This is a genomic window from Intestinimonas sp. (assembly GCF_026169115.1).
Classification (GTDB): domain Bacteria; phylum Bacillota; class Clostridia; order Oscillospirales; family Oscillospiraceae; genus Intestinimonas.
Genome location: NZ_JAPFEA010000060.1, coordinates 1 through 43271 on the forward strand (window position 1 = coordinate 1; position 43271 = coordinate 43271).

Sequence of the window (43271 nt, forward strand, 5' to 3'; positions counted from 1 at the left end):
CAGCTTGTTTTCCATCTGTAACCGCTGGATCTCATAGGCCTGCTCTGCCGCAATATCTTTGGGCTCAGCTGTTTTCTTCGGCCTGCCCTTGGGGCGTGGTACGATCCCTGCCTCCAGCTTTCGTTCTTTCCTGCGCTCTCGTACCAGCAGCTGCTTTACCACATACTTATCCTGAAACCCAAAGAGCTCTGCCACTTCCCGCTGCGTTTTCCCCTCTGACAGCATGACTTTGATTTCCGGCAGCAGCCCCTGAACCAGTGTGTAATTTCGATTCCGCATAACGATACCCCCTGATGTAGTCTATTTTCCTACATCAGGGGGTATTTTGTCACTGTCCGTTTTTACTGGTTCAGTTCAAGGCTCGCCCGATGGGCGGGCCTCTTTTTTGCGGCGGAACGTCTGAACCCCACCCTCGCCCACATGGTACCGTTTGATTTGCGGGGTGCGGCTTCCCAGACGCGCTAAACCACGCCTGATGCCCACCCTCATCCGTCATTTGCTTCGCAAATGCCACCTTCCCCCTGGGAGGGGGAAGGTTTTTCTGGCTCCCTCTCTGAGGGAGCTGTCGCCACAGGCGACTGAGGGAGTCCGGTATCGCTTGGCGCGCCCAAAAATATTTTTCAAAAAAATTTTTTCCTCCCTGCGATAAAACCGGAGCCCCACCCGTTATAGAGACAGAAAGGGACAAGGACCAAGTCCTCGCAGAAGCACCAACATCACATTGTTTTATTATAAGGAGGAAACGACAATGAAAAATCAGAAGAGATGGAAAGACATGCTGGCCGGCGCCCTGGTGGTGACCGCCGTGGCCGCCATGGCCGTGCCCGCTCTGGCCGCCACCGGCAGCCGCAACGTCCAGGTGGACTACTCCGACATCAAGCTGGTCATCAACGGAGAGACCGTCACCCCCCGGGACGGCAACGGCAACGTGGTGGAGCCCTTCACCATCGACGGCACCACCTACCTCCCCGTCCGGGCGGTGGCCAACGCCCTGGGCATGGACGTGGACTGGAACGGCAAGACCCACACCGTCACCCTCACCGGTAGCGTGGACGACAGCGCCGGCGACTACATCGGCAAGGCCCGGGCCAAGGAGATCGCCCTGGACCACGCCGGCCTCACTTACAGCGACGTGGCCTTCGTCCGGGTGGAGTTGGACCGGGACGACGGTCAGGCCCGGTATGAGGTGGAGTTCTATGCCGGGAAGAAGGAGTACGACTACGAGATCAACGCCGTCACCGGCAAGATCCTGGACGTGGATTTCGATATTGAGGGCTTCACCATCCCCTCCGACAGCACCGACGACTACATTGGCGCGGCCAAGGCCAAGTCCATCGCCCTGGACCACGCCGACGTCTCCTCCAGCGCCGCCACCTTCGACCATGTGGAGCTGGACTGGGACGACGGCCGGGCCATCTATGAGGTAGAGTTCCACGCCGGGAACAAGGAGTACGACTACGACATCGACGCCGTTACCGGCAAGATCCTCAGCTATGACTTTGACGCCGAGCACTACGCTCCCTCTGACGACAAGGACGACCTCATCAGCGAGAGCAAGGCCAAGTCCATCGTCAAGGACCGGGCCGGCTCTGCCTCCGGCACCTTCCAGGAGTTCAAGCTGGACTGGGACGACGGTCGGGCCGTCTACGAGGGCGAGTACCGGGTGGGCTATGCCGAGTATGACTTCGAGATCGACGCCGCCACCGGCGCCGTGCTGGAGTGGAGCGCAGACTGAGCCTGCACAGAGAAACGGGAATTGTGGAAAAAACCGGGTCCGTCCCGCCGAAAAATCGGCGGGACGAACCCGGTTTTCTGCATGTGGACGGACTTTTACACATAAGCTGTGGAAGAAGGTCCCTGCGGAAAGGAGCTGCGCCCATGCACACAGCAGAGCTGGAACCAGACGCCATCGGCCTTTTGAGCCGGGTGGTGGTCCAAGGCAGGACCCCGGTGGGGTGCCGTCTGGTGACCGCCCCGGAGGGAAAGGTCATCGAACGGGGGGAGAGCGGCCTGTTCCGGGTCCTCTTCTCCGACGGCAGCCGCCAGTGGTACTGGCCGGAGGAGCTCCGCGCGGCCCGGTAGGCGTTCCCGCCTGCCGGGTTCTTTCAAAAAGCTGTGGGGGCGCTCCCATCCGGGAGCGCCCCCACAATTTTCCCCTCAGCTCTGGGTCAGGGCGGCCCGGAGCTGGTCCCGGTAGGCCGTCACCGCCCAGTCCGGAGCGGTGAGCGTCACCCCGCTGCCCAGGCCGAACAGCCATCCAAAAAACTGGGGGGAGACCACCGCCTCCACGGTAATGGTGAAGTGGTCAGGGCCATCTGGCACCAGGATCACGTCCTGGCCGAACCGGTCCAGCATGACCCCCACCATGGCGTTGACGCACCGGAGCCGGACCCGGCCCTCCCTGCCGCTGAACATGCCGAAGTGCTTGGCGGCGTAGGCCGCCATGTCAAAGGTGGCCCGCTCCAGGTCCTCTCCCTTTTCCAGCTTCAGGCAGGTGACGGCCAGCTCGGCCATCTTGTCCACCCGGTAGTGGCGCACCTCCTTTTTGGCCCCATCCCAGCCCACCAGATAGTAGTTCTCGCTGTTCCAGATGAGGCCGTGGGGGAAGACGGTATACCGCCGCCCGTTCCGGCGGAAGACCTTTTCCTTGTGTACGTCGTAGTCAAAGTACCGGAAGGTCACCGCCTTCCCTGCGGCCAGGGCCGTGTGGAGCTTGTCGATGGAGTAATAGACGCTCTCGTTCATGGTCTTCGCCCGCCGCTCCACGTAGACCTGCCGCTGGAGCTGCCGGGCCTGGTGGATGCTGGTCAGGCCCTCCAGCTTTCGGATGAGGTCGTCGCTCTTGCGCTTGGTGATAAATTTGCAGGACTGCACCGCGTCCACCAGCAGCTTGAGCTCCGGCAGCTGGAAGGCCCGCTCGCCCACAAACCACCCCGGATCGTTCCCCTTCCGGCTCTGAACGTCCAGCCCCTGCTGCCGGAGGGCCTCCATATCGTCATAGATGCTCTTGCGCTCCGCCGGGATGCCGCGGGCCTCCAGGGCCTCGATGATGGCCCGGATGGACATGGGATGGTCCTCGTCGGTGCGCTCCAAAAGGAGCGCCCGGAGCACCAGCAGCTTCTGCTTCTGACCTCCGCCCCTGGGCATGGGCGCCGCCCCCTTTCTCATGTGCTCTCTTTTATTCTACCAGATCAACAGTCCCAAAAAAAGGACTTTTCTGCGCCCGGCGGCCTGCCGCATCTCAGCCGGGCCGTTCAAAAATGCAACTTGCCCCGCCCGAACCTTCATAATCAGGCGTCGCCCTCCCCGGGGCTCGGAGAGAGGGCATCAGGTTTTCTCTTTACAAGCCGGTCAAGTCATGGTACAATTCACCTAAGTGAAGTTTCAAAGCAAACGAAATTTTTGAAACGAATAACTTCAGAAATATTGAAATTTTATTTCAGGGGGCATGACCCATGGTGATTCAGGATATTCGTGTCGGGCGCATCTCGCTGCCGCTGCGCCATCCCTTCAAAACCGCCTTGCGCACCGTCACCCATCTGGAGGATGTGGTGGTGATGGTGGTGGCCGACGACGGCCGGGTGGGCTACGGCGAGGCGCCGCCCACCGCCGTCATCACCGGCGACACCATCGGCTCCATCGAGTGCGCCGTCCGGGACTTCATCCGCCCCGCCCTGGTGGGGATGGAGGTGGAGGACCTGGACGGGGTGATGAACCGGCTCCAAAGCTGCATGGTGAAGAACACCTCCGCCAAGGCGGCGGTGGACATGGCGGTCTATGACCTCTGGGGCAAGAGGTACGGCATCCCCGTGTGGCGGGCCCTCGGCGGCGCCCGGCGGGAGCTGGAGACCGACCTTACCATCTCGGTCAATCCTGTGGAGGAGATGGTCCGCGACAGCCTGGAGGCCGTGGGGCGCGGCTACCGCACTTTGAAGATCAAGGTGGGCAGAGACCCCAGGGCCGATGTGGACCGGATGGCCGCCATCCGGGAGGCTGTGGGCCCCGATGTGAAGCTCCGGGTGGACGCCAACCAGGGCTGGCAGGCCAAGGAGGCGGTGGCCATTATCTCCGCCATGGAGGACAGGGGGCTGGACATCGACCTGGTGGAGCAGCCCGTCCCCGCCCACGACCTGGAGGGCATGGTCTATGTCACCAGCCAGGTGCAGACCCCCATCCTGGCCGACGAGTCGGTCTTTTCCCCCGCCGACGCGGTGGAGCTCATCCGCCGGGGGGCGGCCGACCTCATCAACATCAAGCTCATGAAGACCGGCGGCATCTGGCAGGCCCTGAAAATCTGCGACGTGGCCGAGATCTACGGCGTGGAGTGCATGATCGGCTGCATGCTGGAGTCCCGGCTCTCGGTGGCCGCCGCCGCCCATCTGGCGGCGGGCCGGAGCGTCATCACCCGGTGCGACCTGGACGGCCCCTCTCTGTGCGCCCAGGACCCCTTCGCCGGCGGACCGGTCTTCGACGAGGCCGTCATCCGCATGACGGACGACCCCGGCATCGGCGTGGAGAACATCCCCTGCGCCGACTGGCAGTGACTCCCCCATTCCCGCATCAGCGCCGCATGCGCGGCTTTTGATGGTCCCCAGGCGGCGAGCCCGCCCCAAATTCAAGTGGAAAGAAGGAGAACGCATGAAAAGAACCACACGATGGACGGCCCTCCTGCTGACCGGCGCCATGGTCCTGAGCCTGGCCGCCTGCGGCGGCGGCGGTACCCAGAGCAGCGGCGCCCCCACCGGCGATGGCGACGGCCCCGCCGTCTACCGCACCCTCTATTCCAGCGAAGTTGAGACCATGAACTATCTGGTCACCACCACCCTCAACAACCTGGTCATCCCCGCCAACGTGGTGGACACCCTCATCGAGTACGACCGCTACGGCGTGGTCCAGCCCTCCCTGGCGGAAAGCTGGGAGCACAACGAGGACTACACCCAGTGGACCTTCCACATCCGCCAGGGCGTGAAGTGGGTGGACGCCGCCGGCGCTGAGGTGGCCGACGTCACCGCCCACGACTGGGTGACCGCCGCCCACTACATCCTGGACGCCCACAACGACTCCAGCAGCGAGTACAACTGGGAGGTCGCCCAGGTGACCAACGCCGCCAACTACTATAACTACACCGCCTATCAGCTGGCCCTGGAGACCGCCACCGACGGTACCGACGAAAACGGCAATCCCGCCAAGCTGGACGCCGACGGCAATGTCATCGAGGAAGTGCCCGCCGTGGCCCCCGAGGACATCGGCGTGAAGGCCACCGACGACTACACCCTGGTCTTCACCCTGGACGCCCCCTGCTCCTACTTCCTGTCCATGCTGTGCTGGTCGGCCTTCATGCCCGTCAACGGCGAGTTCCTGGCCCAGTGCGGGGACACCTTCGGCACCAACGCCGACACCCTGCTCTACTGCGGGCCCTTCCGCCTGTCCTCCTTCAAGCCCCAGGAGGAGCGGGTGATGAGCAAGAACGCCTCCTATTGGGACAAGGACAACGTCTTCATCGACGAGATCCGCGAGACCTACAACGCCGAGGCGTCCACCCTCTCCACCACCATGTACCTCCAGGGCGAGGTGGACTACGCCGAGATCAGCGCCAACCTGCTCGGCTCCCTGCTGAAGGATTACAGCGACCAGATCCACCCCTCCCGGCTGAACGTGGACTACTCCTACTGGTACCTCTTCAACTTCAACGCCAACTTTGACGCCGAGTACGAGCCGGAGAACTGGACCATCGCCGTCAACAACGAGAACTTCCGGCAGTCCATCCTCCACGGCCTGGACCGGGTCAACGCCATGCAGGTCTATGACTCCGAGGAGCCCGAGGCCCTGCTGAGCAACACCATCACCCCCCTGTCCTTCGCCTCCGCCTCCAAGGATTACGCCTACTACGGCGGCCTGGACAAGTACACCGACGGCGACAGCTTCAACGCCGACCTGGCCCTGGAGTACAAGGCCAAGGCCATGGAGGAGCTCTCCGCCGAGGGCTGCACCTTCCCCGTGAAGGTCTACATGCGCTACAACCCCACCACCACCAACTGGGCCGAGGAGTGCCAGCTGGTGGAGCAGCAGATGGAGAACCTGCTGGGCGCCGACTACATCGACATCATCGTGGAGGCCGGCCCCGACACCGGCTTCCTGGCCGCCGTCCGCCGCACCGGCGACTACGGCCTCATGAAGTGCAACTGGGGCGCCGACTACGCCGACGCCTCCTCCTTCGTGGTGGACCCCTTCGGCACCGGCTCCACTTACAGCTTCATCTTCAAGAGTGAGGACCCCGAGACCCAGGGCTACTACCAGCAGTACCTGGACCTCATCGCCAAGGGCCTGACTGCCACCGATGAGGAGGAGCGTTACGAGACCATCGCCCAGGCCGAGGCCGTGCTGCTCGACCACGCCTTCGCCATCCCCATGCACACCTCTCAACGCACCTACTCCTTCTCCAAGCTCAACGTCTTTGAAGGTCCCTATGCCGCCTTCGGCTTCGCCACCCAGCGGTACAAGGGCCAGCACCTGATGGAGAAGTCCATGGGTATGGAGGAGTTCGAGGCCGCCTACCAGACCTGGCTGGAAGAGCGCGACGCCGCCCTGGCCGCCGCCGCCCAGTGATCCACCCGTCCCACGCCCCGTCCGTCTGACCGGCGGACGGGGGCCTGATGCGACCGGCAGGATGGTCTGCAACAGACCATCCTGCCCGCGTCGCTGCGAAACCCATACATCCGGGCCCCACCGGGACCTGGATGTATGGGCTTCGCCCAACAAGGAGGTCGTTTCTGTGGCAAAATATATCCTCAAGCGTATTTTACGATCCATAATCACCATGCTCATCATCATTGTCGTGGTCTTTTCCCTGCTGCGGCTCATGCCCGTCGAGGGTTATTTTGAAAATTACGACAAGCTCAGCGAGACCCAGATCGAGGTGCGCCTCACCCAGCTGGGCCTGAAGGACCCGCTGCCCAAGCAGCTGTGGAATTTCCTCAAGCAGCTCTCCACCGGCGACCTGGGCACCTCCAACATCTACCGCAAGGGCGTGTCCATCAACGAGATCGTGGCCGAGAAAATGCCCATCTCCCTGCGCATGGGCCTCATCTCCCTCACCATCGCCCTGGCTTTGGGGCTCCCGCTGGGCGTGCTGATGGCCCGGAGCACCCGGACCCGCTGGAAACTGTGGGACAAGTTCGGCACCATCTTCATCGTCATCATCCAGGCGGTGCCGTCGGCGGCCTACCACATCCTCATCCAGTTCGCCGGCTCCCAGGGTCCGCTGAAGCTGCCCATGCTCTTCTCCCAAAACGACCCGCGCAGCTACATCCTGCCCATCCTCTCCCTGTCCATCGGCAACATCGCTTACTATGCCATGTGGCTGCGCCGGTACATGGTGGATGAGTCCAACAAGGACTACATCCGCCTGGCCCGGGCCAAGGGTCTGCCCGGAAGCGCCATCTCCCGCCGGCATGTCTTCCGCAACGCCATGGTCCCCCTCATCCAGTACATCCCCAACTCCATCCTCTTCACCCTCATGGGCTCGCTGTATGTGGAGTCGCTCTACTCCATCCCCGGCATGGGCGGGCTGCTGGTCACCGTCATCAAGCGGCAGGACAACACCATGGTGCAGGCCCTGGTACTCATCTACGCCGCCATCTCCATCCTGGGTCTGCTCTTCGGCGATATCCTTATGGCCGTGCTGGACCCCCGCATCAGCTTTACCCGGAAGGAGGGCTCCCGCTGATGAAATCCTACCGCAATCACAAGACCGAACAGCTGGGCGACGCGCTGAACACCCGTCTGGAGGACCAGCTGTCCGCCGAAGAGATGACCGACGAGGAACGCTTCTCCTTCGCCGGGTTTGACGCCTCCGCCGCCGAGCGGGGCGGCTACTCCAACTACTCCTACTGGGGGGCCACCGTGCGGGCCTTCCTCAAAAACAAGGTGGCCGTCTTCTTCCTGCTCATCATGGTGGCCACCCTGGCCTTCACCTTCCTCCAGCCCTACCTGCCCAACCAGCGGGACCCCCTGGTCATCAACTACAACGAGTCCGGCCGGACCCTCTCCAACCTCTCCCCCGGCGAGGAGGGCTTCCTCTTCGGCACCAACAACATCGGTCAGGACGTCTGGTCCCGCATCTGGTCGGGCACCCGGACCAGCCTGTTCATCGGCTTCACCGTGGCCTGCGTGGAGGCCGTGCTGGGCATCCTCATGGGGGTGCTGTGGGGCTATGTGCGGCAGCTTGACTTCTTCTTCACCGAGCTCTACAACATCTTTGACAACATCCCCCAGACCCTGCTGCTCATCCTCATCTCCTACATCATGAACCCCGGCGTGGACACCATCATCTTTGCCCTGTGCCTGACGGGCTGGCTGGGTATGGCCCGGTTCATCCGCAACCAGATCATCATCATCCGGGATCGGGATTACAACCTGGCCTCCCGGTGCCTGGGCACCCCCACCCGGCGCATCATCTTCAAAAATCTGCTGCCCTATCTGGTCAGCGTCATCACCATGCGCATGGCCCTGGCCATCCCCGCCGCCATCGGCAACGAGGTCTTCGTCACCTACATCGGCATCGGTCTCCCCCTGGACACCCCCTCCCTGGGCAACCTCATCGAGACCGGCCGGGAGCTGATGACCATTCCCACCCTGCGCTACCAGCTCTACTTCCCCGTGGCGGTGCTGGCTGTGATCACCATTTCCTTCTATATCATCGGCAACGCCTTCGCCGACGCCGCCGACCCCAAGAACCATGTCTGAGGGAGGGAGCGCGACTATGGAAAACAACGTCATCCTCTCCGTCCAGGACCTGGACGTGAAATTCACCCTCCGGGGCCAGGTGCTCCACGCCATCCGGGGGGTCTCCCTGGACGTATACAAGGGGGAGTCCCTGGCCATCGTGGGGGAGTCCGGCTCGGGCAAATCCGTGTTCGTCAAGACCTTTATGGGTCTGCTGGACGCCAACGGCTACCTGGACGGCGGACACATTCTTTACGGCGGCCAGGATCTGGCCCAGTTCCGCTCCGAGAAGGAATGGCTCACCATCCGGGGCAGGGAGATCGCCATGGTCCTCCAGGACCCCATGACCTCCCTCAACCCTCTCAAGACCATCGGCAAGCAGATCGAGGAGGCGGTGGTCCTCCACCAGGGCCTCAAGGGGGAGGCGGCCCATCAGGCGGTCCTCTCCTGCCTGGCCGACGTGGGCATCGACCAGCCGGAAAAGCGGGCCAAGCAGTACCCCCACGAGTTCTCCGGCGGCATGCGCCAGCGGGTGGTCATCGCCATCGCCATCGCCTGCCGGCCCAAGATCCTCATCTGTGACGAGCCCACCACCGCCCTGGACGTGACCATCCAGGCCCAGATCCTGGAGCTCATCAAGGCCATGCAGAAAAAGTACGACCTCACCACCATCTACATCACCCACGACCTGGGGGTGGTGGCCAACGTGGCTGACCGCATCGCCGTCATGTACGCCGGCGACATCGTGGAGACGGGCGCCTGCGACGAGGTCTTCTACGACCCCCGCCACCCCTACACCTGGGCCCTGTTGTCCTCCCTGCCCCAGCTGGGCGTCAAGGGGGAGCCCCTCTACTCCATCCAGGGCACCCCGCCCAACCTCTTCCACGAGGTCCGGGGGGACGCCTTCGCCCCCCGGAATCCCCAGGCGCTGAAGATCGACTTTGTGGAGCGCCCGCCCTTCTTCCAGGTCTCGCCCACCCACAAGGCCCGGACCTGGCTTCTGGACCCCAGGGCCCCCAAGGTGGACCCGCCCGCACATATTTTGCAGCTTCGTGAACAGGGGGTGAACCGCCATGGCTGACAACCGCGAGATCCTGCTGGAGGTCAAGGACCTGTCGGTCACCTTCGGCAAAAAGCGCAACCCCTTCACTGCGGTGGACAAGGTCTCCTTCCACATCTATAAAGGGGAGACCTTCGGCCTGGTGGGGGAGTCTGGCTCGGGCAAGACCACCATTGGCCGGGCCATCATCCGCATCAACCCCACCGCCGGGGGAGACGTCCTGTTCCATGGAGAGAAGATCAACGGCCCCATCTCCCGGGCCAAGGACCGGGAGGTCACCCGGAAGATCCAGATGATCTTCCAGGACCCCATGGCCTCCCTCAACGAGCGGGCCAAGGTGGACTACATCGTCTCTGAGGGGCTCTACTCCAACGGCAGCCACCTCACTGACCAGCAGCGCCGGGAGAAGGTGGCCCAGGCCCTCAGCGATGTGGGGCTCCTGCCCGAGTTCGCCGACCGCTTCCCCCACGAGTTTTCCGGCGGCCAGCGCCAGCGCATCGGCATCGCCCGGGCCCTGGTGATGGAGCCGGAGTTCATCATCGCCGACGAGCCCATCTCCGCCCTGGACGTGTCCATCCGGGCCCAGGTGCTCAACCTCCTCTCCAAGCTCCAGAAGGAGCGGGGGCTTACCTACCTCTTTATCGCCCACGACCTCTCGGTGGTCCGCTTCATCTGCGAGCGCATCGCCGTCATCCACAAGGGCCGCATCGTGGAGCTGGCCGAGAGCGAGCAGCTCTTCGCCCACCCACTCCACCCCTACACCCGGGCCCTCCTCTCAGCCATCCCCCAGCCCGACCCCATCTCCGAGCGGAAAAAGGTCCTGGAGGTCTATGACCCCGCCTGCCACGGCTATTCCCCGGAAAATCCTCCCCTGTGGGAGGAGGTGGAGCCCGGCCACTTCGTCCAGGGCTCCCGCCGGGAGCTGGACGCCTACCGGGCCCGGCTGTGAGCCCCATCCCGCCAGACATTGGATGTGATAAGAACATGATCCTTCCCAATCCCCTCTACCCCGGCGCACGGGTGGCCCTGGTGAACACCAGCTCCGCCGCCGACCCACGGCGGCTCCCCGCCGCCCTGGACGCCGTAAAGGCCCTGGGCCTGGTGCCGACGCCCTATCCCTCCTGCTACGCCGCCAGCCGCCACGGCTACCTCGCCGCCGACGACGCCCAGCGGGCCAAAGACCTCCAGGACGCCTTCGCCGACGACACCATCGCCGGAGTGCTCTGCCTCCGGGGCGGCTACGGTGCCCACCGCATCCTCCCCCTGCTGGACCTGGACGCCATCGCCCGGCGGCCCAAGCCCTTTGTGGGGTACAGCGACGTCACTGCCCTCCACACCGCCTTCCAACAGAGCTGCGGCTTTGTCACCTTCCACGCCCCCATGCCCGCCTCCGACTACTATGAGCCGGTGGACGAAGTCACCCTGTCCCAGCTGCGGCGCTGCCTCTTTGGGCCCCTGTCCGGGCCCGTGGAGAACCCCGCCGGGCAGCCCCTGGTCCCCCTGGCTCCGGGCAGCGCCACAGGCCGTCTGTGCGGCGGCAACCTCTCCCTCCTGGCCGCCTCCCTGGGCACCCCCTGGGAGATCGACACTAGGGGGAAGCTCCTCTTCCTGGAGGACGTGGGGGAGAAGGTCTACCGCATTGACGGCATGCTCACCCAGCTGCGGAACGCCGGTAAATTCCGGGACTGCGCCGGGGTAATCCTGGGGGAGTGGACCGACTGTCCCCCCGAGGACCCGGAACGCTCCCTCACCCTGGAGGTGGTCTTCCGGGAGCTCATCGTCCCCGCAGGCAAGCCGGTCCTCTCCGGCCTCTCCTGCGGCCACACCCTGCCCACCCTGTCCCTGCCCCTGGGCGCCATGGCCGCCATGGACGCCGACACCGGACGATTGGAGGTACTGCCCCAATGACAGAACAAGAACTGGACCAATTTCTGAAGGCGGAGATCGCCGCCTTCCCCTGCAAGACCGCCGTGCTGGTGGGCGAGGTGGAGAGCGGTAAGGTCCTCTGGGCCCTGGAGCCGGATACCCAAGTGGTATCGGCCTCCACCATCAAGGTGCCGGTCCTCCTGGCCGCCCTGGAGGAGGTGCGGCAGGGCCGGCTGGCCCTGGACCAGACCCTGGACCTGCCCGCCGAGGTGCTGCTGGAGGACTCCCAAGTCTTTGAGTATGGCCCCACCCGGCGCACCCTCTGGGAGCTTCTCTACTGGATGATCGTGGAGAGCGACAACACCGCCACCAACCGGGTCCTCTCCGCCGTGGGCTATGACGCCGTCAACGCCTACGCCCGGGACGTGCTGGGCCTCCGGCACACGGTCTGCCAGCGGAAGATGCTGGACTGGGACGCCATCGCCGCCGGGCGGAACAACTACACCTCCGCCGCCGACCAGTTCGCCCTCTACCGCAAGCTGTGCCGGGGGGAGCTCCTGAACGAGTCCCTCACCGCCGTGGCCCTGGACATGCTCCGTCGCCAGCGGTCCATGGACGACATCCTGCGCTACATCCCCTACCCCGTGGACTTTGCCCACAAGACCGGCGGCCTGGACTACCTGAGCCACGACGCCGGCGTCTTCTTCCAGCCCGGGGGCAACTGGTTCCTGGGCATCTTCACCTGGGACGGCCCCAGCCCCGAGGGGGACAAGCGGCAGAAAATGTTCATTGGCCGGCTGGCCCAGGCCATTTACAACACCTACGGCGCCCCTGCGCCGTCATTCTGTTCAGGAGGCTGACACCATATGAACGCCATTGTCATCGAACCCGTCTGTCCCCTCATGAGCCGCCCCCAGCTCCAGTGTGAGCGGGCCGACGAGGTCCTCGCCGGCATGGTGGTGGAGCTGCTGGAGGAGGTCCGCCCCGGCTGGTATCTGGCCCGGGCCCCCTACCGCTACGAGGGCTACCTCCAGGCTGAGCACGTCCTCGCCGGCGACCACCTGGTCCGGCGCTGGGCCGAGCGCCCCAAGAAGGTGGTCCTCAAGGGCATCTGCGACGTCCTTGCCGGCCCCGCCGTCACCTGTTTCCCTCTGGCCACCCTCACCCGGGGGGCCATCCTCTCCCCGGTGGGGGAGCCCAACGCCGACGGCTGGCTCCGGGTGGAGCTGCCCGATGGCCGGGAGGGCTATACGAAATGTAGTTTCCTGGGTGAATATTATGAAAAGCCCCGGTTTGACGACCCGGAGCAGCTGCGGAAGGCCGTGGTGGAGACCGCCCTCACCTATCAGGGCGCCCACTACCGCTGGGGCGGCAAGACCCCCATGGGCATCGACTGCTCCGGGCTGGTGTCCATGAGTTACCTTCTCAACGGGGTGGTCATCTACCGGGACGCCGGCATCGTGGAGGGTTTTCCCGTCCATGAGATCCCCCGGGCCGACATGCAGCCCGGCGACCTCCTCTTTTTCCCCGGCCATGTGGCCATGTACCTGGGGGAGGGGAAGTATCTCCACTCCACCGCCCGAAACGGCAGCGACGGCGTGGTCATCAACAGCCTCCGCCCCGAGGACCCGGACTACCGGGCCGACCTGGACCAGGGCATGACCGCCGTGGGTTCCATCTTCTGAGACCCCTGACCGCCCACAACCGCACTGCGCCCCCATACCGGTCTGACATACCGGTATGGGGGCGCGCTTTTTTGTGGCTCCACAGTAAAAGTCCGTTTTATTGGACTTTCTATCTGGTATCCTTGGGGTACAGCAACAGAAGCGGAAAGGAGCTGGAACAGATGGAATACAGCATGCGTTGGGTGAGGGGACACATTGAGGTCTACGACGGGTCCGGGCGCTTCCTCTTTTCGGCGGACAGCGAGTGGGAGGCCCAGCGGGAACTGGAGACCTCTGCGGCGTGAGCCCTGCGTCGTCCTGAGCGTCAGCGAAGGACCCGTTTTTCCCGTCCTTCCCTGTGGCGCTGGGGGCGAGAATACGGATTCTTCGGCCTGCGGCCTCAGAATGACGGGAACAGAAGACTGCGTCACGGGCGCGTCTGGGAAGCCGCGCCCCACAAGACACGGCTTCGTATCGGCGCGGATTTTGCGTGGACGACGCAGGGACGCCCCACCCCTTTCCTCGTGTCGTCCTGAGTGTCAGCGAAGGACCCGTTTCTCCCGTCCTTCCCTGTGATGCTGGGGGCGAGAATACGGATTCTTCGGCCTGCGGCCTCAGAATGACGGGAACAGAAGACTACGCCACGGGCGCGTCTGGGAAGCCGCGCCCCACAAGACGCGGCTTGTCCTCGGTGCGGCGAGCGGCATATATGCCGACCCTACAAAATAGCCATAACGTTGGCGTAGGGGCCGATGTCCCCATCGGCCCGCTGTACATCGCAGCGTGAGCCGTATCGGCGCGGACTTTGCGTGGACGAGGGACAGGCACCCTTCCCCCTTCTCCGGTATAGAATGGGAACAGCACGGGGAGAAGGACGGTGACCGGGAGATGGATGAGACCATTCTGGCGGGGGAGGCGCGGACGCTGGACGACTCCCTGGGCTTTATACTGGCGGTGATCGGGTCGGTGCTGCTGTCCTACCGGGCCACAGCCCTCCAGAGGGACGGGGTCCGCCTGGCCCTGGACGGAGACGAGGGCGGCGCCCAGGCGCTCCAGGCGCAGGTCCGGCGGCTCCGGCTACTGGCCGGGGCCATCCTCCTCGGTCCCCTGGGCTTCTTTCTCTGCCTGGCCCTCCGGGCGGCGGAGCAGACCAGGGGGGACCGGTTGGCGGAGGGCTCCGCCCGGACCAATCTGGCGGCCTCTGTGCTGGTGATGCTGGCCGCCCTGCTGCGGTTCCTGGACCAGCTGGGACAGGACGCCGCCTGACGCCGTGTTGGGAGGAATACCATGACAGATCTGGAGCTTCTGGCCCGCATCATCCAATGCGAAGCCGGGGGCGAGGGGGAACAGGGCATGAAGGGGGTGGCCTGCGTGGTGATGAACCGGGTCCAGGTGGATTACGGGGAGTATGGCCGCCTGGCCCCCACCATCCGGGCGGCCATCTACCAGCCGGGCCAGTTCGACTGTGCCCGGGAGACCATCGGGGGGCGGTACAACGCCCAGAACATCTACAACATGTCGGTGGAGCCCATCCACTACGAGATCGCCCAGTGGGCCATCGCAGGGAACCGGCTGACCAACCTGGGCTTCGCCCTGTGGTACTTCAACCCCTTCCGCCCCGACTGCCGGCAGAACTTTCCCTCCAGGGTGGGGGAGTTCGTGGTGCGCATCGGCAACCACTGCTTCTACAATCCCACCCCCGCCTACGCCGATACTTAGCAAGGAGGCACCCTATGAGCCAATTTTATCCCGACGCTGTCCGCAACATTGCCATGGACCATGCCCAGAGCTCCGGCGGACTGGTGACCCCGCCGGAGGAAAACTTCAACACCGACGCCATGCGGGGCTCCCTCCAGCAGATCCTCTCCGACAATCTGGGCGGCTATGTAGCCTGCGAGTTTCTGGTGGGGCTCCAGGCCATGATGAAAAAGGAAGGCATCCTCTACTCCGTGGGCCGGAGTTACCTCACTCTCTATGAGCCCGGCACCCAGACCTTCATGGTCTGCGACATCTTCTCCCTCAAGTTCATCACCTTCTACCTGCCCGGTCAGCGGCCCGGACAGGTGGGGACCTCCACAGTGCCCACGGTGACCATCCCCGGCGTGGGGGAGGTGCCGGCGGGGGACTACGGTCTGGGCACCGGCAGCATCCACTGGAACGTGGGCGGGGGAAGGTGAGCCGCACCTGCCGTCACGCCCCCTCCGCCCACCGGCGGAAGCCCTCCCAGAGCTCCATGGCCTTGAATTTGATGACATAGCCCTCGCTCTCTCCGGTGAGAAGGGCGGCCTCCTCCTCGCCCAGGGCGGCCAGGGCGGGTTGGGCCTCCAGGCCGGCGCTCTGGCACAGGGGCGGAAAGACCACGCACCACCAGTTTCGGCCCTGTCCCTCTCCCAAAGTCACCCGCAGGGCGGTATACCGCCCCTGGGGGAGGGCAAAGCCGTCGTAGGTCTTGGTGGGGAACCACACATCGTCGGCCAGGGAGGCGGTCACGGGGCAGGAGACCCCCGCCAGGGCCACCGCCTCCTCTGCCGCCGCCTCCAGCTCCGGCAGGGCCCGGCGGAGGGCCTCGGACGCCTCCCGGGCGGTGCGGGTGTGGGCGCAGACCGCCGCCGCCCGCTCCAGAACCCGGTCCCGGACCCGCAGCTTCAACGCCTGGTCGGCGGCGCTGTCCGAGTTGGCCACCACATGGAGACGGACCACCTGCTCCGCCAGGGCGGCCTGCTCCCGGTCCAGCCACACACCCGTCAGCAGCGCGATGGCCAGTCCCGCCATCAGCGCCCCCTCCCAGCGGCGCAGCCGCCGGCTGTTTTTCCCTTCCCTTCGCTCCATATCGGGCCCTCCTTGTCTCATGTCCCCTCTATTGTGCCCGCCGCCGCCCCGGTCCAGACCGCTTGGCGCATGAAGTTTTTAATCCAATTTTCATCTTTCTTCGCCCCCGCCTTTCAGGGACGGGTGGTATGCTTGGAACAGAAACAGAAAAAGGAGGGACCCACTTTGTTTACCCTGTTTGCCCTGACGCTGGTCTGTCTGGTCGGCGTGGTCCTGTTCAGCGTGGCCGCCGCCCTGGTCCTCACCCTCATCGGTCTGCCCCTGGCGCTGCTGTTCAGTCTGCTGCCCTGGGTGCTGCGGCTGGCCGGCATCGTACTGCTGGTCAAGGGCCTGCTGGACCGCCCCTTCCAGCTGGAAAACCTGCTCCCCGCCGCCGGGGCCTTTGCCGCCTCCTGGCTGCTGTCCTGGCTGTTCTAAGGCCGGCTTTGTGATGTTTTTCTTACGTTTTCCCCCAGCCGTTGACTTTCCCCGCCGGGAGCGGCTATAATCATAGCCAGAGAAGCGGCAGAGGAGGAGACGACATGGACATCCATATCCTGGTGGTGGACGACGAGCCGGAGATCGCTGACCTGGTGGAGGTCTACCTGCGCAGCGAGGGCTTTATCGTCCACACCTGCGGCACCGCCGGGGAGGCCCTGGCCGCCCTGGAGCAGCAGCCCATGGATCTGGCCATCCTGGACGTGATGCTGCCCGACAAGTCGGGCTTCGACCTGTGCGGCGAGCTGCGGCGGGAGCACCGCTTTCCGGTGCTCATGCTCACCGCCCGGACCTCCGACATGGACAAGATCACCGGTCTCACCATCGGCGCCGACGACTACATCACCAAGCCCTTCAACCCCCTGGAGCTGGTGGCCCGGGTGAAGGCCCAGCTCCGGCGGTACACCCGCTACAACAGCGCCCAGGAGAAGGGGCCGGGCGGCGACGTCATCGACTTCAACGGTCTGGTCATCGACCGGGGCACCCACCAGTGTACCCTCTACGACAGGGAGCTGAACCTCACCCCCATCGAGTTCGACATCCTCTGGATGCTCTGCTCCAACCGGGGGCAGGTCATCTCGGCGGAGCGGCTCTTTGAGACCGTCTGGGGGGAGAAGTACCTGGACCGGAACAACACCGTCATGGTCCACATCCGCCGTCTGCGGGAGAAGATGGGGGAGCCCAGCCGGGACCCCCGGTTTATCAAGACCGTGTGGGGCGTGGGCTACAAGATCGACTGACCCCGCCCCGCAAAAATTTTTCAAGAAAATTTGATATTTTAGTTGACAACCGGCGGCATATCCGGTATACTAATCCTTGCCCTGTTCACGAAGGGTCGATATGGCGGCATAGCTCAGTTGGCTAGAGCACTCGGTTCATACCCGAGTTGTCCCCGGTTCAAATCCAGGTGCCGCTACCATGCAGCAGATGCTGCACCGCATGGCGCGTTGGTCAAGCGGCTAAGACACCGCCCTTTCACGGCGGTAACACGGGTTCGATTCCCGTACGCGTCACCAACGTCTCCCAATATGGAGGCATAGCTCAGCTGGTAGAGCGCTCGCCTCACACGCGAGAGGTCACAGATTCGAGTTCTGTTGTCTCCACCAAAGCAACGAGACCCGAACTTATCCCCGATGGGGGATGAGTTCGGGTCTCGTTTTTTCCGCAAGTTTCCCTGTTTGCCTTCGTTCCTGCTGTAATTCCACAGGGAACGGTTGATCTGCCTTGCATTTTGCGGCGCTTTCAGGTATGCTTGTTTTAGTTTCCGACCAAAATCCACACAAAAGAGGGAGAAGTATGAAAAAACGCATGGCTTTCCTGTGCCTGACGCTCACATTGGCTGCTTTCGCCCTGTTCTCTGCCCCTTCGGCCTATGCCGCCGCACCGGTGTTCACCGATGTCCCCGACAGCCACTGGGCAGTCGGCTTCATCAACGAGATGGCGGAGGGCGGTCTGGTCGCCGGCTACGGCGGCGGCAAGTTTGGGCCCGAGGACCCCTTCAACATCGACCAGATGTGTACCATCATCTGCGCAGCCAAGGGATACCCCCAGTCCTCCAAGGACGGCTACTGGGCCTACGGCGCTGTGGACTACTGCCTGAACACCCTCAAGTGCCTGCCCAACTACGGCGCTATCAACAAGGAGAACTACTCCGTGCCCGTCACCCGTGAGCTGGCATACTACATGCTGATGACCGGCCTGGGTAAGGGCCCCGAAGCCGAGGGGAAGGCCAACCCCCAGATGACCGCCACCGACATTCCCGACTACGCCAGCATTGATGTCAAGTTCCAGCCTGCCATTCTGAAGGCATACCAGCAGGGCCTCACCGTCGGCATCAACGATCAGCTGGAGTTTGCGCCCAAGACCATCCTGAGCCGCGCCCAGGGCGTCACCATGCTGGTTCGGGCCGGCTGGACACAGGCTGCCGAAGTGGCGAAACCTGTGACCGAAGGCCGCACCATCGACGAGATTTATGCCGCCTTCAAGGCCAGCGATAAGTGGGAAGAGACACAGGGCGCTTTGGGTATGGTTCTCCAGTATAAAGACAAGACCTGCGGCACCATTGAAATCGAGGTCCGGGAGACTATGTCGGGTAAGATGCTCTTCGTAACTATGTACGAACGGTCTCCCATCGGAGATGGTCTCATTGACAACTCCGCCTTTAAGCCTGCTGGCCGCCAGGTGGTGAAGAGTGTTCTGGATGAGATTTTCCCCACCAAGTCCCAGGATGCCTATATGGCTCTGAAAGACGTTATGCTCCAGACTATTTATGAGTACGGCGGAGCCCAATATCCCAGCGCCATCCGCTGGTATGATGGTCGAATGATGGTTTGCCGGAGTAATTCGGACTCCCATATTATTGAGTTTGACATTGGGGAGCTGAATGATGAGAAAATCTATAACTCATCAAAAGCTATCGTTCGCACCAGCGGAAAACAGAAATATATCTCTTATGCAGGCGGTTATGGAGCCGACCCCGAGGCTTTCGAGCTGGATAAGTGGTAAGCTGAGAAACAACCAAATCATTGTCCCGAAAGGAGAGAGGAGGAGGCCACCCGGCTCCTCCCCATCCGCGAGGGCCGGGCCGTCCTCAATGAGAAGCTCTCCTTTCCCATCTGTCCCATGATCGGCGTCATCGGCACCGCTCCGGCGGAGGGCGCCGTCCCCACCGGCACCCCCGGCCCCCACGGCGGCAACATGGACTGCAAACGCATCGGCGCCGGCGCCGTCCTCTATCTGCCCGTGGCGGTGGAGGGGGCGCTTCTGGCCATGGGCGACCTCCATGCCGCCATGGGAGACGGCGAAGTGGTGGTCTGCGGGGTGGAGATCGCCGGGCAGGTCACCGTCCGGGTCACCGTCCTGAAAGACTGCCCCCTCCCCACCCCCTTCCTGGTCACAGAGCGGGCCTTCATGACCATCTCCTCCGCCCCCACGCTGAACGACGCCGCCGCCGACGCCACACTGCGGATGCGGGACTTCCTCTTCCGCCGGGTGGGCCTGGAGGAGCACGACGCCGGTATGGTCCTCAGCATTGCCGGCGACGTGCGGGTGTGCCAGATGGTGGACCCCCAGGTCACCTGCCGCATGGAGGTCCCCTTGGCCGTGGCCCAGAGCTGCGGCTATGCCTTTCCGTGAGATCCCCCCATCCTCCGTTCAACAGGCCGCTAAAACCACAAGGCGCGTCCGGCTGTCAATGACAGTCGGACGCGCCTCTTATTATCTTATTTGTACGGAAGAATCAGATGACCTTCTTCTCCTTGAGCTGTTCCAGCTCCTCGGCGGAGAGCCCCAGGAGGCCGCCGTAGACCTCATCGTTGCTGCCGCCCAGTGCAGGACTGCACTCATATTCGACGTGGTTCTCACTGAGCTTGGGAGCGAAGCCAGGCAGCTTTACTTTGCCCCGCTGAGGATGCTCCACCTCCACGATCATGCCCCGCTCCAGGTACTGTGGATCATTGGTGATGTCGGCACAGTCCAGCAGCGCACCGGCAGGGATATCGGCCTTGCACAGGATATCCATGGCGGTGATCTTGTCGTAGTTCTTCAGCCAGTCCTTGATGGCGCTGTCGCAGATATCCCGGTGCTCGTAGCGGCTGCGGGGCGTGGCCATCTCGGGGCAGACGTCCTGTTTCAGGTCAGGCCGGCCAATGACATCGCACAGATTATCCCACTGCTTGCTGCCGGGGTGGCGGGAGCAGTAAATGTGCACATAGTCATTGGGTCCGAACGGTTTGCAGGGATAGGTGTCAGAGGGGGCCACATCCTCCAGGGGCATGCCGTTGGCCACGCGGCGGTTGGGCTTGCCGTTGTTGAGATAGGGCTCCCACTGGGACCGGCTCAGGCCGATCATGAAATCCTGCATGGCCACGTCCACCCGCTGGCCGATGCCCTCCCGCTCGCGCTGGAGAAGGGCGGCAATGATGCTGGTGGCCAGCATAATGCCGGTGCCGGAGTCGGCCACGGAAATGCCGCACTTGATGGGCTGCTCCGGTGTGCCGGTGGCGGAGACCATGACGCCGGTGTGTGTAGCAATGGGGTCAAAGGCGGGGTAATCGGCATAGGGACCGCTCTGGGCAAAGCCCTTCAGGGAGGCATAGATGATCTTGGGATTGATCTCCTTGCAATGCTCATAGGTGAGGCCCAGGTGATCCATGGAACCGGGGCCCATGTTCTCCACCACCACGTCGCACTTGGCCAGCAGACTCTCCAGCAGAGCCAGCCCCTCGGGAGCCTTGGCATTGCAGGTGATGGATTTCTTATTCATGTTCATGACCAGGAAGCCGTAGCTGTCCACACCGGGCTCCGCCTGGGAATAGCGTCCCAGCTCACCCTTTCCGGGGCGCTCCACCTTGAGCACCTCGGCGCCCAGCCAGGCCAGGGTCTCGGTACACACAGTATCGGACTCAAACTGAGTCATATCCAGGATACGATATCCGGAGAGAGGTCCTTTACAAGCCATAATCGATTCCTCCTTATCTGATCGTCACTTCTGCTGCTTACTTTCCTTACTCGGAATGACGCGCTTCTCAATGAAATCCTCCACCAGGCCGGTCATGGTCTCGGCGTTCCACTTTCTGGGGTTGACAGGGTCGGCGTGGAAGGCCAAGACAGGGATGCCCGCGTCCTCCAGGACCTTTTTGATGAAGTAGCTGCCCTCCACGGCCTGCATATCGTTTTCAGGGATCATATAGACCACGCCGTCGATATCGTTCTGCCGGGCCTGCTGAAGGAACCAGCTGGAGTTCCAGGGAGGCATGTGGAGAAAATCCTCCATACCGATAAAGCGAGCCGCCAGGGCACGGAGGGGGTCCTCCTCCACATGGTTGCGGATGTAGGCGTCGGCGCCCATGGCCAGGTACATGGACCACATGAAGACGGCGCCGTACTTCTCCTCAAAACGCTGATAAAAGGCGAAATCCTGCCACATACCCCTGCCCAGCCACATCATGCGCAGCTTCTCGTTGGGCACGGCGGCCTCGCCCTTGTCGGCCAAAGCCTTGACCTCCTCGTAGAGGCTTTTGGCGTGATCGGCGGCCCAGCGGGTGCCCCGCTGCCACTGTGCCTGCATCACGGCGTTGATGGTATCCACCACGGTGACGGGGACGGGGTGACACTGGGCGATCAGGTCCCGAAGCTTCCGGTACCAGCCCTCCTGCTCGTTGATGAGGTCCATGACCTCCTGGAGCTTGTTCATGTCGAACATCTTGCCCGTCTTCATCTCCAGGTAGCGGATGAGCTCCTTGAGCTCCTCCACGGCCAGGTCGATGCGGTCTGTGTCGTAGAGTTCCTCCCAGCGGTCAGGGGCCAGCTCGTACCAGTTGAGGGGGGTCATCCGGGCCTGGGTATTCTCGATGGTGTAGAGCTCGGCGTCATAGTTCTCGGCCAGCAGGCCGAAGATCTTGTTCTGGGCGTCGCCGGTCAGGCGGGTCACGCAGAGCGTCGGCTTGGGCAGACCGCCCCAGGGACCCATGGGGTTGCCCTCGGCATCCACCTTGTGGTCATCGGGGTCAAAGCTCTCGGCCAGGGCCTGAGCGTCATAGCTATTGAGGTCGGGCCGATAGCCGTTTGCCTGCATGAGGCCGAAATATTTCTTGGTCATCCGCTTGGCTCCGCAGATAGCGGCCCACCACTGGTTGACCACAAAGGGGATGTCCATGGCCCTGAAGATCTCCATAGGCACGTCAGCATTGAGGATGGCGAAGTCGCACTGCTCCTTCTCCACCCGGTCCTTCATGGCGAAGAACCACTCCTTCTGATAGACGCTCACCGTCTTGGTGGCCTTGAGCTTCTTGACCACGGTGGAACGGGAGCCGGGGGCTTTCTTTTCCTCCGCCATTACCGGACACCTCCTTTCAGCTCAGCCGCAAAGCCTGCCAGCTTGTCATCCAAGTCCTCATTTTTGGCCACGGGCCAGAGCATGCGCCCGAAGGTAATGTGCTTGATGCCACGACTCTCCAGGCTCTTGCACTGCTTGGGCATATCCCAGGTGGCCACCTCGTCGTACTGGTTGGTGTAGAAGACCACGCCCTGGGCGTTCACAGCGTCCACCTCCCGGTCCAGTGCCTCCTTGCGCTGGGCGGGCGTGGACTTCTTGGCGGAGAACTCCCGGAGGAGATAGCGGTCCACAATGGCGCGGATCACCGGGTAATCCAGGTTGAAGTCCCGGTCATAGAACCGGTCGCCCCAGTCGGTGTCCTCGCCCACCACCACCAGGCCGGCAGCCTCCATCTTCTCATAGAGGACGGTGTCCTCCTGGTTGGCGCCCGTGTAAAATACCCGTGGACCGGCCAGCACGGGCCAGCTTCTGGCGTCCTCAGTGACCTGACGGACCAGTCTGGTGTGCTCCGCCCGATCCATAAAGAGCCCCGCGCCGATGATGACCAGGGCCTCGGACCCGCCAATGCGGACCTCAGCACCGTGGCGGAGCCAGGCCATTTCCCGCAGGGCCTGACGGTTCTCGTTGCAGATTCGGGCGGCGGCGCGGATCTCCTCATCGGAGATGCTCCGACCGGCCCACTCCTCCACCTGCTGCCGGAAGAGTTCAATGACGAACTCGTCCCTGGTCTGGTGGATGCGGTGGCGGGTAAAGAGCCAGTCGATGAAGGCCACCGGGGGAACCTTCTTCTCAGGCTCCACCCGATGGATCTCCCGCAGATAGAGGAAGACCCGGATGATGACATCGGTGCTGTTGGAGATGGCCAGAGCGTCAAGCTGGTCGTAGTAGGTCCCGTCCACGATTTTCTCGAACTGGGCCCGGACCGCCGGATCAAAGGCATACTCCAGGTATTTGTCGGTCTCCACCAGAGGGCGGTTGGGGTCGGCACAAATCTGGACGGGCAGCATACCGCCGGCCATGATAAGCTCGTCAGGCACGTCACAGCCCAACTCACCGATGACCTTCTTCCCAGCGGCGCGCCACTTGGCCGCCTCCGCGTCGCGGTGGTCGTAGACATCCTTCAGCGCGGCAAAGGCCTTGCTCTGCATGGCGCAGTCGCGGATGCTCATGAGACAGTCACTTCCTTTTTTATATACTGAACGGGCCTGCTCCGACGGGCCGGACCCGTTGGCCGGTCCGGTATCCGCCGGGGCAGAGATGTGATGGTATCTGGTTCAGGTCAGACCGGGATCAGAAGGGCACAGCGCCGGTGATGCCGGCGGCAATGACCATAACAATGCTCAAAATCCAGGTGGGGATGAACATATACTTCAAATTCTCCTTCATCTCCACGCCGCACAGGCCCAGAGCCAGATAAGGAGTGGGCGCCACCATGCACAGGTTGACGGCAATACAGGCGCCAATGGTGGTGGCGGCAGCAGCGCTCATCATGGTGCCGCCGAAGGTCTCTACCATGCTGCCGAAGATGGGCGCCATAATCATGTAGAGGGAGTCGGAGCCCACCACCATGGACAGAGGCACAGCCAGCAGGCCGATAATGAAGCTCAGGTGACCGCCCATGGATTCGGGCACCAGACCCACCAGGGTCTCGGTCATGGCATTCATCATACCGGTGTCCTTCATGACGCCTACCAGCATGCCGATGGAGAAGAGGATCATGACCATGTTGAGGGCGTTGGCGCCGTGCTTCTTGATCTGAGCGGTCATCTCCTTGGAGCCGCGGCAGTTGAGCAGCAGAGCGAAGGAGAGGAAGATCATGAAGGCCACATTGGTGTTCATCCAGCCCATGAGCATCAGGATAACCATAACCACAGTCATCGCCATATCGATGTAGAGCACGGTCTTGCTCACCTTGAGCACAGCGTCCTCCTGCTTACCCATACCGGACTTGATGGCATTGAACTCCTCGTCAGTCATACCGCAGCCCTTCTTCTTGAGGATCTTGCCCAGGACGAAGCAGGCGATGAGGAGGATGACGAAGCCCACGATCTGGAGGGGCAGCAGTTGATTCCACAGCTCATAGGGGTCTACGCCAGTGGAGGCGGAGACGCGGGCCAGGGCGGAGGTCCAGGGCAGCATGTTTTCCACACCAGACCAGAGAGCGATGAGGCCCAGCAGCACGACAGGGCTCACCCGCATTTTCTTGTAGAGGGGGAGCATGGTGGGGGCAGTGATGAGCCAGGTGGTGGCGCCGGAGCCGTCCAGGTGGGAGATGGCGGTCAGGAAGACGGTCATCAGCAGAATGGCAGTGACGCTGTTGCCCATGCGCCTCATAACGGCGCCCACGATCATGTCGAACATGCCGGCGTCGCTGAGGATGTTGAAGTAGACGATGGCGAAGGTAAAGAGCACCACCGTGTTAAGCACGCTGTTGGCGCCGGTGCCGATGTAGCCCTTCAGGGCGTTCAGAATCTGGAGCGGACCCACCACGTCGGGCAGGGCGCCCACCAGGCTGAGCACAATGACAGTTGCGGTGGACAGAAGGATCAGGACGGGGGGCAGGGCGACCTTACCCCAGATAATCAGCGCCACCATGACGATGACCATTATGAAACCGATCGCTGCTAACATAGATAACACACCTTCCTCTTTATGATTTTCCCTTTTCTCTGCGGATCTCTCTCAGTTTCCCGGCCTCTCTCACGCACCGGGCATATCCGCGCCACCTCCTCTCAGATGGATAACAGAGGGCATCCCGCTCTATTGCACCCATATTTTATACAATGTTTTTTCTTCTGGGTACGTTCATTTTGTCGCTTTTCCCATTCAGACCCCTGTGCATAGTGCACAGGCCTCCGCTCCTTTTTTCCATTGTTGTCATCCCGCCCCGCTCCGTCCCCCGGAGCAGACGGGCATTTTTTCTCTTTTCTTCTCTGTTCTTTGCGCATATTGCACATTCTTTTACAGACTATGGCAAATTTCCACCACATATGCTACAATAAAATATGTTCATTCAAATGTTCATCTCCGATAAAAGGAGGCCATCATGGACAGCTGCGCTGTACTGTATGCCACCGGCGACATCATTATTGACGAACCCGATCCCCACTCCTTTTTTGCTCCCTCCCGCGACCTGTTGGCGGGGGGCGACTTTGTCCTGGGTCAGATCGAGGTGCCCCATACCGACCGGGGCGAGGCCAACAGCACCGACATCCCGGCGCCCCCCGCCGCCCCGGCTAATCTGGACGCTCTGGTGCCCTGCGGCTTCAACCTGTGCACCACCGCCGGCAACCACGCCCATGACAACGGCGTCCCCGGCATCGTGGACACCATTGAGCATCTAAGGGCCCGAGGCATCGCCGTCACCGGCAGCGGTCGTACCCTTGCTGAGGCCAAGGCCCCCGCTGTGGTCACCCGAAAAGGCGTCACCGTGGCCGTGCTGGCTTACAACGCTGTGGGGCCGCGGGAGGGCTGGGCTACCTCCCAGAAGGCCGGGGTGTCCTATGTGAATATCCTCACCCACCATGAGCCCTCTCCCCGGGCTACCCCCGGCCTGCCTGCCACCATCTACACCTTTCCCGAGCCGGAGTCTTTGAGAGAGATGCAAGCCGACATCGCCGCTCTGCGGCCCCAATGCGACATTCTGCTGGTGGCCCTTCACAAGGGGATGGTCCACCTGGACAGCATCGTCCAGATGTATGAGGTCCCCCTCGCCCACGCCGCCATCGACGCCGGCGCAGACGCCGTCATCGGTCACCACGCCCACATCCTCCGGGGCATCGAGGTCTACCGGGGCAAACCCATCTACCACAACCTGGGCAACTTTGTCTGTGTCACCCACGCCCTCACCCCCACCGCCGGCAACGACAGCCCAGAGCGGCTGGCCTGGATCGCCAGCCGGAAAAAGCTCTTTGGCTTTGAACCAGATATGACCATGCCCTACTACCCCTTCAACCCGGACAGCCGTAACACCATGCTGGCCAAGCTGGTCCTGACCAGAGCGGGGGTAGCCGAGTCCGGCTATGTCCCCTGTTACATCGACCACGCAGGGGCCCCGGTGCCCCTTACGACCCGTGAGTCGGCCCGGCCGGTCATCGCCTACCTCCAGCGTCTCCAGCAGGAGGAGGGCTTCCCCTGCCGCATGGACTGGCAGGAGGAGGGCTGGGTCCGAGTCACCCAGGTATAACGCGGCTTCACGCCGTGATCCAACAGAAAGGCGGTGAGCGGAATGCTCAGTATCCATCAGCTGCTCCAGGTCCTGACGCCCTATACCACCGAGCGTTGGGTCCATTTCCTTCCCGAGCGCAGCTTCACCCAGCTCTATGTGCTGGACGGCCAGCCGGTCACCCTGCCCCGGCTGCTTTATCTGGGTACACCGGATACCTTTATTCTGGCCGCCGACAGCCTTGTGGCCGGAAACTGCTGTCCCACCTTCGTCCTGGCCGGCGGCAGTCCCGCCCTCACCGCCTACCAGAACCGGGATGACCTCAACCTCATTGTCACCTCCCTGTCCCTGGCAGCTCTGTGCAATCTGCTCTACAAGGTCAGTGCCGACGACACCACCTGGTACCAGAGCATGAGTCGTCACCTCTACGCCCACCCCGATCTGCCCGCCCTGCTGGAGTGCGGCGCCAAAAAGCTGAGGGGCTACTCCTGTCTGCTGGATGCCGGGTGCAAGCTGCTCTGCTCCAGTCCAGGGCCGGTGCCGGCGGTGCCTTTCATCGCTCGGATGGAGGAGCAGACCTACCTCTCCCTGGAAGACCTCAACACCCTGCGGCAGGCCCGCGCCAGCTCCAGCGAAGACTGGTTCCCTCTGGAGGGAATGAACAGTCTCTGGCGAGCCCGAATCTACGCCATACAGTACAAATCCCAGGTGGTGGCCCACCATCTTATCCTCCTGCCCGACGGGGTCTGCGACCCCGCCGCTCAGGAGGCAGCCGAGCGTTTTCAACGCTGGGTGGAGCGTTTTGTGCTGCGCTACAACCATGAGAAATATGAGACCAGCAACGCTTTGAGCAGCCTGATCGCCGACCTCATCGAGGGCCGACTCACCGAATCAGAACAGCTGATTTCCCGGCTCAAGCAGCTGCCGGTCCACCTCAAAAAATACTACCACTGCCTGGTCGTTGAGCTGGGAGCCTACACCGGGCCTGCCCACATGGGCCAGCTCATGCGAGAACTGGAACGTATCTTCCCCAGCTGCGTCATCACCACCTACAAGGGAGACATCGTCATCCTGGCCTGGAAGCCCCGGCATTACTCCGAGCCCATGTTCGACCACGACGCCTTTCAGCAGTTGCTGGAGCGCTATGACGCCCGGGCCTGCATCGGCAACTTCACCCGGTGGCTGAGCTCCCTGCGGAGCCTGTATCCCCAGACCAAGGGGACCATCCAGTACGCCAAGGTCTTCTGCCCTGACCCGAAGCAACGCATCTACCGCTTCGAGGATTACAGCATGTACCAGATCGTGGGCCTGTGCGTGGACAACTGCAAGGCCCTCCACGGGGGCGATCCAGTCTATCTCTGCCATCCTGGGGTCATTACCCTGGTGGCCTATGACAGTAAAAACGGCACCAACCTCTTTCAGGTCCTTTTTACCTATCTGAACAATGACCGCAACCTGACCCAGACCGCCCGGGCCCTCTTCTTTCATCGGAATACCCTCCAACACAAGATCGAGAAGATCGAATCCATCATCGGAGAGGACCTGGATTCCAGTACCATCCGCCAGCGGCTCATGTTCTCCTGCCTGGTGGTGGAGTATATCCAGAAATATCTCAAGCGGGATGACATCTATGGCCGGAAGCGGAAGAGCCCGCCCACCTCCGCTCTGGTGGAGGATTGAGCCTGGCCCCGCGGCAGAAGGGAGGCCGGTATGGCCATCTTTGTCCGTGACAAAAACTTTTACCGCACCATGCTGCGCATCGGCGTCCCGGTGGTCCTTCAAAGCGCCATCACCATCGGAGTCAATCTGATGGACACGGTCATGCTGGCCAAGCTGGGTGAAGCCCAGATCTCGGCCTCCTCTCTAGCCAACCAGATCACCAACCTCTTCCACATCTTCTGCATGGGGGTGGGCAGCGGCACCGCCGTCATGACGGCCCAATATTGGGGACGTCGGGACCAGGGCTCCCTGCGGCGGGTGGTCACCATCATGCTCCGGCTCATCACCGTCATTGGTCTTATCGTTATGGCCTTGGCTATCTTCATTCCGGACCGGCTCATGTGGCTCTTCGCCCCGGACGACCCTGATGTCATCCGGGAAGGGGTGCGTTACTTCACCTTCCTGGCCTATACCTACCCCTTCTACGGCATCTCCCTCACGCTGACCCTGGTGCTGCGGAGCGTGGGCTCGGTGCGGCTGCCCCTCTTTACTTCCATTCTGGTCTTTTTCCTCAACGTCTTCTTCAACTGGATCTTTATTTTCGGCGAGCTGGGCGCCCCCCGGATGGAGATTGCCGGCGCCGCCGTAGGTACTCTCATCGCCCGCCTGGCTGAGGCCGCTATCTTCTGCGGTTATTTCTTCTTCCGGGAAAAACAGATTGGCTACCGAATGCGGGACCTTCTTTTGCCCTGCAAGTCCTATCTGCCAGCATTCTGCCGCTTCAGCCTGCCAGTGGTGGTCAGCGACTCCCTGCTGGGGGTGGGCAACACCGCTCTGGCCATGATTATGGGCCGGGTGGGCTCTGCCTTTGTGGCTGCCAACGCCATCACCATGGTGGCCTTCCGCCTGACCAATGTGATTATCCAGGGGGTCGGCAACGCCAGCGGCGTCATCACCGGCAACACCCTGGGCGCCGGCGACACGGAACGGGCCTACCGCCAGGGAGTTACTTTCCTGGCTCTGGGCACCATCCTGGGCGTAGCCGCCGGCGGGGTCATCTGGCTCATCAGCCCACTTCTGGTGAATTTCTACGAAATCACCGCAGTCACCCAGGCCGTGGCTATGGAACAGATGCTGGCTATGGCCCTCCTCACCCCCTTCCAGACCATGGCCTACATCACCACCAAGGGTGTCCTCCGCGGGGGTGGCGACACCCGCTTTCTCATGGTGGCCGACATCATCTTTCTCTGGTGCGCCTCGGTACCCCTGGGGTACGCCGCCGGCCTGGTGTGGGGCTGGGGGGCCTTCTGGATCTTCGCGTGCCTTCATATCGACTTCATTCTTAAGACTTTTCTATGTACGGCCCGCTTTTTCACCAGGAAATGGATCAGGCCGGTCCGCTGAATGTATCACAGAGCACAAGCCCCATTCCCGTCGATTCATGGCGGGAATGGGGCTTGTGTTTTGCCGTTTCAGCCGGCGGTCATGGGATCGTGGTGGCAGCAGGAGCGGGTGTTGGCACAGAGGACCCGCTCGGCCTCCTCAAGACTGCCATAGCCAAGCAGCCTTGCAGTGTGGGTCTGGATCTCGATATAGAGGTTCTCCCCCCGCTCCGCTTTGGCCGCATAGTACCGCTGAAAGAGCTCCAGCGTCTCTCGGCTGGCGGTGAGGAGCTCCCCATAACAGTAGGTCTCCAGGGAGGTGACGTAGGGGCTGTCCTCATCGGACCGGATGGGTCGGCCGCTGGCGCACACATAGGGGAACCGAACCCGGGCCGCCTCAGCCCAGGCCACCGTCTGATCGGTGAGTTCTCTGGCCAGCTTCTCCGTCTCCGGCTCCAGGGCCGGGAGCAGATGCTCCATGGCAGAGTAGGACTCCGGGGCGGTAAAGGCCATCATCCGGGCATATTTCTCCATCACCGGATTGCGTCCCTCCGCCCCGGCCCGCTCCAGATCGGCGGTCCAGGCCGCCACCATTTTCTCCGACCAGCCCATGGCTTGGCCGGTACGCATAACATAAAAGGTCTCCCGGTCATCCTGACAGGGAGCCCGTCCTCCCTCGTTTCGGGTATTCTGGAAGAAAGCCCACTCCAGGTCCACCAAATGTCTGATCGCATCCTGCGGCATGGCGCTCATTCCTTTCTATATGCCCGTCAGCATCAACGGAAGGCTCCGAAGCCAGGGGTCGGAGAGGTTTTCCTGGATGTGTCGAGCCTGATCCAGCAAAAATTCACTTGTATTGGGGCATAGCCCTTGGTCCTCCAAAACGGCAGCCACCTGGGCACAGAGGCGCTCCACCTCCTCCGCCCCCAACGCCGTGTCAGCCCGGACCAGCTCCTCGAAACAGGTTCCGGCCTCCCGGCCCAGCAGGGGCAGATCGGTAAGCGCCCGATGGGCCCACTTGTAGTAGGGGCGGTACCGCCGGTTGAGGAGGAAGATCGCCGCCTGGGCATGCTCCACGAACTCCCCCAATGCCCGGAATGCGGCCACCCGATCCCCCCGTCGGAGACATCTGGGATAGTTGTACTGCCCCGCCTGGGCCATAAGAGCACACCGGGCTGAGAGCTTTTTCCGCCGGACCTCCTCCGGGTAGTAGTCCAGCAAAGCCGATCGAAAGGCAGTGAAGCTTCCGGCGCCATCCCGAAAGACAGCGCCGTCAGTACACACCGAGAGGGCCTGATCGGAGAGGAAGAACCACTGCCGATTCCCCTCCGGCGGCCCGTCCAGCCCCAGGAAGCGGCGGTAGAAGGCGGAGACCTCCATCACCCCAACCCGTCCGGCGCTCAGAGGGTCTTCCCGCAGGCGGGCAAAGCCAAGGAAGGTTTTCGGGAGGGCGTCGTAGGCCGCCTGGAGCGCCCGGCCCCAGCAGGCCATATCCTCCTCCTCCAGCCAGATACAGAATCCCGGGCCCCAGTCGTGGTCCTGGGAGAGGGCGTCGTCATAGCCCAGACACTCAGAACCCTCTCCCACAAGGCCCACAGCCGCCCGTTCCATGGCCTTGGGACAGGCGGCGGTCAGGGCGGGCTCCCCCATCTCCAGCCAGTAGCGGCGGGCCAGCTCCAGGCCCTTCATCCGCTCCTCCGCTGCCGCCCAGCCTCGGCGGACCGGCGGGCCAGCTCCATATGCTCCCGGGCCACTCGACACTCCCAATGGTCCGGCCCGTAAAGCCGTTCTGCCGCCTGGGCAGCCTGACGGAAGCGGCTCTGGGCCTGCCGGTAGCGACCGGCGGAATAGTCCACCGCACCCAGGCCGTTGAGGGCGGCGTGGTAGTGTGGGGTGTTGGTGCCCAGTTCTCCCTCAAAGAGGGCGACAGACCGGCTCAGCTTCTCCTCCGCCTCCCGAAGCCGCCCCATCTGCCGCAGCAGCAGGCCCAGATTGCACAAAGAGACGGCCAACTCGTCCCGACACTGAGGCAGACCCTCCAGGATCTCCGCCGCCCGTGTCTGGAGCCGGGCGGCCTGTAAAAGCAGGTTCTGGTCCAGGTAGACCATACTCAGACCGTTAAGTCCGGCGGCATAGAGCACGTCCCCGGTGCCCACGGTGCGCCGGTAGAGGGCCAGGCAGGCAGCATATTCCCGCTCGGCGTCGGCACATTGGCCAGCAAAGCGGTGAACGCTGGCCAGATTGCCCAAGGCGGTGGCATAAGCGACGCTCTCTTTTCCCGCTGTCCGCTCCAGCAGCTCCAGCGCCTGCCGGAAATAGGTCTCTGACTCCTCATAGCGGCCCTGACCCCGGCAGTAGGCCCCCAGCTCCCCCAGCAGGGAAGCGTAGGGGGCGCTCTCCTGACCATATGTCTGCCGACAGTCGTCGACCAGGAACAGCAGCCGCTCCTCCAGAACCCCGCCAGACAGGGTCTCATAGGCCGCATCCACCTGCTCCAAATATTCCCTCAGTTCCATGGCCTTATTTCTCAGGCTCCATGCCCTCCAGCTCCTCCATTTCGAGGACCTCCTGGGGCACAGGGCCTGCCGCACCGAAGCAGAGCTTCTGGACTTTGCTCTGGAGATGTTTTTTGAAGACGGCCACTACCTTGCCCACCACAATGGCGGTGATGATGGTCCCCTCCCGGATACCCTCCAAGCGGTGGAAAAAGAGGAAAGAGAGAAGAATGCCGACGGCTACGGCGGTGCAGTCCACCACGACCTTCACACTGTGGAAGGGCTTGCCCACCTTTTTGGCGATGGAAAGGGTGAGTCCCTCCATAGGCATGGGGACCAGATCCACCTCAATATAGAGGAAAACGCCCAGCGCCACCACCACGATGCTGATGGCCAGCATGGCCAGCTGTCCGGCATAGGTAGGCAGAGTGAAGTCTCCCAGCAGCCACTTGGTGAAATCGGTAAAATAGCCAAAGATGGCCGAAAAGATGATCTGAGTCAGGTTGATGATGCGGAACTCCTTCCGCAGAATAAGAACCTGGAGCAGGATATAGCTGCCATAGACGAGGATGACACAGGTGCTCAAGGCGGTACCGGAGATCAGGCTGACCACATAGGGCAGGGAGGTCACTGGGGAGACGCCCAGGTTGGAGTTGACGGCAAAGGCCACGCCCAGAGCCAGGCAGAACAGGCCGATGATATAAATGCCAATGCGGATCGCCCACTGGGCAGGGGTGCTTTTCTTCATGAACTCGCTTCCTCTCTTCTTTCCTCATTTGTCCGGCGGCAGGACCTTCGGACAGTCCGATGTTCAGGCATATACAGACCAGGGGGAGCGCCGTCCCGGCGCTCCCCCTGGGATCACATCAGATCACTTGAGCATCTGGCCGGAGATCACGATCTGCTGCACCTGAGAGGAACCCTCGTAGATGGAACAGACGCGGACGTCACGGTAGAGCCGCTCGATCTCGTACTCACGGGAGTAGCCGTAGCCGCCGTGGAGCTGGAGAGACTTGTTGATGATGTCAATGGCGGCCTCAGCGGCAAAGTACTTGGCCATAGAGGCAGCCTTATCGGCAGGCTGCTTGTTGTCCATGAGCCAGGCGGCGTTGTAAACCAGGCCCCGGGCAGCATTGAGCTTGGTCTCCATGTCGGCCAGCATAAAGGCGATGGCCTGATGCTTGCACAGGGGCTTGCCGAACTGGACGCGGTTCTTGGTGTGGTTGACGGCCAGTTCAATGGCCTCGGCAGCCATGCCCAGGCACATGGACGCCACGCCGATGCGGCCCACCGACAGGGTCTTCATGGCGTTGATGAAGCCCAGATCCTTCTCGCCGATCATGCACTCCTTGGGTACCCGGACGTCCTCCAGGACCACGTCGCTCACCGGCACGCCCCTCTGGCCCATCTTCTCCTCGTGGCGGCCGCAGGAGACCCCGGGCAGGGACATATCCACCATGAAGCAGGAGATACCCTTAGCGCCCTTCTCCGGGTTGGTCTTTGCGTAAACGATGGTGTACTTGGAGATGGGGGCCATGGTGATGAAGCACTTGCGGCCATTGAGGATGTAGAAGTCGCCATCCTCCACCGCACGGGTGGTCATGCTGGCGGCATCCGAGCCGGCGTTGGGCTCAGTGAGACCGAAGGCGATGTACTCCTCGCCGGAGGCCACGCCGGGCAGATAGCGCTGCTTCTGCTCCTCGGTGCCGGAAATGACGATAGGGGCGGTGGACAGGGAGTTGGCAGAGGAGATGAACAGGGTAGCGGTGGCGCACTTCTTGGCGATCTCCTCCATGACGCAGACGTAGCTGCGCATGTCCAGGCCCAGGCCGCCGTACGCCTCGGGGATCTTCAGCCCCAGGAAGCCCAGGTCGGCCATCTGCTTCACCACTTCCTCAGGGAAGTGCTCGTTTTTGTCAATATCAGCGGCGATGGGAGCCAGCGCCTTTTCGGCGAAGTCGCGGGCCATCTCGCGGATGGACTCATGGTCTTCATTGAAGAAAGGATTCATGTTCAGTTCCTCCTAATCATTTAATATCCCAATCCACTGGGATCATGTCTCTATTGGGCGTTTGCTCTGGTTTTTAATGCTCCAGGACCTGTGCCAAGCCGCCCCAGGTCTCCTGGAAGATCCCGGCGTCCATCGTCTTGAGGTCAGGGGAGATCTCGGGCACGAAGTCCATATGGGCCAGCACATCCTGCTCCAGGTCGATGCCGGGGGCGATCTCAATGAGGGTCATCTTCCCGTTGATAAGCTGGAAGACACACCGCTCAGTGACATAAAGAATGGTCTGATCGGGCCGGGCGTACTTGCCGGAGAAGGTGATTTGCTCCACCTCTTTGATGAACTTCTTCGCCTTGCCTTCCTCCACGATGACCAGCTTCCCATCCTCAACCTTGATTTTGCTCTTGGCCATGAAGTTGCCGCAGAAGACGACCTTCTTGGCGCTCTGGGTGATGTTGATGAAGCCGCCGGGACCAGTGAGCCGGGTGCCGAACTTGGAGACGTTCAGGTTGCCGGCCTCGTCGGCCTGAGCCAGACCCAGTACGGTGATGTCCAGTCCACCGCCATCGATCATATCGAACATGTCGTTGTGAAGCATGGTACACTGGGCGTTGTAGCTGCTGCCGAAGTTCGGCAGCGCGGCAGGGACGCCGCCCACAGCGCCGGTCTCGGCGGTGAGGGTGATGGCGTCTACAAATCCCTCCTCGGCTACGACGGAGGCCACGTCGGCGGGGATGCCTACTCCCAGATTGGTGACGCTGCCCACCTTGAGCTCCATGGCACAGCGGCGGCAGATGACCTTCCGGTCACCGAGGGGCAGCTTGGGCAGAGCGTCCACCGGCTTGCGGACCTGGCCGGAGAAAGCAGGCTCAAAATAGACGCCCTCGGCCTGCCAGCAGGCCATGGGATCGGTGGCCTGGACGACATAGTCTACCAGGATACCGGGGATCTTCACATCGTGGGGATTCATGGTCCCGGATTTGGTGACGTACTCCACCTGGACAATGACGATGCCGCCGCTGTTTTTGGCGGCCATGGCCACGGCCAGTCCCTCATTGAGCACACTCTCGTGCTCAAAGGTGATGTTTCCGTTCTCATCGGCAGTGGTGCCCCGGAGCAGCGCCACATGGACGGGGAAGCTCTTGTAGAAGAGGTACTCCTCGCCCTGGAACTCCACCAGCTCCACCAGCTCGTCAGTGGTGGCGGAATTCATCTTGCCGCCCTCAAGCCGAGGATCTACAAAGGTGCCCAGACCCACCTTCGTCAGCAGGCCGGGACGTCCGGCGGCGATCTCCCGCCAGAGGTTGACGATGACACCCTGGGGCAGGCAGTGACACTGGATCTTGTTCTGCCTGACCAGCTCGTTGAGAGAGAAGGCGGAACCAATATGGGCGCCGGACCAGCGGGTGATAAGACCTTCGCCGGCTTCACCGAACCGAGTCACACCACGGCTGCCATGCTCGGTATCGGGGCCATCAGGACGGCGGTTCTTATCCCAGCCGTTGAACTGGTTACCATAGCCCCAGTCGCCCATGGCGCTGCCCTGCTTCAGGTTCAGGTCCCGTGGATGGCCTGTCTCCTTGAAGCTGTCCCGGATGGCACAGGCCACCTCCTCGGGCCAGCCGGAAAGCCCCATGCCGGCCAGACCCACTGTCGCCCCGTCGGGGATCAGTTTTGCCGCTTCCTGCGCAGTAATGAACTTTGCCATACTTTTACCTCCCGGTTTATGTAATGAACTCGTTCACTGAATATGTTCACACCAAGTGTATCACCGCTCGTCACATCCGTCAATAGTGCAGGGTGAATCTGTTCATTTTTGTGCACTTCAGCCATTTTCATGGGTCGGATATTGTGCGTCCGTGCTGAATCGCGGCGCTTGCAGTGTTTCCATTTTTCCGGTATAATCCATAGTAGCAGAAATATTGGGGAACTGAGGTGAGCCGCATGGATGCGGAAAACAAAAGCAAGCGCCAGCTCCAGGCAGAGCAGACAAAGGACAATCTTTTTATTGCCGCCGTTGAACTCCTGACAGAGAAGGACTTTGACGACATCACCATCCGAGATATCGTGGCCCGGGCCCAGGTGTCCATCGGCACATTTTATAACTACTATTCCACCAAGATGGAGGTCTTTTACGAGACCTACCGCATCGCCGACCACTACTTCACCGAGACGGTGGCCCCTCTGCTCTCCCAGGGGACAGTACTGGAGCGGATCATGGCCTTCTTTGATTACTACGCCCACTATTCCAGCGACCTCACTGACATGCGGATGACCAAGCTGCTCTACAATCCGGACAACACCTTCTTCAGCCGGGACCCCCATCAGGGCATGGTGGGGGTGCTGATCGGCATCCTCCAGCAGGGGCTGGATGAGGGTGCCTTGTCAAGTGACGACAGTGCCGAGGAGATCGCTGAGTATCTTATGATCGCCACCCGTGGCCTGGTTTACAACTGGTGTACCTGCAACGGCTCCTATGACCTGGCCACTGCCACCCGGAAATTTGTCCGGCGGCTGCTGGCCTGCTATCTGCCAGATGATGCACGGCCCAATGAATAAGGACAGAAAATGTCCCCGGAGACCATATGGTCTCCGGGGACATTTTCACTTTCGGCTCGACATCGTGCCCTTTTACACTCCGAAGAAGCTGAAGAGTCCCAGTGTGGCTGCGACAATCGTGATAACGGGCACGACAAGGGCCACGACAATCATCTTATTGGACAGCAGTTCCTTCTGGTCCTCATAGGGGTTGGCAGCAATACACACGGCACCGCCCGTAGAGAAGGGAGAGCAGGCAGTCGCCAGACCGCCGAAGAAGATACAGGTGTAAAGCATGATGGGGTTCAGGCTCAGGCTGGCGGCCAGTGTGGGTACCATGGGGTACATCAGCGGCATGACGGTGGAGGTAGAACTGGAGAAGAAACTCAGGAAGGCCGCAAAGAAGATGACCGCCGCAGGCACCAGGAAAGCGGGGATGGACTCAGCCAGAACGCCGGAGATGAACTCCACCAGACCAGCCGCAGCAGCCACCTTGATGAGGGAGTACACACCCACAATCATAACGATGGTGCTAATGGGAATCTTGCGGATGACGGTCTTTTCATCGCCTAGCTTCAGCACGGCACAGGCAATGGCGCCCAACATCATGATGACCTGAGGCTGGCAGATCTGATTGAGGGTGGAGAGGAACGGCACACCGGGAATCCACGTATTGAGAATAGGAGGCACCACCATGAGGAAGAAAGCCAGCAGCAGCAGGACCACCGTCTTCTTCTGGACGGGATCAAAGGCGGGGGGCTTCTGCCCCATAGAGACCTTGGATGCCTTGTGCCCCTTTAGCGCAAAGTAGAAGATCACAATGACCAGGATGGTGATGATGCAGCAGTTAAACCAGATCTTCAGGGACCAGTCCATGGTGGTGATCTCGTCGATACCATTGGCAATAATCAGGTTCTTGGAGATGGTACCACCGTAGCCGTTGTAGGGGTTGTTGGAACCCACTAGATTGCCAAAGGTGATGGCCACAGCCGTAAGGACGGGATTGACGCCTGCGGTGGCGGCCATGACGAAAGCGAATGGACCCACAATGGCGGGCGTAGAGGCGCCGGCGCCCAGGCCTCCCACGATGGCCGAGACGGCGGCCACGGCGAAGGGGACTAGCTTGGCGTTACCGCCCATAGCGTGGAGGAGCTTCTGGCCCAGCACATTCATAGTGCCGTTTTCTGTTGCGTAGTTAAAGAAGAGCGCAATGGACAGCAGATAGAACACGATGGTGGTGGGCCAGAAGGCAATGACCTCCGATGCCTTCATCCCCATCACGCAGATGCCAATGAGGAAGGCAAAACCGATGGCGATGATACCCGTATTGAACTTGAATTTCCAGCCCAGGAAGATCGAGATGATGATGGCTGCGATGCAAAGCCACAATGCCATATTCCGTTACCTCTCTTTCTTTTCTCGTGGCCAAACCCGGCACTCGGGCCCGGCGCGATCCACGTTTACAGATTCTGGGACGTCCGCTCGATGACTTCGTTCTGGATAGACTCAGGCAGGCGGGTGAAGTAGGCGCTGTATCCAGCCACACGGACCACTAGCTCGGGGTGCTCCTCGGGGTGGACCTTGGCGTCCTCCATTTCGGCCCGGTCCACAATATTGAACTGGACATGCTTGCCGCCGTGGGTGAGATAGGTCTTAATCATGGCGCCCAGCTTATGCAGGTCCTCCTCGGTCTTCATGTTGGAGGGGTGAAACTTCATGTTCATCAGGGTACCCTGATAGGGGTCTTGGTTGACCTCCATGGCGCTGCGGAAGACGGCCAGCGGGCCGCACACATCCTGGCCGTGATCGGGGGAGAGGGAGGCGTCAGCCAGGATCTCGCCGCCCTTCCGGCCATCGGCGGTAGCGCCGGTGACCGCGCCGCCGGGCTGGTGGGCGGAGATGGAGATGGCGTTGGGCTTGAGGCTGTCTCCGTAGGCGCTGGGCAGGCTCATGCAGGTGTCGGCGTAAAGCTGGTAGACCTCAGCCACCAGGTCGTCCACCTCCTTGATGGCGTTGCCATACTTGGGCACAGCTTTGAAGTCCTTCTGCATGTCCTCGTGGCCCACCCAATCGGCGTCCAGAGCCTCCAGGAGCTGCGCCATGGTGTACTTCTTCTCATCGAAGACCAGCTTCTTGATGGCATAGAGGGCATTGCCGGCGTTGACGCCGCCCACGGCCCCCATACAGGAGCCGTTTTCAAACTTGAAGCGGCGGGAAAACATATCCTTGCCCTCTTTGACGCCGTCCTTCATGAGGGCGGAGCGGAAGACATCGGGGAAGAGCTCCTTCTCGGCGATCATCTCCACGTTGATGCGCTCGTTGCCCATGCTCATGAGGTAGCGGATCTCATCATAAACAGCGGCCTTGAAGGTCTCAAAGTCGGTCATCCCGGTCACGTCGCCCAGGGGCTTTCCCACCATCTCGTTGGTGTAGCGGCAGAAGCCGTTGTGCATGGCGATGTCCATGGCCTGGGGAATGATGAAGAACACCACCACCTGGGTGCGGGTGATGGCCGGCACGTTGCCGTCCACGCAGCCGGTGCAGCACCAGTCCCGGGCCTCCTCCACGGTGAGTCGGTTGGTCTCCCGCTGAGCAGTAAAGAAGTTGATGTAGGACTGGTCGGAGACGAAGGCCGGCATACCGATGCCGCTCTTGACACACTCCAGTGCCTTGAGCATCAGCTTCTCCGGTGTGCCCTCGTGGACCCGGACGGTAACGGTGTGGTGGGGGAGATGGGTCTCTTTCGCCGCCTCCAGCAGTAGATAGCTCAGTTCGTTGGTCGCGTCGGAGCCGTCGGCCTTCTGCCCGCCAATGGTCCAGTTATACCACTTGGCCATGCCGGCGTTCTTGGCCCGGTTGGCCTTGCCGGAGACCCGATTGATCTTCATGACCTTGCAGCGCATGATCTCCAGCAACTCCAGCACCTCGTCGTCGGTGATGACGCCAGACTCGATGTCCTTCTTGTAGAAGGGGTACATGTACTGGTCGAAGCGACCGGCGGTGGAGGTAGGAGAGGGGCAGACCATGAGGAAGGTGAACCAGAAGGACTGCATGGCCTCCCGGAAGGTCTCGGCGGGCTCATAGGGCACTTTGCGGCAGATGCGGGCCATCTCCAGCAGCTCGGCCTTCCGTGTGGGATCGGTCTCCTCCTGAGCCATCTGCTCGGCCAGGTCGGCGTAGCGGCCCGCAAAGCGAACCCACGCCTCGAAGACGATGACCACGCCCTCCCAATAGTTGCGCTTTTCGATGGCGTCAGCCGAGTCATAGCGCAGCTCCTTCAGACACTCCTTGGCCTCCTCGATGACGCTCCGGGCGCCCTCGTTGAGGATCTTGGCGAAGTCCACACATACCAGGGAGAAGCCGGGGCCCAGGCCATAGCCGCTCATGGCGAAGCCGCCGCCAGAGCCGCCCTTCTTGTCCTTCCAGGGGGGCAGGATAGCCCCCGACTTCATAAAGGGCCAGAGCCGTTCATTCTCGCCCAGACTCTTGCCCATGGCCTCCACCAGGTTGGTGTTCAGGGCGTTGCCGGCGAAGCGCTCGTTGAGCCGGTAGAGCTCCTCCTCGTCCTCGGGGCTGATGTCGTAGATCTCACTTTTGAGGGATTCCACCTCGTCCTTGGTCCACACGCCGTACTCATACTGCATCTCCAGGCCGAAGGGCTTGCTGGCGCCGGAGCCGCACAGCAGGTCGTCGGGCTCAATGAAGATGGTGATGTTATCCAGCACATGGGCGTGGAGCTTGGAGCGCCGCAGGAGCATGGGCTCGCCCACGGTCATGTCCAGGGATTCGTTGGCCAGCCGGAACTGCTCCACGCACAGCGGGTATTTATTGACCCGCAGGCTCTCCTTCATACGCTTGACTCGCTCTGTCATGGCTCTGTCTCCTTCCCCGCCAGAGTTCCTCTGGCGGCCGCAGTGATGTATCGAACAAGTTCACCCTGAACATAGCACATCCTCGCCATCCCCCGCAAGGGTGGCCCTCGTTCTGCCGCTTTTTCTGTACCAAGCGTACATTGCGCCTGTTTTTCAATGTGCTGACTGCACACTTTTTACAATGGCTCTTTTTTTCTTTCCGCAATTCCTATGCAAATACAACAACTTTTGTATATAATGTGTGCACCCAGATAAGACGGCGGTCCATGTCCGGTCCGCATTGCCGTCAGTGAGGAGGCAACCATGTTCAGTCTGCGTTTTTTGCTCCGGCAGCTCTCCCCCTTTGTGGTGAGAGCCACCCTGGCGCCAGGACGGGACCTCTGTCCCGCCCAGACAGAGTTGCTCTATGACCAGAAGCTCCTGCTCGCTGACCACCTCTACCTGGGGGACTTGTCCTCATCCAGCGAAGTGCTGGCGCGCGCGGTTCCTCAGCCGGGGACTGTGGTCTTTCTCACTGGCGCCGTGGACGCCCCGCTTCCGCCGGAGCCGCCGGAAGGCTGTACCCTGGTACTCTTTGCTTGCTCCATGCCTAAGCTTTACAACACCCTGTCCGAATACACCGGTCGTATCGCCGCCTGGCGGCAGGAGTTCCAGGCCCTTACCGATCACGGAGGCGGTCTCCACGCCACGGTCGCCCTCACCGCCCGGCTGGCCGGCTTTCCCACCCTGCTATTGGACCAGACTGGCCGGGTGGTGGCAGGGGACGGCATGGCCCAGAGCACCTATCTGGCCAGCCAGACGGCAGCCACCGGCGCCCTCACCGCTCAGACTGTTGAGGCCATCTTCTCCACTGCCGGGGCGGACGGGAGCAGCTTCTGGGACGTGCCGGGCACCGAGCTCCGGATCTACGGCTGCGCCTTCTCCTGCGATGGAGCCCCTACGGGCATGATTCTGATCGAAAGCCGCCGTCAAGCGGTGTGTACCGACTTACAGGCTCTTTGCACCTGTTCCGCTGACATCCTCTGTCGTCGGCTTCTCTCCCAGGACCTGGATCGGCTGGGCTCCAGCTCCAAGCTGTTTCAGCAATGCTGGGCAGACATTGTGGAGCAGCGGCTCACCGGGACGGCGGACATCCGAGACGCCCTCTCCCATATGCCCTACCCGGTGGACGCCTTTGTCCAGGTCGGCGTCATCACCTTTGATGGCAGCAGTGGTATCCCGTATAACTATCTGCTGGCCCGGCTCCGGGAGATCTTTCCCAACACCAACATCGCCGTCTACCGGAAAGACGTGGTCATCCTGCTCAGCTATGCCCAGCGTACCTTCCGACCTGAGCTGCCCGGTCGGGCATCCCTCACCGCCCTGCTGGAGCGCTACGGCGGTTTTCTGGCCCTGAGCAATGGGACCCGAAAGCTGGAGTCCCTGAGCTCCATGTTCCTGCTGGCCCGGCGGACAGCTACTCTGGGACAGGCTCTGCGCAATGCGCCCAAAGAGCGTATCTTTTTTCACGAGGATTACAGCGTCTACTGCATCATCGACCTGTGCGTCCAGCGGTATATGGAGTTCAAAGGCAACGACGACGTGCTCTATCTCATCCACCCGGCGGTCATACACCTGACCCGCTACGATCGAGACCACCACAGCAGCCTGCGGGACGTGCTTTATTACTACCTCATCAATGACCGCAACCTGGTCAAGACCGCCGCCGCTACCTATATGCATCGCAATACCGTCATCAACAAAGTCAACAAGATCATGGAGTTGCTGGACCTGGATCTGGAGGATGGCAACCTCCGGCAGCGCCTCATCCTCTCCTGCCAGTTCATCCGCTACTATGAAAACGTCATGAAGCGTGAGTTCCGACCATGAGTGTTACAAGTGCCAGAGAATCGCTTGGATTTCAGAACTTCACGCAAAGGCTCCAACGGATCGTCCATAGAAAAAGATAATTTCAGATAAATGTAGATTGCATGTTATTTTGTAGATTTTGAAAAAACAGAAACAGACAGGCCGGACAGCCCCAAAGGGCTGTCCGGCCTGTCTGTTTGAGTGTCCTTGCAGCACACACTCTTATCATATGCCGTTCTTCAGGCAAGGGCGCTCAAAGTCTCGGCAGGATCAGGGAGATCCTCTCCGGTAGCAGCGTAATGGCAATAGACAATCTTACCTTCAGCCACTCCAAAAACGGCTGGTAGACGCAGCGGATCACCACTGTCGGTACCATGGACAAAGCCGGCATTCTTCGCTCTGGCAATCGCCTCCTGAACATGAGGACCTCCCAGTACCTCAGCGCTGGCCGCTGTACCGATTCCCCAACGCCGAAATAACGCCTCGTCTCCACACAACACCGGGAACGGCCAACCGCCCACTGGGCTCTCTCGCTCCAAAACTGCTGGGTCACTGTCCACTATGGCCAGCATCCGCCAGCCTTTTTCCAAAAATACTTCCGCAGCCTGGGCCATGAGGAAAAGATGATACTGGGCCAGAACGCAGGACTGATCTCGAAGGAACCACAGGGCTGTTCGTCCATCTTGAAGCCGTGCGGCAAGCCCCGCCTGTTTGCTTATGTGTGATAAAGAAGCAATAGAAGTGCAAAAAATTTTGCCGTTCCTATCCGACACTTGGCCATTGTGTCGGATAGGTCGGGCGGTTATTCGGGCAAGTCAATCTTGCCGACAAAGCTGTAATAAATCTCAATG

At 61.7% G+C, this 43271-nt stretch carries 40 protein-coding genes and 3 tRNA genes; 27 read left to right on the forward strand and 16 right to left on the reverse strand.

The window, feature by feature from the left end; translation table 11 throughout:
• Window positions 1-279 (reverse strand): imidazolonepropionase (locus Q0Y09_RS05755; protein ID WP_297718941.1); only part of this gene is annotated, 279 nt, incomplete at its 3' end.
• Window positions 280-748: 469 nt separating this feature from the next.
• On the opposite strand from Q0Y09_RS05755, the gene Q0Y09_RS05760 reads away from it, so the two are divergent.
• Complete coding sequence (locus tag Q0Y09_RS05760) at window positions 749-1735, forward strand: PepSY domain-containing protein (protein ID WP_297718944.1); 987 nt, start codon at window positions 749-751, stop codon at window positions 1733-1735.
• 143 nt (window positions 1736-1878) lie between these two features.
• Window positions 1879-2082, forward strand: coding sequence for a hypothetical protein (locus tag Q0Y09_RS05765; protein ID WP_297718947.1), 204 nt, complete (start codon window positions 1879-1881; stop codon window positions 2080-2082).
• 75 nt (window positions 2083-2157) lie between these two features.
• Here Q0Y09_RS05765 and Q0Y09_RS05770 read toward each other — a convergent pair whose 3' ends face one another.
• Window positions 2158-3147: a WYL domain-containing protein gene (locus Q0Y09_RS05770; protein ID WP_297718950.1), complete on the reverse strand. Its 990-nt coding sequence runs from the start codon at window positions 3145-3147 to the stop codon at window positions 2158-2160.
• 308 nt (window positions 3148-3455) lie between these two features.
• Here Q0Y09_RS05770 and Q0Y09_RS05775 point away from each other — a divergent pair, with 308 nt between their 5' ends.
• The 13 genes from Q0Y09_RS05775 to Q0Y09_RS05835 all read left to right on the forward strand — a co-directional run bounded on the left by Q0Y09_RS05775 (window position 3456) and on the right by Q0Y09_RS05835 (window position 15491).
• Window positions 3456-4544 carry a dipeptide epimerase gene (locus Q0Y09_RS05775; protein ID WP_297718954.1) on the forward strand — a complete coding sequence of 363 codons (1089 nt, stop codon included), beginning with the start codon at window positions 3456-3458 and terminating at the stop codon, window positions 4542-4544.
• Window positions 4545-4638: 94 nt separating this feature from the next.
• Window positions 4639-6606: an ABC transporter substrate-binding protein gene (locus tag Q0Y09_RS05780; protein WP_297718956.1), complete on the forward strand. Its 1968-nt coding sequence runs from the start codon at window positions 4639-4641 to the stop codon at window positions 6604-6606.
• A gap of 166 nt (window positions 6607-6772) precedes the next feature.
• Entirely contained in the window at window positions 6773-7726 is a 954-nt protein-coding gene (locus Q0Y09_RS05785; protein WP_297718959.1) for an ABC transporter permease, read from the forward strand.
• On the forward strand, window positions 7726-8745 hold the full coding sequence (locus tag Q0Y09_RS05790; RefSeq protein WP_297718962.1) for an ABC transporter permease: 1020 nt from the start codon (window positions 7726-7728) through the stop codon (window positions 8743-8745). Before Q0Y09_RS05785 ends, Q0Y09_RS05790 begins: the two co-directional genes overlap by 1 nt.
• A gap of 16 nt (window positions 8746-8761) precedes the next feature.
• Complete coding sequence (locus Q0Y09_RS05795; protein ID WP_297718965.1) at window positions 8762-9805, forward strand: ABC transporter ATP-binding protein; 1044 nt, start codon at window positions 8762-8764, stop codon at window positions 9803-9805.
• On the forward strand, window positions 9798-10733 hold the full coding sequence (locus tag Q0Y09_RS05800; RefSeq protein WP_297718969.1) for an ATP-binding cassette domain-containing protein: 936 nt from the start codon (window positions 9798-9800) through the stop codon (window positions 10731-10733). The genes Q0Y09_RS05795 and Q0Y09_RS05800 overlap by 8 nt, the downstream gene beginning before the upstream one ends.
• 35 nt (window positions 10734-10768) lie before the next feature.
• Window positions 10769-11692, forward strand: coding sequence for an LD-carboxypeptidase (locus Q0Y09_RS05805; protein ID WP_297718972.1), 924 nt, complete (start codon window positions 10769-10771; stop codon window positions 11690-11692).
• Entirely contained in the window at window positions 11689-12510 is an 822-nt protein-coding gene (locus Q0Y09_RS05810; RefSeq protein WP_297718974.1) for a serine hydrolase, read from the forward strand. Before Q0Y09_RS05805 ends, Q0Y09_RS05810 begins: the two co-directional genes overlap by 4 nt.
• Window positions 12511-12516: 6 nt before the next feature.
• The gene (locus Q0Y09_RS05815; RefSeq protein ID WP_297718977.1) at window positions 12517-13335 is read left to right on the forward strand and encodes an SH3 domain-containing C40 family peptidase; all 819 of its coding nucleotides are present in this window, start codon (window positions 12517-12519) and stop codon (window positions 13333-13335) included.
• 161 nt (window positions 13336-13496) lie between these two features.
• Window positions 13497-13619: a hypothetical protein gene (locus tag Q0Y09_RS05820; RefSeq protein ID WP_297718980.1), complete on the forward strand. Its 123-nt coding sequence runs from the start codon at window positions 13497-13499 to the stop codon at window positions 13617-13619.
• 478 nt (window positions 13620-14097) lie between these two features.
• A complete protein-coding gene (locus Q0Y09_RS05825) occupies window positions 14098-14580 on the forward strand; it encodes a hypothetical protein (protein WP_297718983.1) in 483 nt (160 codons plus the stop codon).
• Window positions 14581-14601: 21 nt separating this feature from the next.
• On the forward strand, window positions 14602-15033 hold the full coding sequence (locus tag Q0Y09_RS05830) for a cell wall hydrolase (RefSeq protein ID WP_297718985.1): 432 nt from the start codon (window positions 14602-14604) through the stop codon (window positions 15031-15033).
• A 14-nt stretch (window positions 15034-15047) separates the two neighbouring features.
• Complete coding sequence (locus Q0Y09_RS05835; protein ID WP_297718990.1) at window positions 15048-15491, forward strand: hypothetical protein; 444 nt, start codon at window positions 15048-15050, stop codon at window positions 15489-15491.
• Between the two features lie 13 nt (window positions 15492-15504).
• Here the strand turns inward: Q0Y09_RS05835 and Q0Y09_RS05840 are convergent, their stop codons facing one another.
• Window positions 15505-16143, reverse strand: coding sequence for a stage II sporulation protein R (locus tag Q0Y09_RS05840; protein ID WP_297718993.1), 639 nt, complete (start codon window positions 16141-16143; stop codon window positions 15505-15507).
• Window positions 16144-16308: 165 nt separating this feature from the next.
• Here Q0Y09_RS05840 and Q0Y09_RS05845 point away from each other — a divergent pair, with 165 nt between their 5' ends.
• From Q0Y09_RS05845 to Q0Y09_RS05875, 7 genes are all read left to right on the forward strand, one after another.
• A complete protein-coding gene (locus Q0Y09_RS05845) occupies window positions 16309-16560 on the forward strand; it encodes a phage-shock protein (RefSeq protein WP_297718996.1) in 252 nt (83 codons plus the stop codon).
• Between the two features lie 104 nt (window positions 16561-16664).
• A complete protein-coding gene (gene vanR, locus Q0Y09_RS05850; RefSeq protein ID WP_297719000.1) occupies window positions 16665-17360 on the forward strand; it encodes a VanR-ABDEGLN family response regulator transcription factor in 696 nt (231 codons plus the stop codon).
• A gap of 102 nt (window positions 17361-17462) precedes the next feature.
• Window positions 17463-17539: transfer RNA gene (locus Q0Y09_RS05855), tRNA-Met, on the forward strand.
• A 22-nt stretch (window positions 17540-17561) separates the two neighbouring features.
• A tRNA-Glu gene (locus Q0Y09_RS05860) sits at window positions 17562-17636 on the forward strand.
• 14 nt (window positions 17637-17650) lie between these two features.
• Window positions 17651-17726: transfer RNA gene (locus Q0Y09_RS05865), tRNA-Val, on the forward strand.
• A gap of 190 nt (window positions 17727-17916) precedes the next feature.
• Window positions 17917-19125 carry an S-layer homology domain-containing protein gene (locus Q0Y09_RS05870; protein WP_297719004.1) on the forward strand — a complete coding sequence of 403 codons (1209 nt, stop codon included), beginning with the start codon at window positions 17917-17919 and terminating at the stop codon, window positions 19123-19125.
• 117 nt (window positions 19126-19242) lie between these two features.
• On the forward strand, window positions 19243-19755 hold the full coding sequence (locus Q0Y09_RS05875; protein ID WP_297719007.1) for an acetamidase/formamidase family protein: 513 nt from the start codon (window positions 19243-19245) through the stop codon (window positions 19753-19755).
• Window positions 19756-19858: 103 nt separating this feature from the next.
• Here the strand turns inward: Q0Y09_RS05875 and Q0Y09_RS05880 are convergent, their stop codons facing one another.
• From Q0Y09_RS05880 to Q0Y09_RS05895, 4 genes are all read right to left on the reverse strand, one after another.
• A complete protein-coding gene (locus tag Q0Y09_RS05880) occupies window positions 19859-21079 on the reverse strand; it encodes a CaiB/BaiF CoA-transferase family protein (RefSeq protein ID WP_297719010.1) in 1221 nt (406 codons plus the stop codon).
• Between the two features lie 24 nt (window positions 21080-21103).
• Complete coding sequence (locus tag Q0Y09_RS05885; RefSeq protein WP_297719013.1) at window positions 21104-22456, reverse strand: 2-hydroxyacyl-CoA dehydratase family protein; 1353 nt, start codon at window positions 22454-22456, stop codon at window positions 21104-21106.
• Window positions 22456-23625 (reverse strand): 2-hydroxyacyl-CoA dehydratase subunit D, encoded by a 1170-nt coding sequence (locus Q0Y09_RS05890; RefSeq protein ID WP_297719014.1) that lies wholly within the window; start codon window positions 23623-23625, stop codon window positions 22456-22458. The genes Q0Y09_RS05885 and Q0Y09_RS05890 overlap by 1 nt, the downstream gene beginning before the upstream one ends.
• A gap of 121 nt (window positions 23626-23746) precedes the next feature.
• A complete protein-coding gene (locus Q0Y09_RS05895; protein ID WP_297719017.1) occupies window positions 23747-25087 on the reverse strand; it encodes an SLC13 family permease in 1341 nt (446 codons plus the stop codon).
• Between the two features lie 415 nt (window positions 25088-25502).
• On the opposite strand from Q0Y09_RS05895, the gene Q0Y09_RS05900 reads away from it, so the two are divergent.
• Genes Q0Y09_RS05900 through Q0Y09_RS05910 form a run of 3 tightly spaced genes read left to right on the forward strand, consistent with a single transcriptional unit; the run spans window position 25503 to window position 29684 of the window.
• Entirely contained in the window at window positions 25503-26642 is a 1140-nt protein-coding gene (locus tag Q0Y09_RS05900; protein WP_297719020.1) for a CapA family protein, read from the forward strand.
• A gap of 42 nt (window positions 26643-26684) precedes the next feature.
• A complete protein-coding gene (locus Q0Y09_RS05905) occupies window positions 26685-28301 on the forward strand; it encodes a helix-turn-helix domain-containing protein (RefSeq protein ID WP_297719022.1) in 1617 nt (538 codons plus the stop codon).
• Between the two features lie 30 nt (window positions 28302-28331).
• On the forward strand, window positions 28332-29684 hold the full coding sequence (locus tag Q0Y09_RS05910; protein ID WP_297719025.1) for an MATE family efflux transporter: 1353 nt from the start codon (window positions 28332-28334) through the stop codon (window positions 29682-29684).
• A 68-nt stretch (window positions 29685-29752) separates the two neighbouring features.
• Here the strand turns inward: Q0Y09_RS05910 and Q0Y09_RS05915 are convergent, their stop codons facing one another.
• The 6 genes from Q0Y09_RS05915 to Q0Y09_RS05940 all read right to left on the reverse strand — a co-directional run bounded on the left by Q0Y09_RS05915 (window position 29753) and on the right by Q0Y09_RS05940 (window position 35870).
• Window positions 29753-30406, reverse strand: a complete 654-nt coding sequence (locus Q0Y09_RS05915; RefSeq protein ID WP_297719028.1) for a DUF4125 family protein — start codon at window positions 30404-30406, stop codon at window positions 29753-29755.
• 15 nt (window positions 30407-30421) lie between these two features.
• On the reverse strand, window positions 30422-31351 hold the full coding sequence (locus Q0Y09_RS05920) for a DUF4037 domain-containing protein (RefSeq protein WP_297719031.1): 930 nt from the start codon (window positions 31349-31351) through the stop codon (window positions 30422-30424).
• A complete protein-coding gene (locus tag Q0Y09_RS05925; protein ID WP_297719034.1) occupies window positions 31348-32178 on the reverse strand; it encodes a tetratricopeptide repeat protein in 831 nt (276 codons plus the stop codon). The genes Q0Y09_RS05920 and Q0Y09_RS05925 overlap by 4 nt, the downstream gene beginning before the upstream one ends.
• A 4-nt stretch (window positions 32179-32182) precedes the next feature.
• The gene (locus Q0Y09_RS05930; RefSeq protein WP_297719037.1) at window positions 32183-32905 is read right to left on the reverse strand and encodes a DUF6198 family protein; all 723 of its coding nucleotides are present in this window, start codon (window positions 32903-32905) and stop codon (window positions 32183-32185) included.
• 123 nt (window positions 32906-33028) lie between these two features.
• Window positions 33029-34168 carry an acyl-CoA dehydrogenase family protein gene (locus tag Q0Y09_RS05935; protein WP_297719041.1) on the reverse strand — a complete coding sequence of 380 codons (1140 nt, stop codon included), beginning with the start codon at window positions 34166-34168 and terminating at the stop codon, window positions 33029-33031.
• Between the two features lie 73 nt (window positions 34169-34241).
• On the reverse strand, window positions 34242-35870 hold the full coding sequence (locus Q0Y09_RS05940; RefSeq protein WP_297719043.1) for an acyl CoA:acetate/3-ketoacid CoA transferase: 1629 nt from the start codon (window positions 35868-35870) through the stop codon (window positions 34242-34244).
• A gap of 236 nt (window positions 35871-36106) precedes the next feature.
• Between Q0Y09_RS05940 and Q0Y09_RS05945 the strand changes: the two genes are divergently transcribed.
• A complete protein-coding gene (locus Q0Y09_RS05945; protein ID WP_297719046.1) occupies window positions 36107-36721 on the forward strand; it encodes a TetR/AcrR family transcriptional regulator in 615 nt (204 codons plus the stop codon).
• Between the two features lie 72 nt (window positions 36722-36793).
• On the opposite strand, the gene Q0Y09_RS05950 is transcribed toward Q0Y09_RS05945, so the two are convergent.
• Together Q0Y09_RS05950 and Q0Y09_RS05955 are read right to left on the reverse strand one after the other, a co-directional pair.
• A complete protein-coding gene (locus Q0Y09_RS05950; RefSeq protein ID WP_297719050.1) occupies window positions 36794-38095 on the reverse strand; it encodes an SLC13 family permease in 1302 nt (433 codons plus the stop codon).
• A 65-nt stretch (window positions 38096-38160) separates the two neighbouring features.
• The gene (locus Q0Y09_RS05955; protein ID WP_297719053.1) at window positions 38161-40572 is read right to left on the reverse strand and encodes a pyruvate formate lyase family protein; all 2412 of its coding nucleotides are present in this window, start codon (window positions 40570-40572) and stop codon (window positions 38161-38163) included.
• A gap of 303 nt (window positions 40573-40875) precedes the next feature.
• Between Q0Y09_RS05955 and Q0Y09_RS05960 the strand changes: the two genes are divergently transcribed.
• Window positions 40876-42441 (forward strand): helix-turn-helix domain-containing protein, encoded by a 1566-nt coding sequence (locus tag Q0Y09_RS05960; RefSeq protein ID WP_297719056.1) that lies wholly within the window; start codon window positions 40876-40878, stop codon window positions 42439-42441.
• A gap of 218 nt (window positions 42442-42659) precedes the next feature.
• On the opposite strand, the gene Q0Y09_RS05965 is transcribed toward Q0Y09_RS05960, so the two are convergent.
• On the reverse strand, window positions 42660-43193 hold the full coding sequence (locus Q0Y09_RS05965) for a hypothetical protein (RefSeq protein WP_297719059.1): 534 nt from the start codon (window positions 43191-43193) through the stop codon (window positions 42660-42662).
• Window positions 43194-43271 lie beyond the last annotated feature (78 nt).

What these genes read in the sequence shown, in the direction of transcription:
- Q0Y09_RS05880 (WP_297719010.1), bottom strand. Translation starts at nt 21,079, where the DNA reads ATGGCTTGTAAAGGACCTCTCTCCGGATATCGTATCCTGGATATGACT.
- Q0Y09_RS05800 (WP_297718969.1), top strand. Translation starts at nt 9,798, where the DNA reads ATGGCTGACAACCGCGAGATCCTGCTGGAGGTCAAGGACCTGTCGGTC.
- Q0Y09_RS05945 (WP_297719046.1), top strand. Translation starts at nt 36,107, where the DNA reads ATGGATGCGGAAAACAAAAGCAAGCGCCAGCTCCAGGCAGAGCAGACA.
- Q0Y09_RS05955 (WP_297719053.1), bottom strand. Translation starts at nt 40,572, where the DNA reads ATGACAGAGCGAGTCAAGCGTATGAAGGAGAGCCTGCGGGTCAATAAA.
- Q0Y09_RS05775 (WP_297718954.1), top strand. Translation starts at nt 3,456, where the DNA reads ATGGTGATTCAGGATATTCGTGTCGGGCGCATCTCGCTGCCGCTGCGC.
- Q0Y09_RS05835 (WP_297718990.1), top strand. Translation starts at nt 15,048, where the DNA reads ATGAGCCAATTTTATCCCGACGCTGTCCGCAACATTGCCATGGACCAT.
- Q0Y09_RS05760 (WP_297718944.1), top strand. Translation starts at nt 749, where the DNA reads ATGAAAAATCAGAAGAGATGGAAAGACATGCTGGCCGGCGCCCTGGTG.
- Q0Y09_RS05795 (WP_297718965.1), top strand. Translation starts at nt 8,762, where the DNA reads ATGGAAAACAACGTCATCCTCTCCGTCCAGGACCTGGACGTGAAATTC.
- Q0Y09_RS05920 (WP_297719031.1), bottom strand. Translation starts at nt 31,351, where the DNA reads ATGAAGGGCCTGGAGCTGGCCCGCCGCTACTGGCTGGAGATGGGGGAG.
- Q0Y09_RS05820 (WP_297718980.1), top strand. Translation starts at nt 13,497, where the DNA reads ATGGAATACAGCATGCGTTGGGTGAGGGGACACATTGAGGTCTACGAC.
- Q0Y09_RS05900 (WP_297719020.1), top strand. Translation starts at nt 25,503, where the DNA reads ATGGACAGCTGCGCTGTACTGTATGCCACCGGCGACATCATTATTGAC.
- Q0Y09_RS05960 (WP_297719056.1), top strand. Translation starts at nt 40,876, where the DNA reads ATGTTCAGTCTGCGTTTTTTGCTCCGGCAGCTCTCCCCCTTTGTGGTG.
- vanR (WP_297719000.1), top strand. Translation starts at nt 16,665, where the DNA reads ATGGACATCCATATCCTGGTGGTGGACGACGAGCCGGAGATCGCTGAC.
- Q0Y09_RS05895 (WP_297719017.1), bottom strand. Translation starts at nt 25,087, where the DNA reads ATGTTAGCAGCGATCGGTTTCATAATGGTCATCGTCATGGTGGCGCTG.
- Q0Y09_RS05890 (WP_297719014.1), bottom strand. Translation starts at nt 23,625, where the DNA reads ATGAGCATCCGCGACTGCGCCATGCAGAGCAAGGCCTTTGCCGCGCTG.
- Q0Y09_RS05940 (WP_297719043.1), bottom strand. Translation starts at nt 35,870, where the DNA reads ATGGCAAAGTTCATTACTGCGCAGGAAGCGGCAAAACTGATCCCCGAC.
- Q0Y09_RS05805 (WP_297718972.1), top strand. Translation starts at nt 10,769, where the DNA reads ATGATCCTTCCCAATCCCCTCTACCCCGGCGCACGGGTGGCCCTGGTG.
- Q0Y09_RS05935 (WP_297719041.1), bottom strand. Translation starts at nt 34,168, where the DNA reads ATGAATCCTTTCTTCAATGAAGACCATGAGTCCATCCGCGAGATGGCC.
- Q0Y09_RS05885 (WP_297719013.1), bottom strand. Translation starts at nt 22,456, where the DNA reads ATGGCGGAGGAAAAGAAAGCCCCCGGCTCCCGTTCCACCGTGGTCAAG.
- Q0Y09_RS05765 (WP_297718947.1), top strand. Translation starts at nt 1,879, where the DNA reads ATGCACACAGCAGAGCTGGAACCAGACGCCATCGGCCTTTTGAGCCGG.
- Q0Y09_RS05780 (WP_297718956.1), top strand. Translation starts at nt 4,639, where the DNA reads ATGAAAAGAACCACACGATGGACGGCCCTCCTGCTGACCGGCGCCATG.
- Q0Y09_RS05870 (WP_297719004.1), top strand. Translation starts at nt 17,917, where the DNA reads ATGAAAAAACGCATGGCTTTCCTGTGCCTGACGCTCACATTGGCTGCT.
- Q0Y09_RS05790 (WP_297718962.1), top strand. Translation starts at nt 7,726, where the DNA reads ATGAAATCCTACCGCAATCACAAGACCGAACAGCTGGGCGACGCGCTG.
- Q0Y09_RS05930 (WP_297719037.1), bottom strand. Translation starts at nt 32,905, where the DNA reads ATGAAGAAAAGCACCCCTGCCCAGTGGGCGATCCGCATTGGCATTTAT.
- Q0Y09_RS05905 (WP_297719022.1), top strand. Translation starts at nt 26,685, where the DNA reads ATGCTCAGTATCCATCAGCTGCTCCAGGTCCTGACGCCCTATACCACC.
- Q0Y09_RS05915 (WP_297719028.1), bottom strand. Translation starts at nt 30,406, where the DNA reads ATGCCGCAGGATGCGATCAGACATTTGGTGGACCTGGAGTGGGCTTTC.
- Q0Y09_RS05810 (WP_297718974.1), top strand. Translation starts at nt 11,689, where the DNA reads ATGACAGAACAAGAACTGGACCAATTTCTGAAGGCGGAGATCGCCGCC.
- Q0Y09_RS05910 (WP_297719025.1), top strand. Translation starts at nt 28,332, where the DNA reads ATGGCCATCTTTGTCCGTGACAAAAACTTTTACCGCACCATGCTGCGC.
- Q0Y09_RS05950 (WP_297719050.1), bottom strand. Translation starts at nt 38,095, where the DNA reads ATGGCATTGTGGCTTTGCATCGCAGCCATCATCATCTCGATCTTCCTG.
- Q0Y09_RS05840 (WP_297718993.1), bottom strand. Translation starts at nt 16,143, where the DNA reads ATGGAGCGAAGGGAAGGGAAAAACAGCCGGCGGCTGCGCCGCTGGGAG.
- Q0Y09_RS05830 (WP_297718985.1), top strand. Translation starts at nt 14,602, where the DNA reads ATGACAGATCTGGAGCTTCTGGCCCGCATCATCCAATGCGAAGCCGGG.
- Q0Y09_RS05875 (WP_297719007.1), top strand. Translation starts at nt 19,243, where the DNA reads ATGATCGGCGTCATCGGCACCGCTCCGGCGGAGGGCGCCGTCCCCACC.
- Q0Y09_RS05815 (WP_297718977.1), top strand. Translation starts at nt 12,517, where the DNA reads ATGAACGCCATTGTCATCGAACCCGTCTGTCCCCTCATGAGCCGCCCC.
- Q0Y09_RS05925 (WP_297719034.1), bottom strand. Translation starts at nt 32,178, where the DNA reads ATGGAACTGAGGGAATATTTGGAGCAGGTGGATGCGGCCTATGAGACC.
- Q0Y09_RS05770 (WP_297718950.1), bottom strand. Translation starts at nt 3,147, where the DNA reads ATGCCCAGGGGCGGAGGTCAGAAGCAGAAGCTGCTGGTGCTCCGGGCG.